This window comes from bacterium, assembly GCA_012517375.1.
Classification (GTDB): domain Bacteria; phylum Hydrothermota; class Tepidihabitantia; order B3-TA06; family B3-TA06; genus JAAYVC01.
In genome coordinates this window covers 1-40587 of sequence record JAAYVC010000072.1, presented here as the reverse complement: position 1 = coordinate 40587, position 40587 = coordinate 1, and the positions used below count along the sequence as shown (strand labels likewise).

Below are 40587 nucleotides of genomic sequence, written 5' to 3'. Positions count from 1 at the left end.
TACCGAGGATAAGGTTCGCGAGATATTCTCGCAGCACGGGGAAGTATCCAATGTAGGGGTCCCCAAGGATCGCTACACCAACAGCCCTCGCGGATTTGCCTTTGTGGAAATGCCGAATGACGAGGAAGCAAGAGCGGCCATTTCGGCCATCAGCGGAACAGAACACGACGGTCGCGAGATCAAGGTTGAGGAAGCCCGTCCCCCGCGCGAGCGCGGCGACAGAGAAGGCGGCTTCAATCGTTCGAGCGGCGGCGGTTATAACCGCGACCGTGCACCAAGCTACGACCGCAAACGCTGGTAAACTTTCAATGAATACCTTCCTCGTTTTTCTTGACCGTAATTTGATCTAGATCGATTAGGGTAGGTAATTTGGGGCCGGTCATCTGACCGGCCCCATCGTTTTCAGCACTTAAAACTGCCTGTCAGTAACTCCAGATTCCAGCGTCCAAGAAACGTTAGAAGGATTTCTCCTGACCGATTTGCCTGTATTGAACCCACGAAACCTGAAATACTGATTTATCTCGTAGCCCAGGTTTGTTAATCGGCTTTATTGAACTATTGGCGTTGAAGCGAAGGATTATTAAGGGTTCGGGGCTAAGCGCCGATTTTTTCGCGTCTGGAAGACACGCAGCCGGTCCCTGCATCCTAAACTCAATGGATGGGGTCCCCGCGAAAACGCGAAGCGGTTTTGCGGGGTAAAAGATGGGATTCCCACGACGCTACGGAGCAAGGTTGTGTAGTGTCTATTTCGGTATAGTCGCTATTATCTTCGGGTCAACCTTGTACTTCTCGAGAAACGCCCTTCGCTCCTCCTTCATCTTTTTGACCCAGGCTTTGTAGATGTCCATCTTGCCCGTGCGTTCGAAGAAAAGCATGGGGTTCAACACTTCCTTCGGTACCTTGGCTAAAAGCTCCGCGTTCTTCGGATTATCCACATCCGCTATCTCGTATCCGAAATCGGGGTCAAGCTTCCAGACGATCTTCTTTGCAAGCATCGCCTCGAGCATGGCCGAAGAATGCTTTATCTTCACCTTCAACGCCTTGCCTGCATCAACGTCAAGCTGGTCTCCGCCGACGTAGCCCGTGTTCATCATCCAGGTTTCAAGATCGTCAATATCCTTGGCAAGTTCCGAAAATCGAACCGCTTGAAGACCCATTGCGCGCGGAAAGAAAGGCTGGGTGAATGGGGAGCGGGTTTTTCCGCGTTCCTTGCCTGCTGCCGATGTCTTTGAGGTCTCGCCAAGCATGAAGTAGGCGGCCGCCTGATCCATGGATACGAACCTGACAATCCCGGGTGTTGCTGCGTCAGGACCCTCGTCGCGGTTAAGAAGCCCTATCGATTGAAGCGGAGGTATGTCCAGTAAATCTGCCGCACCCTCAATCTTTGACATGGGGATTACGGAGCGGCCGTTCTGCGTCCAGACGAGGAAGTCCCAACCGTCTGCAGGAGTGCCGTACTCGTCCACTTTGTCCTCGAAGCGGACCTTTCCTGATATGTATGCGTCTATGTTCTCCGCCGATGCGCCCGTTATTACGAGATAGGTCCTGAACCTGCGAACCTCTTCGACCGTCATGCGGCTCTTTGAGAAGTCGTACGCTCCTTCGGCATCCGTATATACGTTCTCGACCCATGCGGCGCTGTCCAGCGACCCTCTGTAAATAATCGGTTCTGTCTGCCTCGTTAACCCGAAGGTTTTTGCGAATGCGCCGTTCTCCGTAATCGAAATACGACCGTTCGGCCAGAGGCATATCATGTCGTCCTGAATGGGTTCGCTGGTATCGCCCTGTTTGGAGAATGTCGTTGTCGTCTTGCCCGTTCCAGAGAGACCAAGAAGCGCCATTGTTACACGCTTGCCCTGGATCGATACCGCCTTGGCTCCTGCATGGAGAACCAATCCGCCGCGCTGGTATACGTAGTCGTTAAGCATGCGGAGCGCGCCCTTCTTGGATTCCCCGAAGTAATCGGCGCCTATGACCCAGGTGGTCCAGTTCTCAAGATCAACTAACATAGCCTGCTTGCCGGGCATATCGCATAAGGGAAACTCGGGGACCATGACCACGCGGATGACGGGCTTGAATACCTGCGAGCGTTCCTCCGAGGTCTCCACGTCCTCCCTCGGAAACGTAAGTACCTGCTGCATTCCCGCAACGTTTGCTGCAGGCATTGTGTAAAGCCATTGGATAGGAAAACGCTCGGAGGCGTTCTCTGAAAGGCCGTAGTAGCCCTGTATCTCGATAAGCCTGCCCTGGCGCTCGATGTAGTCCCATACCGCGCACAGCAGTTGTTCAGCCTTCTCGGGCGCAATTAAGTTTCCAGAATACTTTGCCTTATCCTCCTCCGGGGCTATGATATAAGTATAGTTGGCCATGCGAGCCTTGTTGCGGGCAATCTTGTTCACGTTGCCGTGCTTTGTAGTGTAGCAGGCGGGCGTGTGCTCTATTGCCATGCGGCGCAACTGCTCCTGAGAGGGATTCTTTATGTAAATTACGTTAAATGGATGCGGATCTAAGTCCGGAGATACTCTCTTTTTTGGACCCATTCTTCCTCCATGGTGTGGTTCAGCTTACTTGTTTTGGGAAAGATATTATATTCAACTGTCTCAGGTTTGCAAGTGGGCGGTTGAAACCCACGCCGCGTTTGACCCTACGCAGTCCCGTTTTATAGTCAGAAGATAGACAAAAGCTGGTCAGAAGTTGGTCAAAACGTGGAGTGATTAGTGAATTATGGGGTTCAGGTGTAAATTCCCACTGTTAAGTTGAATCAACCTAATCCAATTGATGTAGCCATTTTCGTCACAGAACTCTTTCATGAATTCCATAGTAAGGCGGTTAGCCAATGCATCTCTTTTAGCTTGGAATTCCTCGTTGCATTCTTTCGCTCTGTGCCCTAAAGGTTTGATAATATCTGTATAAAGATTCTCGTTTCCGCTGATGAAATACCAGAAGTTTTGACCTACAATCTTCTGGTAGCCGCGAAGGCTAGTTGTTCTTGTTTTTCCGTAGCAGATACCCAGGATAGCCTCTACGTGACGTGTATGGCTTGAACCCTTAAGAACCTTTGTTGCCCTTTTAAAGTTTTCCTCTTGCTTATCTTGTTGAGAACTATTTCCCCAGTTGGGTCCTGATTTGACTGAAACAATATATGTAATACCATCTTTGTTGAATTGAAAGTCAATTCCCGGCGCAGGCGATTTCTCTGCACCATAAGTTTCTTTTGCAATAAATATAGCCAAATCCTCAAGGAAGTCACCGAATATCTCTTCCTCTGAGGAAGAAATCGCGGCATCAAGGAATCCGTTTATCAAATCACCCGCACGGTTCATATTCTTGGCTCTAAACAAATAAGGATTTTTACGCTTCAGGATAGCTTTCAAATCCATCTTGCCTGCACTTTCAAGACGTCTTTGGTGAAACTTCGCTATATGTGAAGCAACAAATTTCTCAACCTCCTTCAAATCAAGAGGTTTGACGAAATCCAACTGTTTCATATCGGCAATTTCCTTTGAGGCATGGTTCTGAGTGCGTTTCGTGCCAGTTCGCAATATTCCTCCAAAACATCAATGCCAATGAAGTGTCTGTTTAGATTCAAAGCCGCAATGGCTGTGGAGCCTGAACCTATAAAGGGGTCAAGTACCACATCACCAGGTTGAGTGAAAAGCTTTATGAACCACTCAGGCAAAGCTACAGGAAAAGTAGCACTGTGTTCGCGATTACCACATTCTGTAGCTAAATGAAGTACATTTGTCGGGTAAACCTTTTCGCGCCCAACCCAGTTTGAGATATTCTTTCCAAAACCACTGTTGACCTTAGATTCATCTCTTATCTGGTCAGTATCGCTTAACCTTTTTAATCTTGTTTCTGCCCACTTACCCATTGGAACCATTACGTTATTCTGATACATGTTAAATCTCTTATCCTTGTTGAATTGCAGACATCTCTCCCACGCATCCCTGAAACGATTGGGCCACTTTCCTGGGTAGCAGTTTTTTTTATGCCAGACGAATTCTTCAGTCCATAACCAACCTTGTTTTCTCAACTCAAGAATCAATTCGATAACGTATGTATGTCTTTCCCCAGCAACTACTCTTTCTTTAATGTTCAGGATGAAAGTACCTGTTGGTTTTAAAATCCTAAGGAATTGTTCCGCCCGGGGCAAGAACCATGACACGTATTCATTAGGATTTATTCCGCCATAGGTTTTTTCGCGGCTGTCGGCATACGGCGGAGAAGTGACGATAAGATCAATACTATCATCTGGGAAGTCTTTAAGAACTTTTTCACAATCTCCACAAATGATCTCATCTAAGGGATACTCCATATTTTTATTATGTCAAATAGGAACTTATTGTCAACCCTTTTACTTTTCAGTCATCCACACCCCTCCTCCCCCTTTGCGTCACGATAAAGATAACCCCTGCGAGAAGGGACAGGCCTGCGCCCGTGTAGAACGCTATTTGCGGCGAAAGCTTATCCCACAAAAGCCCGAAGATGAGGCTTGCAGGAAAGAGCGCGAGTCCTATCATGGTCTCATAAATCCCGTAGGCGGTAGCGCGGCGCTCTGCTGGAATCAGGTCCGCGATGAATGCGCGGAAAACGCCCTCCGAAAGCCCGTGATGGACTCCGTATGCAGCAAAGAGTAGCCACATAGCCAGAGGCGTCGAGAAGTTCCCGAAAAGGAAGTAGACGGCGGAGTAAACAACGAAGGAAACAAGAATGACCCAGCGCCTGCCAATCTTATCTGAGAGATGTCCGAACACAGGGCTCGATAATGCGGCAACTGCGCTGTAGACCGTCCAAATCAAGGGAACGAGCGACAGGCTTATACCCGAGTCCTGCGCCCTCAATAAAAGGAATGCGTTAGATGAGTTGCCGAGCGTGAACACGACCATCGCAATAGAGAACCAGATGAAGCGTGCGTCCAGCGGGCCGTCCTTCCTCGCTTCCTTCACCGTCCTCGAAAGCGAGCGAATCTCCCTTACAAAGAAGATGAAGGATACGCCAATAAGCGCCGGGATAACTGAGAGTAGGAAAACGAGCCGCATGTTGTTGTGCGAGAGATAGAGAATCAGCATCGCGAGCAAGGGTCCTGATGCAGCGCCAAGGTTGTCCATCGCGCGCTGGAACCCGAAGCCGAGCCCCCGGCGTTTTGCGGAAACAGACTGCGAAAGAAGGGCGTCGCGAGCGGGAGAGCGAAGCCCCTTGCCTGTGCGGTCAGCAAATCTCACTCCCAGAACGGCGCTCCAATGCCCTGCAAGAAAAAGAAATGGTTTTGACAGAGCGGATAAACTATACCCAAGAAAAACGAAGAGCTTGCGGTTCTTTAGCCTGTCCGATAGCCATCCGAAGAAGGATTTTGAAAGCGCGGCGGTCGCCTCGGCTATTCCCTCGATGAGTCCTATGAGAGTGGACGTCGCGCCGAGCGAGCGAAGGAAGCCGGGGACGAGGGAATAGATCATCTCGCTCGAGATGTCCGTGAAAAGGCTAATCATCCCGAAAAGAAACACGTTGCGTTTACCCTCGCTAGGCGCCTTCTGCTTTCCGATTAAAACCTCTTCATTAGGCATGTTTCTTCCGTCCTTCTTCATAGTAGCTCCTCGCTTAACTCCTTGAGTTTTACCTTCGCCTTTTTAAAAAAGATCCTGCCCGGCTGTGTTAGTACATAATATTTGCGTTGCTTGCCCATTTCAACTCTTTTACAGCTCTTTAGATATCCTTCCTTCTCCAATCCATGCAGAATAGGATAGAGAGTGCCGTACGAGAGATTGTAGCCGTGACGCTCGAACTCTTCCTTAATAGCGGCGCCGTAAACCTCCTCCTCTGCCGCAAGGCAGAGTATGTGAAGCTTTATGAATGCCAGATACAATGGTCTTAGCCGCTTATCCATCTTAACGAACTCCGATATCGATTTCCGATAATGATACGGTGAATCCCAAGTTTGTCCAGAATGCCGGGAAAGTAAACGGAATATACCAAACAATCTCAATATACTCTCTTAAGAAACACTTGACAACCCCTCAAGCAGGTATAAGCTTTAGACTTGAAATAATCTAACCCTAGGAGGAGTATTGTGATCTTGGGGATATTGCTTTTATTTATAGCCCAGACTCCTCCTCCGGATTCGTCGGTGAAACTTGAGCCTCCAGCGCCTGTAACGGAGCTTGCAGCAGAGGATACACCAAACGACGCCGGAAGGAGCATAGAGCTTTCCTGGAATCCTTCTCGGGATTCGGCGCGCATCAAAACCTATACCGTGTACCGCGCCCAATCCGCCTCCGGACCTTTCACGAAGGTTGTTGAGTTCGTCACGCCCGTCTTCTATTACACCGACAACGACACCACCGCGCTTCGGGACAAGGTTGACTACTACTACCGGGTGGATGCAGAGTCCAACGACGGTCAAACCGCTCCGTCTCTCATTGCCGGGCCTGTTCAGTCCAAGGCTCACTGGTTCAATAAGGCCCGCTGGGCGGTTCTTATCGTGGCTGTGGTTTACGGATTTGTGGTAATACTCTACATAGAGCTTGCCAAGCGAAACCGCAACATGTTCATCCGGCGCATCGCCGGTCTTGACGCGGTGGACGAAGCCGTGGGCCGCTCCACCGAGATGGGCAAGCCTATCCTTTTCACCTTCGGCATAGGCGGGCTTACCGATCTGGCTACGCTTGCCGCCCTCTCCATTCTCAGAAGAATAGCCAAGCGCGCCGCCCAGTACGAAACCCGCCTCATCATACCCAACTGCGACCCGATAGTCATGACGGCTGCGCAGGAGACGGTCAAGCAGGCTTTCATGGAAGCGGGCAGGCCCGATCTTTACAGGGAGGATGATATTTCGTTTCTCACTGCCGACCAGTTTGGTTACGCAGCGGGTGTCGACGGTATCCTGATAAGGGAAAAGCCCGGCACCGTTTTCCTGCAGGGAACTTTTTACGCCGAGGCGCTTATCCTCGCCGAAACAGGCCACAGCGTTGGCGCCATACAGATTGCCGGAACATCCATGGTTACGCAGCTGCCGTTTTTCGTAGCCGCTTGCGACTACACCCTTCTCGGAGAAGAACTGTACGCTGCATCCGCCTACATCGACCGCGAGCCGCAGCTGATGGGTTCCCTGAAGAGCGAGGACATCGCAAAGATAGGCATCATCTTCCTACTCCTAGCGGGCACGCTTCTCGGCACGGTAGGCGGGATACTGGAAGCGCTCAAGGTTCCGGAGTCCTCTAACTGGGTGCTCGATTTCTTCAACCGGTTCGTTGAATTCTTCAATACCCTGTAGGAGCCAGATATGAAAAAAACAGTTCCACTCATCATAACATTCCTTTCGGGTGTTTTCATCACAGTCACCTTCTTTATCCCGCGCGAGCCGTTCGGGAGCATGGAGCAGCGAATGCTCGTGTGGTTCTCCATCATCGGAGGTTTCACGGCGCTCCTTGGAATAGACAGTCTAGTCAGGCATCACCTTACAAGAATGGTGCGCAAGGAGCGCGACTGGTTCTTCAGTCTTGTGACTCTCGTCGGAATAGTAGGCACTCTTGTCTCCGGCATAGTGACCTGGGCGCGCTTCGGCTCGCCTTTCGAGCTTTCATCCATAGACAAGATTGGCGGTTTCTTCTGGGTCTATAACTGGATAATAGTTCCGCTGCAGGGAACGATGTTCTCCCTGCTTGCGTTCTTTATCGCTTCCGCCGCTTACCGCGCCTTCCGCGCAAGAACGTTCGACGCAACCCTGCTCCTCATCGCAGCGATTCTTGTCATGATAGGCAGGTTGAGCATCGGCATACTGCCTTCGGCGGTGATGCTTGCCGTTCTGATTGCTGCGGCCGGCGTTTACCGCATCGTCATCCGCAAGCCTGTGGCAGGCGTAATACTCTCAGCACTCGGATTGGGCTTCGGGGTTGCGGTTCTTGTCTTCGCCAAGGACTACGTGCGGCTGGCCCCCCAAATTCAGGAATGGATAATGTCGGTTCCCCAGACCGCCGCACAACGCGGAATATTCATCGGCCTTGTCCTGGGCGGAATAGCCATGTCCATCAGGCTCATTCTCGGCATTGAGCGAACCTACATCTCGTCTACTTAGGAGGAAGCGATGAAATTCATCAATTGGCTTTCCAGAATCGACCGGCGGGTCATATTCATACTCGTCACCCTGGTTGTGCTTATTCCCTTGCTTTTAAGGATACCTATTCCGTTCGAGGTAGGCAAACAAGTCCGAGACGCCTATGACGCCATCGAAAAGCTCCCCGCCGGGTCTGTCCTAATGCTTTCAGTGGATTACGATGCAACGAGTTCTCCCGAGTGTCAGCCGATGCTGGATGCAATGACCGCTCATGCCTTCAGGAAGGATCTTAAGATACTTCTTGTGGGTCACATCGTGCAGGGACTGCCTTTGGGACAGATGGGCATAGAAAGAATCGCCGCTGAATACAACGACCGCAACGTAAAAGAGTACGAGAAAACCGGTAATCCCCATTTTCATAAAGAGTACGGGAAGGACTACCTTTACCTTTCCTACAACCCTGGTTACACGGCGGTAATGGTCGGCCTGGGCCGCGAGATACGCGATTTTTATCCCTCGGACTACAAGGGCGTCAGTGTTGACAGCTTTCCCATCATGAAGAACGTGCACAACTACAACGACATAGCCCTTCTCGTGAGCTACGCGCACGGACCCATTGTGGATGCGTGGGTCGAGTTTGCCGGAGGCCGTTTCGGACAGAAGATAATAGCCGGAGTCACGGGCGTCAACGCTCCTGGACTCTACACCTATATCCAGTCGGGCCAGCTCGTAGGACTCGTGGGCGGGCTTAAGGGCGCAAGCGAATACGAGTCTCTTCTTGGAAAACCCGGCGCGGCCAGCGGCGGAATGCCTGCCCAGTCCACTGCGCACATTCTAATAATCGTTCTCATACTCATAGGCTCGGCCGCTGATTTTGCGGTTGATATCTTTCAGAGGAGGAAGAAATGAACTTCGCAACAATCCTCGGAATATGGATAGCGGCTACGCTCACTATAGCAATTCTTTCCTTCCTTTACCGTGACAATCCTTTGTACAAATTCGCCGAGCATCTGTACGTCGGCGCTTCAGCCGCATACGTGGTTATCACGCTCGCCAAGTCAACGATGGAGGAACTTCTGGTTAAGCCGTTCTTCCAGAACATCGCGCTGTACAGGACAGGCGGCGTCAATGCAGCCAACGGCCTCGCTGAAGCGCTGATACTCATCATTCCCACCGTTCTCGGCCTTCTCATGCTGACGCGCTGGTTCGGACCTAAGGTAAGCTGGCTTTCCCGCTGGCCTATAGCATTCGCAGTCGGTCTCGGCTCGGGTCTCGGAATTACCGGCGGCATTCAGGGTTTTCTTCTGCCTCAGATACAGGCCACTCTCCTGCCCTTGTGGTCCCAGGGCTATGATCTCTGGACCATTGTCGGCAATATCCTTCTTTTCGTGGGCGTGGTTGCAACGCTTATCTATTTCTACTTCTCCAAGCCTCATACCGGTTTTCTTGGCGGAGTGTCGCGCGTCGGTATTATCTTCATCATGGTCTCCTTCGGCGCCGCATTCGGATACACGGTCATGTCGCGTATATCGCTTCTCATAGGCAGGCTTTACTTTCTAGTAAACGACTGGGCCATAGGAACTTTGAGGGTTATCGGAATAGTTAAGTGAGAAGACCCCGGATTCTTTTGCTCTTCTCCGGCGGACTGGACAGTCTTATTGCTTCAAGACTCCTTGTCGAGCTTGGCGCCCGTGTCGAGGCAGTGCATTTCATGACCCCTTTTACTGGTAAGGAATCGGGATTGCCGGGCGAGCGCTATCTCGGCGAATGGGGCATCAGCATCCGCAGGACAAGGATATCCCTCCACGACTATCTGCCTCTGCTTACGTCGCCCCCTCATGGTTTCGGCCGAGCCCTCAACGCCTGCATAGACTGCAAGATACTGTTCCTCCGCGAAGCAAAGCGAATAATTGAGTCCGAAGGCTTTGATGCGGCTGCAACAGGGGAGGTGCTTGGCGAGCGGCCTATGAGCCAGAACCGGCTCTCCCTCGATATCATAGAACGCGAATCAGGACTTGAGGGAAGACTGCTCCGTCCGCTTTCCGCCACCCTCCTTCCATCTACCGAAATCGAGACGAGCGGCCTTATAGATCGCCCAAGACTCCTCTCCATTCAGGGCAGGGGCCGCAAGCCGCAGCTTGAACTCGCATCGAAATGGGGAATCACCGAGTTCGCTACTCCCTCAGGCGGATGCCTTCTTACCGAACCCGGATATTCAAGAAAACTCCGCGATATACTCGAGCGCCCCCTGGAACTCACGGACGAGCAGGTTGCGCTCCTCAAGGTAGGCAGGCATTTCAGGCACCCCCTGGGTCCAAAGCTCATTGTCGGAAAGAACCAGAATGACAACGAAGAGCTTTTGCGTCATCCGGACAAGTCAAGGGTATTCCTCGATGTAAAAGAGGCAGGCAGCCCCGTAGGCCTGTTATTCCTTGAATCATTCGGGGACGACCTCAGTCAAGGATTGCCGGAGTACCCGCAAGCAAACACAGTTTTGCTGTGGGCTGCAAGCATTGTTGCGCGGTATTCGGATTTGAAGAATGAACCGGAAATCAAAGTAACTCTTTGTCATAACGGAGTAGAAAAGGTAATCTCTGTTTCGCCTGCTCAAGATGTAAACATCGAAAAACTTAGGCTTTAGGGGATGTTTATCCTTAAATCATCTCTGGATAATCGCAACTTTACAAGCGTATTCCCGTGGCCTGAAACTCAAAAACACTCAAAGGATGATATGTCGTTACTGAGCGCAACCGGAGATTTCGACACTCTCCAACCAAGGAAAAAGATGATGTCGATTCCTTGCCGGATATGTGGTACTTACTTCTCTGTTGACAACAAGCTTTCTAAGTGGAAAATCCAGTTGTGGAAGAAATGAGAATGAAAGGATCGGCGTTCAAGAGCTTTCCGCTTGCCGGCTCCTTAAAGGTTCATTCGGCTGTTAACCCTGGCGCACTCCTTCTGCTGGGCTACGCCATAATGATACTCACGGGAACGGGTCTTCTGTCTCTCCCCTTTGCATCGCACGGGTGTTCGTTCATAGATGCCCTTTTTACGTCTACTTCGGCTACTTGCGTTACCGGACTCATCGTGAAGGATACGCCAGTCGACTTCACACTTTTCGGTCAGATTGTTATCCTCCTACTCATCCAGATTGGAGGCCTTGGCTACATGACCCTTTCATCCGCCTTCTTCTTTCTTCTGGGGCAGAAGGCGACCCTGCGCCACAGGCTTCTCATGAAGGAGTCCATAAACTTCCTATCCTTTGGAAACCTGAGACGCTTCGCATTTACCATCATTAAGGTCACCTTGGTCGTCGAAGCTCTAGGAGCGTTAGTTCTTACCTTCTGGTTCAGGTTCAAATACGGCATGGAGTGGGGACAGTCGGCATATTACGGTATTTTTCACTCGATTTCAGCTTTCTGCAACGCCGGATTCTCAACGTTTTCAGATAACCTTGGTCGTTTTACCCAGGACCCAGTTGTCGGCCCCGTGATAGCGGCTCTAATAATCTCTGGCGGTTTGGGGTTCATTGTTATAAGCGATATTTACAAACGCATAAAGGGCGAAAACATGAGACTTGCGTCGCACACAAAGCTTGTTTTGATATCCACTGCCGTACTCATATGCGTTGGAGCCCTCATCATCGGAATTGCCGAATGGAACGGCGCCTTCAGGGACCTCCCCGCAGGCTACAAGATACTAAATGCTTTTTTCGCCTCTATAACCCCGCGCACTGCCGGTTACAACCTCGCAGCCGTCGGCGGAATGCGCTCATATACCCTGTTTTTTATGATGATTCTCATGTTCATAGGCGCTTCGCCAGGTGGGACGGGCGGGGGCGTTAAGACGACCTCCTTTTCGCTTCTTTTGGCCGAGGTGATAAGGGTGCTTCGGGGCCGCAGCGAGATAGTTATGCTCAAGCGGAGTATAAAACCCGAACAGGTTCAGCGTTCCATAACCATAGTGGTACTTTCGGCACTCCTGGTATTGACATCAACATTCCTTTGCGTAGTATTTAACGGTGGAAAAGATATTTCACGCTCGGCGTTCGAGGTTTTCTCCGCCTTCGGAACCGTTGGCCTGTCCATGGGGTCAAAAACCTCGCCCGTTCTCTCTTTCGCCGCCGATTTCAACACCTGGGGCAAAATGGTATTGATATTAACCATGTTCTTCGGCAAAGTAGGAACAATAACTATTGGTTCGGCGCTCTTCTCAGGTGGAAGTTCCACCCGTGTAAGACCTGCAAAAGCCAATATAGTGGTAGGGTAGATGGTTTTAATAAAAGAGCAAGGATCCCTAGGGTACTTTTCATAGGAATTACCTTTAAAAATGAGAGCTGAACTATTATCTGCGGATTACTTTTTTTATTCCACTTTTTGCGCTTTAATGGGAAAGACTAAGTGAAAAAGCGCACCAGACTGACGCCCCTGCAATCGGTCGTCCTCGGCTTCCTCCTGATTACTATTCTGGGGGCTTTCCTTTTGACGTTGCCCATCTCGAACACCAAAGGCGTTTGGCAGTCTTTTATTGATGCGCTCTTTACTTCGGCATCCTGCATCTCGACGACCGGCCTTGTGGTGCAGGACACGGGCAGCTTTTACAATCTGTTCGGCCAGATAGTCATGCTTATTATCTTCCAGATAGGCGGCATAGGCTTCATGGTCTTCATTGTACTTATCGCCTATGCGTTGAACAGGAAACCGAATCACGTGAGCAAGGCAAGCTTCAAGGAATCCATGGCCGGGGCGCCGATAGGCAATACCAAGAGTTTTGCGAAAGCGGTAATACTCTTTACCCTTGCGTTTGAATTAGGCGGCGCCCTGCTCCTGACCCTTTACTGGATGTCTTACTATCCTCTTCCTCGCGCTCTGTGGCTCGGTTTCTTCCATTCCGTGTCGGCGTTCTGCACCGCCGGATTCGGACTTTTCCCGGACAGCCTTGTTTCGTGCCAGGCTAGCGTTTACGTAAACCTCGTTGAAGAAGTGATTTCCATTGCCGGCGCAGTCGGCTTCTTCGTCCTTTTCGACATGTACCGTCAATCCCAGAAAACCATAGCCAGGAAGTGGCCTCACAGGCTGTCGCTGCACACCAAGATGGTGCTTACGGTAACGGCGGTTATTGTCGTAATAGGCACCTTTGTTGTTTTCTTTTCGGAACTCGGAAGATCGAATCTCCCAATAGGCAGACAGCTTATGAACGCGTTCTTCCAGGCTGTGTCCGCTGAAACGACAACCGGATTCAATACCGTCGACGTCGGCGGCCTGATGGCCCCGAGTCTCTTCTTCCTCATGATACTCATGTTCATCGGCGCCTCACCGGGAAGCACCGGAGGAGGCATAAAGACCACGACCTTCGGGGTCATCATCCTTTTCGTTCTGTCACTTCTTAAGAGAAGCCCTGATGCCAACATATACAAAAGACGCATCCCTCCTGAGTTGATTGATACATCCTTCGCTATTGCGTCACTTTCTCTGCTGCTGGTCGCAATAATCACGCTCGCTCTGGTCTTTACGGAAAAAGGAACCTTTATGCAGATTCTTTTTGAAGTAATTTCAGCTTTCGGAAACGGCGGCTTGTCCACCGGAATTACCGCGAATCTTACCCCTGTAGGACGTGTCCTCCTCAGTCTGACCATGTTTATTGGCAGGATTGGGCCATTGGCAATAGGATTTTCGCTGCTTGGAGAGCCGAAAAAGGTTTCGTTCAAGTTTGCAAGGGAGGATATCTATGTCGGGTAGACTAGATTCAGGATTTATCCTTATTGGGGAGCTCAGGTTGCGCGCTTGACTTTTTTTAGCTCGGTTGTAAAATCTCGACGTGAACACATTCATAGTGAGGATTGTCTGACCCATACTAATAAAGAGGCAAACTGAATGTCCAAAAAATTTGCCGTGATAGGCCTTGGCAAATTCGGTTCCGCCGTAGCCCGGGAGCTTGCGAAGAGAGGCTACGAGGTGCTTGCCTGCGACCATGACTCGCAAAAGGTAGAAGAAATCGGAAACGAGCTGTCCAACGCCGTCGAACTCGACGCTACTGATGCAAAATCCTTAAGAGATGCAGGGGTTGACGAAGTCGACACGGCGCTCGTAAGCTTCGGCGAGTCGATTGCCGACAGCCTGCTCGTAACCATGCTTCTCAAGGAGATCGGCGTTCCAGAGGTAATAGTAAAGGTTACGGACGAGCAGCATGCAAAGCTCTTGAGGCGAATCGGGGCAGATAAGATTGTTTTTCCCGAAAGGGATATGGCGGTAAGGGTCGTGGAAAACCTTCTCTCGCCGCACATATTCGATGTGATAGAGCTGAGTGAGGAGTACAGCCTGGTCGAGATAGCCGCGCCCAAGGAGACTATCGGGAAGAAGCTTGTCGAGATACACCTCCGCAAGCGATTCGGGGTCAACGTCATCGCGATAAAAAGCAAGGTTCCAACAATCTCCAAGAAGGGACTGCCCGATATCGAGGACAAGATAAACATTGCCCCTGGTGCGGAAGACGAGATAAGGGAAGGCGACACGCTTGTCTTAATAGGCCGAGACGAAGATATTGAACGCGTTAAAAAACTCTAAGGATATGGCAAAAAAAACACCCGATATGGTTGGCGAACTTATTGAAACCGGTGAGTTCTACATACTTAATCAGAAGTATTCCGAAGCGGTAAAGGTGCTTAAGGAGGCGCGCGAACTTGATGACTCCAACCCCCTTCTTCATTATCTTTATGGTCTTGCTCTTGAGGGCACGAACGATTTCGAGAAGGCGAAAAGAGAGTTCCGAAGGGCTTTGGAACTGGACCCCGACCACACGGAAGCCCGCGAACACCTTGATAAGCTTGTTGGACAGTAATAATCCGTAAAGTCGAAGGCTGAGAAAGCCTGCCCTGTTTCAGGACTGACTTAATCATGGAGGAGGAGATGAAGATACGCAAGCCGATGTGGGCAGATCAATTTTATCCATCCGACCCCCAGGAGGCTCAGAGGATGTGGAGCGTTTTTTTTGAAAGATGCGCCACCGCCAGAATAGATGAACCCGTGAAAGGGATACAGGTACCGCATGCCGGATGGATATACTCGGGCCAGGCGGCTGCCGAGGCGTATAACCAACTGAAAAATCGTAGCATAGAATCGGTAGTGATGATTGGACCTCAGCATCATGTTATGGTTCGCTCCTTACAGGTCTTTCCAGAAGGTGTCTGGAACTCCCCTCTCGGCGGCCTCGAGGTCGACTCCAAAATCTCACGAAGATTTCTCGAATTCGACAAGGCTTTTCAGGTTGAGATAAGCGCTCACCAGGCCGAACATTCCCTCGAAGTCCAAATACCTCCTCTCGCATCCGTTCTTCCGCATGTCAAGATAGTTCCAATACTTACACCCCCTTACTCCGGGCATGCTAACATTCTTGCCGATGCTCTGATTGAAATCGTAGGCTCAAACCCTGACATTATTGTCCTTGTTTCAACCGACCTCTACCACGGCGAGTCGTACGATGAATGCAGGAAATCCGACGAGAAAACCATAAGTTACGTATCCAACGTCGATGCAGAAGGACTTCAAGGCGCTTTAGGTTCGGGCGAAGCCGCAGCATGCGGCGGTGACGGGCTTGTTGCCTTTCTTAAGGCTTCCGCAAGTCTTGGAATCACAAAGGCTCGACTTCTTGCAGCTTACAACTCGAACGACGTTACCGGAATGCGCTCAGGGTACGTGGTTGGCTATTCTGCATTCGCTTTTACAGGAGCATAAATTATGATTGAAGAAGCTCTTACACACGAGGAACGCGCCGAACTTCTCCGTATTGCGCGCAGGGCTATAAAGGAAAAGCTGGATGACAACTTCTGGAATCCAGAGCGGCCCTTGACCGCCCGTCTTGCCGAGAAGCAGGGTGCGTTCGTTACCCTTCATATCCGCGGCATGCTTCGCGGATGCATAGGTTATATCGTTGGGTACAAGCCGCTCTATCTGACCGTTGCCGAGATGGCGCGTTCAGCCGCGTTCGGCGACCCGCGATTTCCACCTCTTTCGCCAGCCGAGTATCCGAAAATAGACATCGAAATCACCGTTCTTTCGCCTCTGCGTCAGATAGACAATCCTTCGGAAGTCCAGGTCGGCAAGCACGGACTCTTAGTACGCAAAGGTCCTTACCAGGGCGTCCTGCTCCCGCAGGTACCTGTCGAAGAGGGCTGGGACCGCGACACGTTTCTCGCCCACACCTGCCGCAAGGCAGGTCTGCCCTCCTCCTGCTGGCATGACGAGGACACCGAGCTGTTCGTCTTCTCGGGCGAGGTCTTCGGGGAGTAGGAATAGCCACGTATGCTTGTAAAAGAAATCATTCAAGTCCTCTAAAAGTTTCGAGATAAAATTTCCGAGATACGTTTGGATTTAGGCAATAATTCCATACCAAATATAGAAAAAGATTTTACTGAAAAGGCGATTGATTTACACAATCAGTTGGTTAAGTTTCTTGAAGATAAAGGACTCCATAAAGATGCTCAAACACTTAGTGAAATAACTCGGCCGAAGAATCCATGGACAACGAATCTGATTCCATTTGTTGATTCTCTTTATAAGTTTTTAAGCAAAGTAATAATAGACCTAAAACAGCCAAGTAAGGCAGACTTAATAAGCAGTAAAACTGATATTGAAGCTGTAAACAAAGTTTTCATCGTTCACGGCCATGACGAAGCCAATCTTTTAAAACTAGAAGATTTTCTAAAGGACGAACTCCACCTGGACCCAGTTATATTGTTCAAGAAGGCGGGGAGAAGCAGATTTTTGCTTACTAAGTTTGAAGAAGAAGCTAAGAACGCGCGATTCGCTTTTATTATGATGACTCCTGATGATAAAGTTACCACGTCGAAAGGGAAAGAGTATTTTCAGGCAAGGCCAAACGTTTTCTTTGAACTTGGGTGGTTTTGCGAATATTTGGGGCAACAAAACGTTTGCATAATTATTAAGGAAGGAACTGAAATCCATTCTGATTTTGGTGGTGTAGAGATAATCTGGTTCAAAGAATCAGTAGAGGAAAAGTTCTTTAAAATAAAAGAAGAACTAAAAGCTACGAATCTATTTAACAAGATAATGTAGGGGCCGACCTTGAGGTCGGCCCGAAAACAGACGCGGGTCGGTTTGACGCGAAGCGGACTCTGCAGGTGTCAAAACCGGCCCCTACATTAGCCGTGTCTGTATCCTCGCGGGCGTTTCACGCATCGAATTCAACGAGTCAATCGAAGAAAAGGTTCTTGACATCGAGCAGGAACTCAAGGCCGCAGGGCTGATAAAGTAGTTCCCAACAATAAAGGCGATGGCTCTCTTCGCTCGCCCTTCGGAGCTTCGGTTGCTCGAAGCAACCTCGCAATGACTTTTATCCGCTCTTACCCAACCCTCATCCGGGGGGAGAGGGACTTAGAATCCCACCCTTAGCCCTGCACAGACCCCGCGTGCGTCGAACGCGAAGTACGGCTCAAGTTCGAAAAACCTTAAGGATTTTCCTTCATCAGGATTATCCGGGGCGGAGGGCACTCTCTTAGGCATAAGCTTATACCCCAGCCACGAGCCGAGTGCGGGCAGGAGGATAGTCGAGCCTGCGGCAAGCGCCGCGCGCGGCCACGTCAATGTGTCCAGAACCATCACCGCAAAAGGCGCCGACGCGGCAGAACCCAGCCATGCGCCAACCGCCGCGCCCCATTCGGGACGCAGGTCGCCAGCAAGGTAAGCGGAACCTATAACGCCCGTGTAGGTGCCGAGGGGTATGAAGAGCCCGTAACCGAGCCCGAAAAGCTCCGCCGCACCTATAATATCGAGCACCTGATCGAGCGAGTCCGAAAGCACGGCCTTTGAGCCAAGCTCCCATATTATGTAGCCGGCCCAGGCGGTCGCCCCGCCAACGGCGCTGCCTACCATGCCCATTGGCAGTTCGAACGCTTTATAAGGTTTAGTATCCGTCGACGACACCCCTGTCTGTGTAAGAAGAATCAAGGTCAAGAGCGTGTTCAAAGCTCCTCCAACTCGTAAACACCATCCGTGAGCTTCCGTACAGTAATCTCTGGTCTCGGAGTCTTCATGAGTTTTATGGGTACTTGTGCGTCGAGATGCCAGTGAACGTGAGGCTCGTCAGGACCCTGGCACGTACAGTCAATAGCCTCAACCCCGGTTTTGTACTCCTTTCCCTTGAATCTCAAGCTGAAAGGCTTGCCTACGTCCGGGAACAGCTTGACCTTATCCTTGAGAATAAGAATGAAGCCTTCCCTGACCTCGGTCGCGGACAGCCTTCGTCTATATAGCGGTTTCAGCATAGTATCCTCTTTTCATAAGATTACTTCGGCTTGTACAAAAGCCCGGCAATAAATCCAAGGGCGGACATCTCTATAATGCCCGTAACCAGGGTGTAGAAAAAAGCTCCTGCGGGCATATCGAACATCGCAAAGGATGCAACCGCATTCATGAAGACCCTGAAAAAGCTTGCCATCAAACCGAAGATTATCCCTTTGACGATGCCGGACGATGTCGGTAATGCCGGGTAGAGGAGAGCGAAGAAGAAGACGATGACGAATCCTGAAAATATATCCGAGGCTATCCCGAGAGACATCAGGAATTGCCCTCTGGCGATGGGCTTATAGAAGGCAAGGGATTTCGCGCCAATCGGGTTGGCATTGATTACAGCGTCGAGCAATACGAACGCTACACCAACAACGAGACCTACCCAAAGGATGCGTAACCAGTTCAATGTTCCTCCTTATTGGACACGTTTGAGAATCCTTTGTGCGAGAAATGTAACCCATCTTGAGGGTTCCTTTTTCTGGCAAAACTCCCAGCCCTTCCACTTGGTCCAGACGGACTCGGGTGTGAAGCGGCCTTCGGAATCGGCTTTTTTCTCTACAATATCGAACATCTCGTTCAGACGTGGGTCTTTGCGTGCTTTCGGAAACAGAGTCAAGGTGTCGAGCAGGTGAAGAATGTCGTACCAGATGAGGGGCGCCTTTAGTTTCTGGAAATCGGTTCCCATTCCGAAGAGATAATACTTCTTTTCTTTCCTCTGCCGCCAATGCCCGAGGAGCATGTCTAGCGCCTTTCCCGCTTCCTTTGAGTCTGCAAATTCCTGCGCCTGAGACATCATCCTAAGAATAATCAAATTGGCGTAGGGACATGGGTCGTCCTTTCGTCCGGGCCCCCGAAACCTGCCCATAGATGCCGATGCGAAACATGGAAAACCCGGCTCGGCGATCCTCGATTTCAGGTGCTCGATACCTTTCATAACCCTCTTGTCCTTTATGCCGAGCTTCAGTAAAGAGTAGAGAAGGAGCGGAGCGTCGGTTGCTACCCAGTCCCAGCGTGGTTTATCATCTCCGCCGAACGCCTTGGGGATAACGATCTTTATCTGGAAGGGCCCTTCGGAAGACTGGTGAGAAAGAATCGAATCAATTGCCTGTTTGAGCGTATCCTTTTTAACACCAATGTCAGCCAGGAAAACGAGCTTGTGCAAAGGGTGCGCGGCATCGTTGTGACGCGTTATGGTGTACTGATTTTCCCAGTCGTTCACCTCCTTGATAAGTCCGGCTGCCATTGGGTCGGCAAGCATCTCGGCGTAAGCCTTTTTTACATCCTTGTCCTCCTCCCCCTTATCAATGAGGTCGACCAATGTTCTGTATCTTACGAACCCAGGACCTTGCATGAGCCAGTCAATCGGTTGGTTCACAAATACTCCTCACCGAGTACATTTTTAATTACCGTCAGGGCGTGCAGGGTGATCCACTTCGATGGCTGGTTTTTCCTGCCGAACTCGAAATCGCTGAAGGCCTTTATAAAGGATTCTGCCTTGAACAAACCGTCATTGCCCCTCTTTGCTAGTATCGTTCGAGAGACGTCCTTCAAGCGCTTGTCCTTGCAAGCTCGGGGATAATGAGCCAGAATCGAGGCGTAGGCAAGGATATGGTACCCAAGTAGCGGGTACTTGAGATTCGCGAAGCGGGAGCCAATGCCGAATCCCATGCCTGGCTGGTCGGGAATAGGCAGCTTTGTCTCCCAATGATGAAGTACGAATTCAAGGGCACGGTTAGCCGCTCTTGAGCCTCTCAACTCATCGTCCATAGACATCGCCCAGAGCGCATGCAGCGTAGCGTGAGGACAGGACGCCAGATTCTCCTTCGTTCCGCCTGGAAGCGTGTTTAATCCGTGCAGCCAGCCTCCATCCTTCCTCTGGATTGAGAGGAGATGGCGAACGGCGGTTTGAGTGCGCTCGGTCTTCCCCTCCCCTAATGCGAGAAGCAGACCTGTACTGTAGGCGGACGTACATGGAAGCTTCTTGCCGTAGTAATGCTTGAATCCGCCGTCCTCGGTCTGGCGGCTGTAAATCAATTCAATCGCTCCTTGAATCCCAGGGTCGCTCTCGGGTAAGCCGAAGTCTGAGAGGGGAACCATCGGATCGAGACTTCCCTTGCCGTAGAATCCGCCGTCCTCATCCTGCATGGCGAATATCCTCTGTACGGATGGATCCTCCTTAACCCTCTCTCTTGCCTTTTTGATTTCCTTGTCCGTTTCCTTGCGCCCCAGAAGCCATGTGAGCGTGCGGTAGCGGGCCGCGGGCTCCGATTCGTCAAGAAGCCAGTCGAGAGCTTTGTTCATCTGACGGCATTTCCTGCCGCGCTTCCTGCACAGTCAAAACGTCTTTTGCAGCGCATGCAGCCCGGCTTGCGAAGAACCGCAAACTGGAACGCGTTCAGCAAGAGGAATACGACGAGGACAATCAGTGTGATCCACGAGAAACCCTTCCACAGCATGACTGCAACCGCACCCAAGAGGGGGAGGAGGGGGAGAATCATCCAGATAACAGAAAGTTTGGCGCCCGTTGCTGCGTTTCCGCTGTCCTTCTTGAAGAAGAGCGCTGCGTACTTGCCCCAGCCTAGATGACACCATTTGCCGTAATAGTAGCATGTGGTGCAGTTGTGTTTCTTTAACAGTATCCATATGAAGATAATTATTAGTAGCAAGTAAATGATCGAAGCGATTGGGATGCCGGCGACACCCAGAGGCCACAGAATCCATGCACCGAGGCCCCAGACGACAAAATTAAGGAGGTTTTCAGAAAACACCCACCATGCGGGGTAATTTTCCAGACCTTCTTCATAAATTCTGGCTTTTTCTATCTTATCCTCCAATGCTTACAACCGGAGTATGCTGAAGTTTACAAGATTGTCAAGATTAAGTGTGCAATAAATATTGAAATCGTTGAGGCGTGAACAGTGTTGATTCGATTTGCAAACCTTTCGCGTTTACGCGAAAGGGAGCATCATAGTCCGTACTTCTCCTTGCGGATCTCGAAGGCCTCTCTGCCGCCTTCGAGTATGCGTTCGACCACTTCCTTTATCACAGGCGAGTCAAGGTAGCCGTAGCGGCCTTCAAGCAAGTATGAATGGTCTACGTCGGCCTCCAGAGCGAGAATCTGGGCTGCGTCTCCCAGCACCGGGATGTTGGCATTATGCGTTGCGACTAGGAATTGGCGCTTGTCCATCTCGGAGCGGAAGCGGTCTGCTATTTCCTCTACAATAAAGGCGTTATCAAGATCCTCCTCCGGCTGATCAACAATCAAAGGATAAGGGGAGGTGAGCATGAGGATTCCCAGAATCGCTGTGCAGCGCTGTCCGTCTGAAAGGTGCCCGACATCCCTGTATCGGGGTTCCTTCTTGGAGCCCAGATTCAGCTGAATGGCAACCTTTGGAGGAATATCCACCATCTCCATACGCGAGATTGTTTCTTCGTCGAATGACGGCGGCAGGCTCCCTGGTCCAAGCTTAAGCATGGCGGATAACGCGTCCCTGTCGCCTGAGCGGGCGCTTTCTGCGAGCGCTTTGAAGCTGAAGTTATCGTCGTTCACGATCTGCAGAGCGTTTTCCCTGCTTATCGAAGGGACGAGCTTGCGTATCTCCACGGCAGAGCGTTCCGGATCGCCTTTTGGCGAAAGCTCGATCCTTATCTTGCCGCCCAGATCGGCGTTCCATCGCGAAACGCGTTCCGCGAGAATCGAGAAACGGGATTTTCTAATATCGAATAAACGTTCAATTAAAGCCCTGCGTTCATCGCGGCGCATGGAGAGTCTTGATGATAAAACGTCGCGCTCGACTTTTCTTTCCCTCAGTCTCATGGCTTCTTTTTCCAGGGTAATGAATTCGTTAACGTCGATGCCTGGAAAGCGATCCTGCAGCGCTCTCAAGCTTTCCTGGAAGCGTTCCTCGCCCTCGAGATAAAGCTTTTCCCACTGCTTAAAGAAAGTGCGGTGAGAGGCTTCCGTATCCTGAAGCGAAGCTATGAGATCCTGGACATTCCGCTCGAACCCCGCAACGAATTCAACCATGGTGTTCTTGTATTCGCCGAGAAGTTCCTGGTTGAGCGTGGAAGCGGATTCGTCCTGAAGCGAACGCAACCGCGACGAGGTTTCACCGATAAGCCCAAGGAGCATTTTCTTTATATCGGCTAGAACGGCTTCGCCTCGTTCAAAGGCATGACCTTCCTGCTCGAAGCTCCGTTTTTCTTCAATCTTTGCAGGGATGTCCATCTCGAGAAACCGCGTTAATTTTTCTTCAGTCGCAGGAAGCTTTGCAAGTTCTGCATCCCGCTTCGAGAGCTCTGCTGAGAGAGAAAGAATCTCCGTCGATTGTTTTTCCAGCTTCTCAATGAGAGAGTTTTCCTCCTCCCGGAAGGATGATAATTCCTTTGTGGCAAGGCGCTCAAGAAGCGTTATCTGGAAATCCTGGTGTTTTGAGATTTCGTATATCTCCTTGTTTCCAAATATCTCAGCCCTGAAAACGTCCTTTGGATTCAAGGAGAGTTTGAGACCGGTCTCGGCTTCGCGGACAACTGGTTCGAAAGGATAGATGCGTTCTATAAGATACCGCTTAGGTTTCGGTTCGTGCGATTCAACAAGAAGCGATATTTTTGAACCAGGCAGGAACACGTCACGCATCACTTGTTCATGGTTGTCCTTGTTACGGTCGGTCTTGGGCTTTTCATCAAGAGCGTAGCGAAGCGTTTCGATTATGGTAGTCTTGCCTGTACCCCTTCCCCCAATCATCGCGTTGAATCCCGGATTGAAGTGTATCTGGAGTCCGTCCAGGAATCCTCCCTCCCAGTGAGCGGCAAGAAACTTGGAATAGACTGGCTCTTCAACCTCTTTGGGAAAACGAATCTTAGCTTTCCAATCCAGCAGAGCAATTCTCAAACCCTCTAGATTGTGGGATCCGAGCTTTATTGAGACCTTCTTTGATCCTACATCCTTAGGTTTGGATGCAAAGGAACCTGCAACCCTTGCCAGCGGGAGCTTGCGTTCGAAACCTTTCATCGTTCCCGAAATAAGCATGGTCTCGTCCGGCGACAAGGAATCAGGATCATCGGGCAGAATGACGCCCCACAGCCATGGGTCAGCCAGAAGGGCTGGGTGCTCCTTAAGCGTCTTGTTTATGCAGAGCAGAACCATGCCTCCAGCTCTTCTTGCTCTTGCCACTGCCTCGCGAGGAGGCAGTGGCACAGGAACCGGTCTGTTGTTCCTGAAGAATCTTTCGCCTGGCCCTAAACCCATTTCGGTGAGAAATTCATCAAGTTCCTTCTGTTCTTTTCCAGGTTCGAAAAGAAAAACAAGGTCCACGCCTTCTTCAAGAAGCACGCGGAGTCCAGGATAAACACTTATCCCTTTTTTTCTTCCTTCAATCCCCAAATCGTCAAGCCATGCTCCTCTTTCCTCCAGCCCGAGATTGTAATCGGCGGTGCCGATCAGGCGAATCTCCTTTTCAGCGGCAGATGAGATGATATTTTGAATGATAGCCTTTCTTGATTCAGCAAATTCCGGATTGAAACCTTCACCCTCTTTGTAGTCGGGCGAGGCTGGTGTCTTTATGGCCAAATCGGCCCATATAGTTCTTGCGCCGTTTGGCTTATTAAGAAGGTCTTCAAAAGGCATGGTTCCTCCTTGAAGGCTATTCTACTATGAATCAGAGCTTTAGTCAAGGAATCTGAATGTTGCGCTCAAGCTTATTGCTTGTCTTGTATCTTTCATTTTTTTGAAGCTTGGAAACTTGACAAGTCGATTCTTTTAAATACACTGACCCGTTAAACGTCAGGAGGAAGGTAATGAAAGTCCTCGTAACCGGGGCCAACAAATTTCTGGGTTCGCATCTCGTGGATAGATTGGTTGCTGAGAACGAAGAAGTAATTGCTCTTGATCCAACGGGAGGACGCGGATTTATCACAAAGCTTGCAAGGATATACCGGCAGGATTACTCCGCAGCAACTCTTGAAAAGATATTCGAGAAGGAACGACCCGACTACGTCTGTCACTTTTCGGTGGACGACACGATAGCGACTAGCTTCGAACGGCCTCTTGAAAACGCGAATCACATTCTGTCTACTCTCATGCTTCTTGAACTGTGCAAGCGCTACAGCATTAAAAGGATCATATACGCATCGTCGACAGCCGTTTACGGAAATCCTCAGTATCTTCCTTGCGACGAAGTTCATCCTCTTCATCCGGTTTCACCTTTAGGCGTAACTCAGCAGACGATAGAAAGCTATCTTTATTTTTACTGGGTTAATTTCGGCCTGGATCACACGATTTTGAGAAACGCAAATGTCTACGGTCCAAGGCAAAGCGCCAGCAGGGAAGGCGGAATAGTCTCCGTTCTTATCGAAAGGATGCTGCGCGCTCAGGAGGTAATATTAAACGGAGACGGAATGCAGGAGAGGGATTTTCTCTTCTTTTCGGATTTCATTGATGCAACGGTAGCCGCTCTGAGACTGCAGGAAAGAAAAACCAAGCGTGCGTTGCCCGTAGATTTTGTTTACAATGTGGGTTCTGGGGAGAGTGTTTCAATAAATGATCTGTTCAGCCTTCTCAAAGACAAAATACCTTACGAACGAAAGCCTGTGAAGGGACCACAAAAGCCATGCGAGGTCTATGTTATGAGTCTTGACTCCTCGCGAGGCATGAAAGCGCTTGGCTGGAAACCTAAGATTTCACTAGACGAGGGGCTTGATAGGACTATATTCTGGTTCAAAAAGGAGTTGAAGATTAAGTAGCTACTTCAACGAATCAGGAGTCATCATCTGCGGGAGCCATGATCCTGTTCCTTCCTAGTATATGCCAGTGAAAGCTTCCCGCATCTTCCTGTTCCTCATCCCTTATATCTATAACCTCCACATGCCTCAGCAGGGAAACGATGTCGGACGCATCAGAGAAATGGGTTTTTTTCCCTTCAAAATAAAAAGTATTTGGCTCAATCTCGTTACCCTGTCCGTATCTTCCATGTTTTGTTGAGATCAAAGTCAGGTAAAAGAACCCGTCTCTGCGCAGAAAACCCAGGAATCTATCAAGATTTCTTCGTAAGTCCGTGAATGTAGCGTAATAAATCGTGTTGAACAGGAGCAGAAAATCAAATGACTCGTGTTTTATTTCAGATGATTGTTCGCGGGTTTCATCAATGATCGTGATCTTATTTTTCCATTTATCAAAATCTATATAAAGGTCTTTGGCTTTCAGATAATCTGAATTAGTCAGGAGTGTAATGCTGAAGCCTTCTTTTGCGAATAAAAGCGTGCTGACATCTTCCGAACATCCACCCTGTACAATAGTTGATATTCCTTCAGCTTTCAGGAAACGGGCGACAACTTGCAGACGTCTTGTCGATATATTATTGATTTCGCTTAACACGCTTACAGGAAGTGTATATTATTCTTCGAACCATTTTTTTAGGGTTTCTCTCATCTTCTTCTCGACTTTTTCATCAATATCTCGTTCCTCGTTGATTTTTCTTTCAAGAAGTCTGTAGAGCCTTCTGCGTTCGGCCTGGCACTTTCTTAAACGAATGCCTACGCCGCCTGTGCCGCCCCATATGAGGAGTATACCGAGAAGAAATCCAAAATCGTACCATCCACCGTTGTTTATACGCTCATATACTTCGACGTTCTGATTAAATAGGGAGATTATGAAAGTTACGATGGAGATCATGCCGTGCCATAAACCTGCCCAGAACCCGGCAGGTGAAGCTGCATTCCACTTTGTCGCGTCTCCTGCCGCGCAACCGGCGATAAGAATAAGCACTAAAGCTGCAAATACAAATACAACCAATCGTGAGGTTTTTGATTTCACGTTTCCTCCTTAAATATCAAACTATATTTAATCCTGAAGTATAGTCAAGGTGTTTTTTAGCAGAGTGATTTCAAGTTTCAGACTCAAGGGCATTGAGAATGAACCTCGGCGGAATATAAGCGAAGTATCCGATGAGAGCTGCAATTAGGATGATTATTCTGAGCCATGGCGGTCCAGGTCTAAGGTAATCCACGATTATAGTAGTGAGGGCGGCCAGAAAGGAGATGGAAGTCAGAAGTATTCGATATCTGGCAAGCTTGGTTTGGGCCCTGATCAAGGCGAAGTTCATGCCTAGGATTGCAATGGCGGCAGGAATATACAGTCCGAAAATTGCAATGTTTCGAGCCAGCTCGCTCGAGGGTTCCCACTCGGTGTACCAGAATTCCAGGGTGTAGTTGGCCGCTCCGGCAGTAATATTAATTATACTCCAAACCGCCCATACGATAATAAAGATAGATGAAATACCCAGGGCAAGGTTCCTCCTTGTGGTCAGGAAATAAATGAAGAGGAAGACGGCAGGGGCAACCATCAAACCTCCGAATACGTTATCGACGAAGAAGAATACATAGTCAAGCTGTTCAAAACCGAAATACCCTAAAACGGTTCTTACCGAAACAAAGAAATAAAGCAGGGCCAGGGCAAGCCAGTAAAGCATGAATGCAATTGATGCTGCCCTGATTCTTTGGGTGCGCTGTCTTCTTACTACTACAATTCCGACAATAATAGCCACTACTGCTATTGCCAGACTGACTGCCGCGTTTATTAAAAGACCATACTTGTCGGCATGCATCGGTCCTCCTCTTTTGGGTTGCGTTAACCGAAAAACTCTTCTACTTCAGAAGCTATCTCCAACAAAGGCGTGACTTTGATGGTTTCTCCCTCGGCGAGTTCAAGTTCTTTTATTGCCGTGCTGTTCAGTTCAATTGCATCCCCAAGCCCTTTTTTTGTTTTTATTTTGAAAACGGACGCTTTTCCTTGATGCGTTTTTATCTCCACCTGTTTTACGATGGATCCTTTCCTGGATAGCTTTTTCCATTCATCGAATATCGCTGAATCGATTACAGCCTGATCGAGTCTGATTTTAGCTGCCGCTACCTGTAGACTTCTCTCGCCGCCGCTGACGGATTTTGTCTCGGGTTTCTCGGCTTCCATACGTGAGATTGCGCGATCCAGAGCGGCTTTAAGAAGCAGTTGCTTCATTGTAATCTTGCCGATAACTATCAAAAAACCTTTTTCGATTATTCTTACGGCTATTCTGCCGTCCGCGAAAGTCCCGTATATGGCTTGAGGTTTTCCCCATTTACCCTGGATACCAAGACTGAAAGCGTACGCTATTCGCGACACAGCGTCTTCGTCTACACTATCGGAGAATGTATGGCAAACGACATTGCCATCATAATCGCAAAGCATTGTGCCTTCAACGCCCGAAACGGAATGAAGCGAGACTAGAAGCTCCTTCATAGCTGCTTTCCCTTTTCTAGAAGTTTCTCTATCTCTGAGCCCACAATCTGCGATGAGGTTTCAAGATCAATCTCCGAGCCAATATAATTGTTCTGGAACGGATGGAGAAGAATTTTTTTGTCGGCGAACTCGATAGAACCGTGGATAAGCTTGCCCTTTTCAAAGACCTCTCCGGTCTGCTCCAATGCTTCACCGAGTAAAGCCAGCAGTTGAGCCGCTCCAGCCCCGGATTCGGTTCCATGCATTTTAAGAAGTGTCCCATCCATCGAAGCCATTATAATCCCTTTGATCCCGCTTATAGAGGTTAATTCTTTCAGGATGGTGTCATCCTTGACAAATTTATCCTTAGAAGCAACGGACTCAGCGCTGGCAGGAAGCGGTCGACTCTCTTCAGGTTTTGTGAGCGGTACGAATTTTTGCTCCTCCTTTTCAGTTTTTATTACCGTAGCGGGTTCTTTTCTCTCATCGGATATTGGTTTTTCAGTTACCTTGGCAGAGCTATCCTTTTGGCCGAGTTTTCCCTCGGATGTCTCAAGATCGGTTGCTGGGACGATTATCTCGTTTGCTTTAGAGGCTGCGATTCTTTCTGCATCGGAGAGCACCTTCTCAAGTGGTTCATGTATCGTTCTTACGGGCAGTACGGGCAGTTCCTCAAGCCAGTATTTACCCTTGGACCATTTTATTATTATTGATAGCGCTTCCATCCCCGAAAGATTTCGATATGCGGCATTCCTTATCGTCCCGTTGGAACAATGCAGTATTCCTTCTTCCCCGCTTTCCGCCTTCAGTAAGACTTCATAAGTCCCTGTCAGTTGACATATTAGCTGAATCAAATTTTTGAGTCTCTGAGTGGAGTCGAACTCCCCGAAAGTATCCTGCAGCAACATATCCACCTATAGAATAGGTAAGAATTTACGGTTGTCAAGAAGATTAAAAAGATAGTACTATCATACAGCTAATCCCAAAAAACAAGGCAGCTTATTTGTCTTAACATTGACAAGTCATCTTGAAACAATTAAGATAAGACTCAAATAAGGAGGAGAATAGTGAAGTTCATTTTTGCATCAGGAATGCTTTTTACTGCGGTAACCTTTTTGTCTTCTCAGGATAATTTAGCCATTACTCAAGAAGGGAAGTTCTGTAAAGAACTGGACATCAGGGCCTTAAACCTAGATGCAACGTTTATAAAGCTCTATTCAAGTACTGGCGAAGCTTACACATACCCGTGGGCTGGCGAATCGAGCCTCAACTACAGAATTGACGAGAAGGGACTTTTCGTCAACGGTGTACAGGTAGGCGTCAATCTTCAAGATCCTGACAGCTGTTCCGTCGAGGATGCAGATAGAATTACCTGTGCAATGGTTTTTCCATACAATCTCAACACGCTATCGAGATTTCCTAACCTTGCGACGCTGACTTTTGGCTGTCCGATTGATGATCCTGAACTTGATCTAAGCATACTGGCTAAGTGCAAAGAATTAAAAGGAATATACTTCGCGGCAGGCTCCCTTTCCGAAGGCCAGATTGCAGATATCTCAAGATGCAGCGGGTTGAGAGAACTCGATTTCTCCGTTACGGTTATACCGGAAGGCTCCATGAAGCTTATAAGAAATCTTCCAAATCTTCGCGCATTAGTCATAGCCTCGGTTTCCGACTCGGAGCTTTTTGCTCTTTCCGGTCACAAACAGCTTCAATCCCTGACCCGCTACTGGGAGGTCTGCGATACAGGATGGTCGGACCTTTTAGCAAGTCTTCCGAATCTTGTTGAGTTGACGATAATCCAGGCTGAGATTGCAGATGAAGTCTTTGAGTACCTTTCACAATCAAACAAGCTCGAAAGGTTATCCCTTCCGTATTCCGGAGTGTATGGAGATGACTTTAGTTTGATCAGCCGGATGACAAATCTTAAGGAGCTTGATTTAACAGGAACCGAAATCAATGACGAAGATGTAAAGCCATTAACGAACCTCGAGTGTCTTAAGTCTCTCTCCATCGGCGGGGGAGGCCCCGGGCATTTGACTGATACAGGTATAGCATATCTCTCAGGATTATCCACCTTACAACATCTGGATATCTCATCGACATACGTGACCGATGAGGGACTGGAATACATTCAATCTCTCGTAAACCTCAAGATACTCAATCTTGTCTCAACAGGCATTACTGATAAGGGGTTAGTCCATATCGAGACTTTGAAAAATCTGCGGCTCCTCGATCTAAGCGGAACTACAGTAACTGATGAAGGTATTGAATCTGTTAAAAAAGCCGTTCCTGGCTGCGAGATTGTTAAGCAATACTAGATAGCCATTAGTCGTTCTGTGATCCTCTGACGTCGTAGACACGGAAGTTCATATGAATAAATGATCTCCTTGACAAATGAATAAATGTTCATATAGTCATATTAATGAAACAAGCACTCAAGTTTTTCAACGCTCTATCCGAGCCTACAAGGCTTCGTATCACGCTTTTGCTCATGAAGCATGAACTGTGCGTTTGCGAATTGGAATCAATATTAGGCATGGAACAGTCCAGAATCTCTCACGCCCTCAGGGTGTTGTGGGATGCCGAGGTCATCGTGGAGCGGCGCGAAGGAAGGTGGGTCTTTTACAAAGCATCACCCGAACTGCCGCGCTCGCTCCGAGACTACCTTGAGGAGGAAGCAAAGAAGAATTCGGAAGTCTCGACCGACAGTATGAGGGCGGCTGACCTTCTTGAATCTAACAAGCCCCCGGGCAGGCGTTGCCCGCTAAGGGAGAAGCCCTGATGCAGTTTGTGTGGCATTTGGTCAGGAGCGGACTGCTCGCGCTTCTCGAATATCTCTCCGCTCACGTTCTTACTTGCCTTGTGCCCGCCTTCTTCATCGCAGGCGCAATAGCCGTTTTCCTTTCTCAGAAAGCTGTACTCAAATACTTCGGACCCAAATCTCCTAAGGTTCTTTCCTACGGGGTCGCCTCCGTATCGGGAACCATACTGGCGGTCTGTTCGTGCACTGTGTTACCACTGTTCGGCGGAATCTACAAGAGGGGCGCGGGAATAGGTCCCGCAACGGCATTTCTTTACTCGGGCCCTGCAATAAACGTGCTTGCTATCGTCTACTCTGCCCGCCTTCTCGGATGGGACCTTGGCATTGCCCGCGTCATCGGTGCGGTCATATTTTCAGTGGTCATCGGGCTAATAATGGCCGCGGTCTGGCAGCGCCGCGAACCCCCTCCCACTGACGAGCACGCTTTCGATTTCGAGAAGGAGGAGCAACTCCGTCCCTTGTGGAAAACCGCTGTATTTTTCGCGCTCCTCGTCGCCCTTCTCGTACTCGCCGCAGGACAGGGCTGGGTTCAAAAGCTCATCGGGTTATCCGGGCCCCTTGGATACTGGCTTGCGTGGATACCGGCGGCTCTCTCTCTTGCAGCCGTGGTCGTCACAACCATTATCTGGTTCTCAAAGGAAGAAACCAAACACTGGATGCTCGAAACCTGGCGGTTCGTCAAGCTCGTATTTCCGTGGCTGCTTGGCGGGGTCTTCGTCGCAGGGATGCTCAAGTTTCTCGTCCCGGATGCATGGATAGCCGCGCTCGTGGGCGGAAACGGAATCCTCGCGAATTTTATCGCATCGCTGTTCGGCGCGCTCATGTACTTCGCCACCCTGACCGAGGTGCCAATCCTCAAGGCGTTTTTAGAGATGGGCATGGGCAAGGGACCGGCGCTCGCGCTGCTTTTGGCGGGACCGGCGCTCTCGCTGCCAAGCATGATAGTCATCACGAAGATAATGGGCTTCAAGCGCGCGCTGACGTATATCGGGCTTGTCGTCGTTATGGCAACATTAACAGGATGGCTTTTTGGAGCTATCGCAAAATCATAAAAAAGGAGAGAAGTGAGATGAACAAGAAAACCTTGCTTATCCTGATCGTCGTTCTTGTCGCCCTGGCCGCAGCCGTGACAGGAGTAATCCTCGTAAAGAAAAACCAGGACAAAGCTTCTCAAGGGCCACTCACCGATACCCTCGCAAAAGACACTCTCTCGATTGTCTCGAAAGACACAATTCCAACAGTAGATACACCTCGCGTAAATAAAGATACCATCCCTATGCCGCAAGTCGCACCCAAAGACACCACCCCAAAGAAAGTGGAACCTGTTGCAACAGACCCGATCAGCAAGGCCGTAGCAACAGGCAGGCCCGTGCTCGTGGACTTTGGACGCGGAACCTGCATCCCGTGCAAAAAGATGGCGCCCATCCTTGCAGAACTAAAACAAGAGTATGCGGGCAGGGTCGAGGTGCTCGTGCTGGACCTCGACGAGTACTACGAACTTGCTCGCAAGGTGGGTATTCAGATGATTCCTACACAGATATTCTACGATGCCAGGGGCTTGGAGGTCGGACGCCATATAGGTTTCATGGAGAAGGATTCCATAATCGCTCAGTTAACAAGGATGGGCGTTAAGTAGATGAACGGATTGCTTGGAAACGTCGAACAGTGGATAAATAGCGCTCCGCTGCTTGCGTTCGCGGGCGTTTTCCTTGGCGGGATAATTTCCTCCCTTTCGCCCTGCGTGCTTGCGCTTATTCCTCTTTCCATCGGCTACGTCGGCGGGTACGCCGGGGGCTCAACCAAGAAAGCCGTCATCTACAGCCTCATGTTCGTCCTTGGTCTTACAATTACCTTCGTCGTTTTGGGTGGCATTGCCGCCTACGTGGGCGGGATGTTCGGCCTGCAGGGCAAGGTGTGGTACTTCGTGCTCGCAGGAGCCGCATTCCTCGTCGGTCTCAACCTCGTAGGCCTTCTCAAGTTCGACCTTCCATGGCTCAAGAAGATAAAGGTTCGCAAAACGGGACTCTGGGGCGCGCTTCTTTTCGGGCTTCTTTTCGGCATCGCATCATCGCCCTGCGCCGCGCCTATACTCGCCCTCATCCTCGCATTCGCCGCGACCACGAAGAACGTAGTTTACGGCATGGGGCTTTTGCTTACCTACTCTGTCGGACACTGGATTCTCATATTCGCCGCAGGCGTATCAACCGCATTCGCGCAGAAGCTTATCTCTTCTGAAAAGACCGAGAAGGTCAACCGCATCGTGAAGCTTGTCGCTGGGATACTTCTTTTCGGAGTAGGGCTTTACTTCGTTTACTTGGGAGTGTAGATAAATGCTCCTTTCGTCCATGAGACGAAAGGTAGCAGAATATAATGAATCGATAAAAAGGAGTCGATCATGCTTAAGATAGAGGTCTTCGGTGCAGGATGTCCGAAGTGCAAAAAAACAGAGGAGCTTTTCATGCGCGCTCTTTCCGAGATGAACGTGGCAGCCGATTTGAGCCACGTCAAGGACATGAACGAGATGATAAAGCGCGGGGTCATGTTCACGCCTGCTGTGTTCATCAACGATAAAAAGGTACTTGAAGGCAGGGTGCCGACCGCACAAGAAGTCGAAAAGCTCATCAAAGAGGCGCAGTAAAGGACGGGAAAAGAAGGCAAGATGAGCTCCTCCGATAAAGTGCAAAACAAGGGAAGAGGTCTGGGGTTTTTCGAACGCTACCTGACCCTCTGGGTTCTACTCTGCATCGGTGCCGGGATCGGTCTCGGAAAGCTTGCTCCGGGCGTCGCTCGCTTCCTTGACGGGCTTTCCATATACGTCAACGAAGCGCCTGTAATATCCATTCCAATTGCCGTCTGTCTTTTTTTTATGATGTATCCTATCATGGTCAAGATTGATTTCGCAGAGGTCCTCAAAGCGGGCAGAAGCATAAAGCCGGTCACGCTCACGCTCGTTCTGAACTGGGCTATAAAGCCTTTCACCATGTATGCAATAGCAATGCTCTTTCTGGGGGTTATCTTCAGGGGTCTCATCGGTCCTGACGCCCTCGACTACGTAAAGATGCCCCTTGGGCAAAATCTCGCACTCGGCGCGTCATACGGCGCAGGCAAGGTCGTTCTCGTGAACGGGGCAAAGATGCTCGCGGTTCCCTTATGGCGAAGCTATCTGGCAGGCGCTATCCTTCTCGGCATCGCTCCATGCACGGCAATGGTGCTCGTTTGGGGATACCTCGCGCGCGGCAACGACGGCCACACGCTCGTGATGGTCGCAATCAACTCGCTCTCAATGCTCGTGCTCTACGGACCTTTGGGCGGGCTACTTTTGGGTGTTGGTCGTCTACCTGTTCCCTGGCAGGCCCTCCTCCTCTCCATTGGAATCTACGTCGCCCTTCCTCTTATCGCCGGCTACTTCTCGCGGCGCTGGATAATCAAGGCAAAGGGTATAGATTGGTTCAAGACTCGCTTCCTACCCTTCCTCACGCCCGTAACCATCACCGCCCTGCTTGCGACACTCGTTCTCTTGTTCAGCTTCAAGGGTGACGTCATAATCTCGAACCCGCTCACTATCCTCTGGATAGCCATCCCCCTCTTTGTCCAAACCAATCTCATCTTCTGGCTGGGTTATGCCGGGGCAAGGCTCCTCAAGCTTTCCTACGAGGATGCGGCGCCTTCGGCCATGATAGGAGCGTCCAACCACTTCGAGGTCGCAATAGCAACGGCAACCATGCTTTTCGGACTTTCCTCAGGTGCAGCATTGGCTACCGTAGTTGGTGTTTTGATCGAAGTCCCGGTAATGCTTATGCTTGTGAGGATATGTCTTGCTACAAAGAGCAAATTTAAGAGACAGATCAGCGATTAAGTCTGGATTAAAAGCCTAAAAACACCTTGTTCTAGGTATCTAAAAAGTTGTCCCGCTTGCCCAGTTGAAGTCGTCCACAAGAACCGAAGGAACAAGCATCGAACCCTGCCTGCGTTCGGGTGCGCCCAAAGCGCTGGGATTCTTTAAGATGCGTATCGGCGAATCGTTGAAGCGCATGTGTTTTACTGCATGTTTGATTCTTCCGTCCTCTATCCAGAAAAAACCGTCGCGGCTGGTCCCTGTAAGAACAAGATCCATAGGATTTACATAACGAATATACCACAGATTCATTACAAGAAGTCCCTTATCAATCTTGCGTATCATTTCGTCAAGGTTTTTGTTGCCGCCGGTCATTGAGAAGTTGAAGGAGGAGGTTACAACGGGTATCTTTTGTTTCTTAGCCCAGTATCTGGATGTCCACAGGTTGGTGAGGACACCCTTCTCAATATAAGCAGTTTTCTTTCTTGCTATACCGTCATTGTATAAATCCATGGGTATTCCCGGATTTCTTGCATCCGCAGGATCAGATATAAGATCTATTTTTGATGAGATTATCTTTTTACCAAGCTTGTCCTTGAAAAAGCTCCGCCCTTCATCGGCAGCCCGTCTATCCATCTGAAAGACGGCAAAGGGAAGGAGTTCAGCCACAGATCTGGCGGTAATCAAGGTTTTATAAATTCCTGGCTTGACCTCTTTTGGGTTTCTCCCAAGTTCCTCTGTCCGGAAAGCCTCAATAGCAAGAGCCTGAGGGTTTATCTTTGAAACATCTTCATCCTGGGCAACCGCCGAACCGGACGAGTCCGATGTCTGAGCCGTTATCGAGAATTCCGCCTCAGTCCACACGTGTTCAGCCATCAAACCGCGTGTGTTGCCTATATACAGCCCGTAGTCGCCGGAACGATAGATGCCTGACGATGTGGTTTTACGAGATGCGGCCTCGGCAGTAATCTCGCGAATGACCCTGGCTTTAGCGTCGACCGATATCTTGGCCGTTTTGTCACAGAACCTTTCGACCTTCAAGTAACGTTGACCCTGAGGTAGTTCTATGTACTCGGGGTCTTCAGGCGTCGCTTTGACAATAGCCTCTGCCCGTCTCAGAGCGGCAAGAACTCCGCGAGAAGAAACATCGGATGTTTCGGCCATGCCTCTTCGGTGTTTGTTTACCGCGATGACGTTTACGTTGATTCGATGTCTTGTTGTATTCTGGGTTATTCTGTTCTCTGCAAAACGAGAAAGGTTTTCATTCTCTACGCTCAAAAGAATTCTTGCATCTTCGACTTTCTTTCTCTTTGAGACGAGGTCGATGGTTTCCTTAAGCCAGTCTTTGTTCATTTTTTCCCCCGGCTAACGCGTATTTTGCGAACCCTAACCCACGTACCTCCGTTTGTCATCTGTGCAACCTGCATAGGTTCGCCTTTTCCGCAGTTGCGTAAGCCTCTTGGTTCCCACCACTTAGGACCTGCCAGCCCGTCCACTGAACCCCAGAATTCAGGCGTTATGGATTGATATATCACGTCCCTCAGCATCTTGCCTTTCTTTCCATTCTTGATTTCGAAGAACAAGTCCCCGCCGAACTGGAAATTGAGGCGTCGCTGGTCTATTGACCAGCTTCCGCGGCCTTCTATCCATATCCCTTTTTTAATATCCGACATGAGATCTTCAGGTGACAGGTCTTTCTTGCCAGGCATAAGGGATAGATTTGGGATTCGGTTGATGGGCATTGAGGCATAGCTATCGGCCCTGCCGGAACCGAATGAGCGATTATAGCCAGCGCGCATGGCAACCTCCCGAGTGGAGCTGTAGTTCTTAAATATACCCTCTTTAACGATGTCCCATCTCTGGCACTGAACGCCTTCGTCGTCGAATCCTGTAGAAGCAAGTCCGCCTTCAAGTGTATTATCGGCGACAAAATGAATCAGATCAGAACCGTACCGGAACCCGTTTTCCTTCTTGTCCAGAGTTACAAAACTCGTGCCGGCGAAATTTGCTTCATAACCAAGCACTCTGTCAAGCTCGGTTGCATGACCGACTGATTCGTGAATAGTAAGGGCAAGATGCGCAGGGTCCAGTATAAGATCCATTGGTCCTTCAGAAGGGTAGTCGGCAGAAAGCTTGGCTACCGCCTCTTCCGCGATGCGCTCGGCGTTCTCCTCAAGCTTAAGGCTTTGCACGTGTTCCCATCCCTTGTTCATCGGATGATCCTGAAATGTTCTTGTCTGGCTGTCGCCCTTGCCGGCTGCAACCGCTGTGTAGTCGCCGCCTACAGTTGTAATTAAAGTCTCAATAGAAGAGCCCTCGGTTGAAGCAAAGAACTGGTGGCGTCTGGTTATGTGAGAGTTTGCCCTTGTTTTAACAATACCTTTTACCTTAAGCATCTTATCATTGATACGCAGGAGCATAGCGATCTTTTCATTAATCGGTATTGCGAAGGGGTCGATCTCAACCTTGGTTTCATATTTTGCCTTATGTTGAGGTTCAGGGACAATAGTTATCTTTTCTTGACCTGTGGTCAAAGCCGAGGCTTTTGCGACCGCTACTGCTTCTCTTGCGACCTTCTCAGCGGAGCGTTTGTCGAGACGACTTATGGAAGCGAATCCCCATGCGCCGTTTTTTAAGACTCTAATTCCAATGCCTGCGTCGCTTAAGTCCCTAATCGCTCTCGGCGACCGGTCTTCAACAAAGAGGAACTGGTCTTGAATTGTTAGAACGCGGGCATCGGCGTAGTCTGCTCCGGCGAGCCGCGCTACTTCAACTGCGCGCTCAGCCAAATCCTTCATAAATCCTCCTTAAAATATTCAAAATAAGCGGGATCACCTTAAACAAGGAGGGGATGCCCTCCTGCTGAGAGGTTGATCCCCAAGATGAATTCTTAAGTCTAATGTTAATTATACATCATAAATCTACATTTGTCAACTTCTTGGAAAACAAAACACTAGTATTAGTATGGGGTTTTACAGATTGGATTCAAATCATCGGCACAAAGATAAAAAGTGCAATTCTTTTTGAGCCGGGGATCATGCTAAGTTAATTAAAAACATGATCTTACAGCTGCATTGATATCGTGCTGCATTCTTTCTTATCCATGATACACTCGAGGTCAGGAATCATGGACAAAAGCTGGACAAAAGTGGGACAAAACGGCGATTTTCGGGGTCATAAAGGTGGATGCGGTTGACAATCCCTGAGAGTTAATATATAGTTATTGATGAGGATTATCCCTAGGGTCACTGAACGTAGTTTTTACCCTGAACTCATAGATATTATTCGTTCCAAAGGCGGACAAGCCGTTTCAGAAATAATGTACCAATCTGAACCAGACATACAATTTGAATTGGGAAATCGTACTTGGCTGCTTTCAGTAAAAATTGGTGAAAACCCGAAGATAATAAAAGACGCACTACTTCAATATTTAAGACACAAGGATGATTCAGGGATTAAGTTCGGACTAATCCTGTTTTTACCTGATCTATTTAGAAAGATAGAACCAGCCGAGTCTGCAATTAGATCCACCCTGCGTAGAACAAAAGTAACTACAATGATAGATGCAGATTTAGTTAAAGATGAACTTGCCGACAGACCCTTCCCCGAAGTTATCGATTACCTCATAAAAGAGGTGTTATTAAAGCTGGAACGTAAACAAAGTACGTACTATCCGTTCCCCAGGGTTATCTCGCTCTTGCAACAACAAGTTGCCGATATGATGGCTGGAATTCATCTCGACGAAAAGACGGCACTGCGTGTTATTACCGACAAGCATTTACTTATGGATTTGGGACATATGCACACAAGCGAGGCAGAGGCTACAGCCTATTTTCTAGCTGCATTCATTTTTCTGAATCAGATACTTTTCTTGCGCTTGCTGGTTAATGCTCAACCGGACAAATTTTCAACACCCATAACACCAGTAACCCATAACGGCTTAAGAACCGCTTTCGGCAAGGTCTGTGAAATAAACTACAGGCCCATTTATGAAATCGATGTCCTTGACGCAATCCCTAAAGAGTTTCTCGAAGACACATTCAAATTAATCTGGGGGCTTGAGGTCGAAAAGGTCCAGCATGAATTGCCGGGGCGTATTTTCCACGAGCTTATGCCTTCAAAAATAAGAAAGATGCTTGCCGCTTTCTATACAAGGCCATACGCAGCCGACATCCTCGCTCATTTAACAATAGAAAAAAACGACGCGACTGTTTTTGACCCTGCTTGCGGTTCAGGCACTATTCTTGTCTCTGCCTATAACTGCAAAATGCATTTGTCAAAGAAGGAAGGAATAGTTGGAAACCCCCACAGGCGCTTCGCAGAAAAGGAATTATTTGGCGCAGATATAATGCCATTCGCGGTTCACCTAACTTCTGCAAACATAGCCGCAATTGACCCCGCTGTGACAATTGAAAGAACTCAGATAATTCAGGGCAACAGTCTTGAACTTGCTTCTGGCGTCGTCTATTCAGGCGGAATACAACTTGGTTTCTTTGTACATACCCCCATGGCCAAGACAGTCAATGGCGACCCTTACGCTATCAAGTTGAACAATTTCGACGCAATACTCATGAACCCTCCATTTACTAAAATAGAACGCGGCATTAAGGCGATTGTTGAAAAAATGGACAGGTTTAAGAATAAGATTGGCGGCGAAGTAGGCTTATGGGGACACTTTATAGGCCTTGCGGACGTTTTCCTTAAAGAAGAGGGAACATTCGGAGGGGTTATACCTATAAATGTCTTGCGAGGACGGGAGAGTGCATCAGTAAGGAAGATTGTCTTTGAAGAATGGACGCCGTTATACATTCTTAAGCCGACGTATAACTACGGATTCTCCGAGTGGTCCGAATACAGGGACATACTTTTAATAGCCCGTAAGCAAAAACCTGAACCTGATCACAAGGTTAAGTTTTGCCTTGTCAAGAAGGACCTGACAAAAATAACTCAGAGGGATATTAAGAAAATCGCCGAAGGAGTAAAGAAGCGCGACACGACCCGCGACGACGAGTTGGTTGATATTGACAGCCACCCCATTAAAGAAATCAAAGAGCGCATGAATAATTTGATGTGGTTCTGCGGCGTAACCGATTTTAATTTCAGGGACAAGATTACGGCTTTTCTGGAAAAGTTCAATGACAAACTTCTTCCGTTCCCTGCGAATGAGAAGTATTTTCAAACCGGCCTGCGCACCTACGGTAGGCTGTCAAAAATTCTTTTCCTGACGCGCAGGACGCAAGACGCAAGAATTGAACAAGCCTTTCTGCATTTTTTGAGTGACCTTAAAACTCCAATCAGCGCGCAAACACTCAAGGGTACTACATATAAAATACCGAAATCGAAGCTTATTAAAAGCTTACGCACGCCTGTAGGCATTAACCAGATGGACATGACATTCCTTTGCGACTACATAGTCAAGGAGCCATATACCGATCTTGAGAGGGTTTGCAAAGCCGCTGATGTAAGTTTGCCTAAAGAAGAATTCTGGGATGAGTTAAATGAGAGATTGAAAGGTATCGAATCATACATTGCGGTTAGTCGTCGTCTTAACCCCTTTTCCCCAGCCAACCACCATTTCGCCTTTTTCGCAGCAAGGAGATTTAGTCCTTCTGATCAATTGAACGTGATCCTTGAAGAAAACTCAAATCGTGCACAGGCTATCTGCGCAGTTCTTAACTCGATTATATTCCATGGTCAATTCTTCTTATTGAAAGAGGAAAGTACCGGGCGGTATGTAGATATTAGGCTTTACGACCTTGAAGAAATGAGACTAATACCTAGTGACAAAACCATCAATCTGTTGGTTAATGTGTTCAGAAAGTATGGTCAGATTGAATTTCCCGCGCTTTCAAAGCAATTCGACAGGAACTTCAGCGAGCGTTATGAAGAGTTTTGGGATAGGGAAAGACTTCGTAAAGGCAATCAGCAAAGGTTGTGGACTTATCTTGATAAACCAATTAACCCTTTTCCTGATCGATTGAAGTTCGATCTAGCCGTATGCAAGGCCCTTGGGGTGCCAGTAACAAAGGAAGAGCTTTTGAGTCTCTATGAAATCATCGTAAAGGAGATGATTCTCATTAAGGGTCTTAAACGGGATTAACCCCTACTTTTATTGCCCCCAGGGGAGTGATTCATAATCAAAAGAGGCCGCTAATTCTTCCCTCGTCGTCAATATCAATTCGTTCGGCTGCAGGGTGTTTGGGCAGGCCGGGCATCCTTAAAATCTCGCCCGTAATCGGAATCAGGAAGCCGGCGCCCGCCGCAATGACTATGTCGCGGACGGTCACGAGAAAGTCCTTGGGCCGGCCCAGGAGGCGGGGGTTG

At 49.2% G+C, this 40587-nt stretch carries 41 protein-coding genes and 1 pseudogene; 22 read left to right on the top strand and 20 right to left on the bottom strand.

The window, feature by feature from the left end; all coding sequences use genetic code 11:
- Positions 1-301 (top strand): RNA-binding protein (locus tag GX441_07980; protein ID NLI98580.1); only part of this gene is annotated, 301 nt, incomplete at its 5' end.
- A gap of 442 nt (positions 302-743) precedes the next feature.
- On the opposite strand, the gene GX441_07975 is transcribed toward GX441_07980, so the two are convergent.
- The 5 genes from GX441_07975 to GX441_07955 form a co-directional block, all read right to left on the bottom strand.
- Positions 744-2540: a phosphoenolpyruvate carboxykinase (ATP) gene (locus GX441_07975; protein ID NLI98579.1), complete on the bottom strand. Its 1797-nt coding sequence runs from the start codon at positions 2538-2540 to the stop codon at positions 744-746.
- A gap of 174 nt (positions 2541-2714) precedes the next feature.
- Positions 2715-3488 (bottom strand): cytosolic protein, encoded by a 774-nt coding sequence (locus GX441_07970; GenBank protein ID NLI98578.1) that lies wholly within the window; start codon positions 3486-3488, stop codon positions 2715-2717.
- Complete coding sequence (locus GX441_07965; protein ID NLI98577.1) at positions 3485-4318, bottom strand: site-specific DNA-methyltransferase; 834 nt, start codon at positions 4316-4318, stop codon at positions 3485-3487. The genes GX441_07970 and GX441_07965 overlap by 4 nt, the downstream gene beginning before the upstream one ends.
- Positions 4319-4364: 46 nt before the next feature.
- Entirely contained in the window at positions 4365-5585 is a 1221-nt protein-coding gene (locus GX441_07960) for an MFS transporter (protein ID NLI98576.1), read from the bottom strand.
- The gene (locus tag GX441_07955; GenBank protein ID NLI98575.1) at positions 5582-5884 is read right to left on the bottom strand and encodes a helix-turn-helix transcriptional regulator; all 303 of its coding nucleotides are present in this window, start codon (positions 5882-5884) and stop codon (positions 5582-5584) included. Before GX441_07955 ends, GX441_07960 begins: the two co-directional genes overlap by 4 nt.
- Before the next feature lie 183 nt (positions 5885-6067).
- On the opposite strand from GX441_07955, the gene GX441_07950 reads away from it, so the two are divergent.
- The 12 genes from GX441_07950 to GX441_07895 all read left to right on the top strand — a co-directional run bounded on the left by GX441_07950 (position 6068) and on the right by GX441_07895 (position 17121).
- Positions 6068-7270 carry a fibronectin type III domain-containing protein gene (locus GX441_07950; GenBank protein NLI98574.1) on the top strand — a complete coding sequence of 401 codons (1203 nt, stop codon included), beginning with the start codon at positions 6068-6070 and terminating at the stop codon, positions 7268-7270.
- Positions 7271-7279: 9 nt separating this feature from the next.
- Positions 7280-8071 carry a hypothetical protein gene (locus tag GX441_07945; protein ID NLI98573.1) on the top strand — a complete coding sequence of 264 codons (792 nt, stop codon included), beginning with the start codon at positions 7280-7282 and terminating at the stop codon, positions 8069-8071.
- A 9-nt stretch (positions 8072-8080) separates the two neighbouring features.
- Positions 8081-8959, top strand: coding sequence for a hypothetical protein (locus tag GX441_07940; protein NLI98572.1), 879 nt, complete (start codon positions 8081-8083; stop codon positions 8957-8959).
- A complete protein-coding gene (locus GX441_07935) occupies positions 8956-9660 on the top strand; it encodes a hypothetical protein (protein ID NLI98571.1) in 705 nt (234 codons plus the stop codon). Before GX441_07940 ends, GX441_07935 begins: the two co-directional genes overlap by 4 nt.
- The gene (locus GX441_07930; protein ID NLI98570.1) at positions 9657-10691 is read left to right on the top strand and encodes a hypothetical protein; all 1035 of its coding nucleotides are present in this window, start codon (positions 9657-9659) and stop codon (positions 10689-10691) included. The genes GX441_07935 and GX441_07930 overlap by 4 nt, the downstream gene beginning before the upstream one ends.
- Positions 10692-10912: 221 nt before the next feature.
- A complete protein-coding gene (locus GX441_07925; GenBank protein NLI98569.1) occupies positions 10913-12319 on the top strand; it encodes a Trk family potassium uptake protein in 1407 nt (468 codons plus the stop codon).
- Between the two features lie 131 nt (positions 12320-12450).
- Positions 12451-13788 carry a Trk family potassium uptake protein gene (locus GX441_07920; protein NLI98568.1) on the top strand — a complete coding sequence of 446 codons (1338 nt, stop codon included), beginning with the start codon at positions 12451-12453 and terminating at the stop codon, positions 13786-13788.
- A gap of 135 nt (positions 13789-13923) precedes the next feature.
- Positions 13924-14613 carry a TrkA family potassium uptake protein gene (locus tag GX441_07915; GenBank protein ID NLI98567.1) on the top strand — a complete coding sequence of 230 codons (690 nt, stop codon included), beginning with the start codon at positions 13924-13926 and terminating at the stop codon, positions 14611-14613.
- Complete coding sequence (locus tag GX441_07910; protein ID NLI98566.1) at positions 14591-14887, top strand: tetratricopeptide repeat protein; 297 nt, start codon at positions 14591-14593, stop codon at positions 14885-14887. The genes GX441_07915 and GX441_07910 overlap by 23 nt, the downstream gene beginning before the upstream one ends.
- Positions 14888-14955: 68 nt before the next feature.
- Positions 14956-15780 (top strand): AmmeMemoRadiSam system protein B, encoded by an 825-nt coding sequence (gene amrB / locus GX441_07905; protein ID NLI98565.1) that lies wholly within the window; start codon positions 14956-14958, stop codon positions 15778-15780.
- Between the two features lie 3 nt (positions 15781-15783).
- Positions 15784-16335: an AmmeMemoRadiSam system protein A gene (gene amrA, locus GX441_07900; GenBank protein NLI98564.1), complete on the top strand. Its 552-nt coding sequence runs from the start codon at positions 15784-15786 to the stop codon at positions 16333-16335.
- Positions 16336-16410: 75 nt separating this feature from the next.
- Positions 16411-17121 carry a nucleotide-binding protein gene (locus GX441_07895; GenBank protein ID NLI98563.1) on the top strand — a complete coding sequence of 237 codons (711 nt, stop codon included), beginning with the start codon at positions 16411-16413 and terminating at the stop codon, positions 17119-17121.
- Positions 17122-17439: 318 nt separating this feature from the next.
- On the opposite strand, the gene GX441_07890 is transcribed toward GX441_07895, so the two are convergent.
- The 7 genes from GX441_07890 to GX441_07860 all read right to left on the bottom strand — a co-directional run bounded on the left by GX441_07890 (position 17440) and on the right by GX441_07860 (position 23980).
- Positions 17440-18030, bottom strand: a complete 591-nt coding sequence (locus tag GX441_07890) for a hypothetical protein (GenBank protein NLI98562.1) — start codon at positions 18028-18030, stop codon at positions 17440-17442.
- Complete coding sequence (locus GX441_07885; protein ID NLI98561.1) at positions 18027-18329, bottom strand: hypothetical protein; 303 nt, start codon at positions 18327-18329, stop codon at positions 18027-18029. The genes GX441_07890 and GX441_07885 overlap by 4 nt, the downstream gene beginning before the upstream one ends.
- 20 nt (positions 18330-18349) lie before the next feature.
- Positions 18350-18760: a hypothetical protein gene (locus tag GX441_07880; GenBank protein ID NLI98560.1), complete on the bottom strand. Its 411-nt coding sequence runs from the start codon at positions 18758-18760 to the stop codon at positions 18350-18352.
- A gap of 9 nt (positions 18761-18769) precedes the next feature.
- Entirely contained in the window at positions 18770-19729 is a 960-nt protein-coding gene (locus tag GX441_07875; protein ID NLI98559.1) for a hypothetical protein, read from the bottom strand.
- Positions 19726-20655 (bottom strand): terpene cyclase/mutase family protein, encoded by a 930-nt coding sequence (locus GX441_07870; GenBank protein NLI98558.1) that lies wholly within the window; start codon positions 20653-20655, stop codon positions 19726-19728. The genes GX441_07875 and GX441_07870 overlap by 4 nt, the downstream gene beginning before the upstream one ends.
- Complete coding sequence (locus GX441_07865) at positions 20652-21188, bottom strand: hypothetical protein (GenBank protein ID NLI98557.1); 537 nt, start codon at positions 21186-21188, stop codon at positions 20652-20654. The genes GX441_07870 and GX441_07865 overlap by 4 nt, the downstream gene beginning before the upstream one ends.
- A 131-nt stretch (positions 21189-21319) precedes the next feature.
- Positions 21320-23980, bottom strand: a complete 2661-nt coding sequence (locus GX441_07860; GenBank protein NLI98556.1) for a hypothetical protein — start codon at positions 23978-23980, stop codon at positions 21320-21322.
- Positions 23981-24150: 170 nt separating this feature from the next.
- On the opposite strand from GX441_07860, the gene GX441_07855 reads away from it, so the two are divergent.
- Complete coding sequence (locus GX441_07855) at positions 24151-25095, top strand: NAD-dependent epimerase/dehydratase family protein (GenBank protein ID NLI98555.1); 945 nt, start codon at positions 24151-24153, stop codon at positions 25093-25095.
- Between the two features lie 13 nt (positions 25096-25108).
- Here the strand turns inward: GX441_07855 and GX441_07850 are convergent, their stop codons facing one another.
- The 5 genes and pseudogenes from GX441_07850 to GX441_07830 all read right to left on the bottom strand — a co-directional run bounded on the left by GX441_07850 (position 25109) and on the right by GX441_07830 (position 28518).
- Complete coding sequence (locus GX441_07850; protein NLI98554.1) at positions 25109-25726, bottom strand: hypothetical protein; 618 nt, start codon at positions 25724-25726, stop codon at positions 25109-25111.
- A 150-nt stretch (positions 25727-25876) separates the two neighbouring features.
- Positions 25877-26164: pseudogene (locus tag GX441_07845) on the bottom strand (hypothetical protein).
- 70 nt (positions 26165-26234) lie between these two features.
- Positions 26235-26954, bottom strand: a complete 720-nt coding sequence (locus GX441_07840; protein ID NLI98553.1) for a hypothetical protein — start codon at positions 26952-26954, stop codon at positions 26235-26237.
- A gap of 23 nt (positions 26955-26977) precedes the next feature.
- Positions 26978-27625 carry a roadblock/LC7 domain-containing protein gene (locus GX441_07835; protein ID NLI98552.1) on the bottom strand — a complete coding sequence of 216 codons (648 nt, stop codon included), beginning with the start codon at positions 27623-27625 and terminating at the stop codon, positions 26978-26980.
- Positions 27622-28518 carry a DUF4388 domain-containing protein gene (locus GX441_07830; protein ID NLI98551.1) on the bottom strand — a complete coding sequence of 299 codons (897 nt, stop codon included), beginning with the start codon at positions 28516-28518 and terminating at the stop codon, positions 27622-27624. The genes GX441_07835 and GX441_07830 overlap by 4 nt, the downstream gene beginning before the upstream one ends.
- Positions 28519-28671: 153 nt before the next feature.
- Between GX441_07830 and GX441_07825 the strand changes: the two genes are divergently transcribed.
- The 7 genes from GX441_07825 (at position 28672) to arsB (ending at position 34284) form a co-directional block, all read left to right on the top strand.
- A complete protein-coding gene (locus GX441_07825) occupies positions 28672-29925 on the top strand; it encodes a hypothetical protein (protein NLI98550.1) in 1254 nt (417 codons plus the stop codon).
- 104 nt (positions 29926-30029) lie between these two features.
- Positions 30030-30389 (top strand): winged helix-turn-helix transcriptional regulator, encoded by a 360-nt coding sequence (locus GX441_07820; protein ID NLI98549.1) that lies wholly within the window; start codon positions 30030-30032, stop codon positions 30387-30389.
- The gene (locus GX441_07815; protein NLI98548.1) at positions 30389-31480 is read left to right on the top strand and encodes a permease; all 1092 of its coding nucleotides are present in this window, start codon (positions 30389-30391) and stop codon (positions 31478-31480) included. Before GX441_07820 ends, GX441_07815 begins: the two co-directional genes overlap by 1 nt.
- Before the next feature lie 224 nt (positions 31481-31704).
- A complete protein-coding gene (locus GX441_07810) occupies positions 31705-32064 on the top strand; it encodes a thioredoxin family protein (GenBank protein NLI98547.1) in 360 nt (119 codons plus the stop codon).
- Entirely contained in the window at positions 32065-32754 is a 690-nt protein-coding gene (locus GX441_07805; GenBank protein NLI98546.1) for a cytochrome c biogenesis protein CcdA, read from the top strand.
- Between the two features lie 69 nt (positions 32755-32823).
- A complete protein-coding gene (locus GX441_07800) occupies positions 32824-33066 on the top strand; it encodes a thioredoxin family protein (protein ID NLI98545.1) in 243 nt (80 codons plus the stop codon).
- Between the two features lie 21 nt (positions 33067-33087).
- The gene (arsB, locus tag GX441_07795) at positions 33088-34284 is read left to right on the top strand and encodes an ACR3 family arsenite efflux transporter (protein ID NLI98544.1); all 1197 of its coding nucleotides are present in this window, start codon (positions 33088-33090) and stop codon (positions 34282-34284) included.
- Positions 34285-34323: 39 nt separating this feature from the next.
- On the opposite strand, the gene GX441_07790 is transcribed toward arsB, so the two are convergent.
- Both GX441_07790 and GX441_07785 read right to left on the bottom strand, forming a co-directional pair.
- Positions 34324-35616 (bottom strand): TldD/PmbA family protein, encoded by a 1293-nt coding sequence (locus GX441_07790; protein NLI98543.1) that lies wholly within the window; start codon positions 35614-35616, stop codon positions 34324-34326.
- Entirely contained in the window at positions 35613-37061 is a 1449-nt protein-coding gene (locus GX441_07785; GenBank protein NLI98542.1) for a TldD/PmbA family protein, read from the bottom strand. Before GX441_07785 ends, GX441_07790 begins: the two co-directional genes overlap by 4 nt.
- A 428-nt stretch (positions 37062-37489) precedes the next feature.
- Here GX441_07785 and GX441_07780 point away from each other — a divergent pair, with 428 nt between their 5' ends.
- The gene (locus tag GX441_07780; GenBank protein NLI98541.1) at positions 37490-40363 is read left to right on the top strand and encodes an N-6 DNA methylase; all 2874 of its coding nucleotides are present in this window, start codon (positions 37490-37492) and stop codon (positions 40361-40363) included.
- 37 nt (positions 40364-40400) lie between these two features.
- Here GX441_07780 and GX441_07775 read toward each other — a convergent pair.
- Positions 40401-40587, bottom strand: a 187-nt coding sequence (locus tag GX441_07775; protein ID NLI98540.1) for a formate--tetrahydrofolate ligase, incomplete at its 5' end; no start/stop codon positions are given.

Bases quoted from the DNA above. Each gene is read 5' to 3' on its own strand.
- GX441_07975 (NLI98579.1), bottom strand. From the start codon at position 2,540: ATGGGTCCAAAAAAGAGAGTATCTCCGGACTTAGATCCGCATCCATTT.
- GX441_07970 (NLI98578.1), bottom strand. From the start codon at position 3,488: ATGAAACAGTTGGATTTCGTCAAACCTCTTGATTTGAAGGAGGTTGAG.
- GX441_07965 (NLI98577.1), bottom strand. From the start codon at position 4,318: ATGGAGTATCCCTTAGATGAGATCATTTGTGGAGATTGTGAAAAAGTT.
- GX441_07960 (NLI98576.1), bottom strand. From the start codon at position 5,585: ATGAAGAAGGACGGAAGAAACATGCCTAATGAAGAGGTTTTAATCGGA.
- GX441_07955 (NLI98575.1), bottom strand. From the start codon at position 5,884: ATGGATAAGCGGCTAAGACCATTGTATCTGGCATTCATAAAGCTTCAC.
- GX441_07945 (NLI98573.1), top strand. From the start codon at position 7,280: ATGAAAAAAACAGTTCCACTCATCATAACATTCCTTTCGGGTGTTTTC.
- GX441_07940 (NLI98572.1), top strand. From the start codon at position 8,081: ATGAAATTCATCAATTGGCTTTCCAGAATCGACCGGCGGGTCATATTC.
- GX441_07935 (NLI98571.1), top strand. From the start codon at position 8,956: ATGAACTTCGCAACAATCCTCGGAATATGGATAGCGGCTACGCTCACT.
- GX441_07915 (NLI98567.1), top strand. From the start codon at position 13,924: ATGTCCAAAAAATTTGCCGTGATAGGCCTTGGCAAATTCGGTTCCGCC.
- amrB (NLI98565.1), top strand. From the start codon at position 14,956: ATGAAGATACGCAAGCCGATGTGGGCAGATCAATTTTATCCATCCGAC.
- amrA (NLI98564.1), top strand. From the start codon at position 15,784: ATGATTGAAGAAGCTCTTACACACGAGGAACGCGCCGAACTTCTCCGT.
- GX441_07885 (NLI98561.1), bottom strand. From the start codon at position 18,329: ATGCTGAAACCGCTATATAGACGAAGGCTGTCCGCGACCGAGGTCAGG.
- GX441_07870 (NLI98558.1), bottom strand. From the start codon at position 20,655: ATGAACAAAGCTCTCGACTGGCTTCTTGACGAATCGGAGCCCGCGGCC.
- GX441_07860 (NLI98556.1), bottom strand. From the start codon at position 23,980: ATGCCTTTTGAAGACCTTCTTAATAAGCCAAACGGCGCAAGAACTATA.
- GX441_07855 (NLI98555.1), top strand. From the start codon at position 24,151: ATGAAAGTCCTCGTAACCGGGGCCAACAAATTTCTGGGTTCGCATCTC.
- GX441_07840 (NLI98553.1), bottom strand. From the start codon at position 26,954: ATGCATGCCGACAAGTATGGTCTTTTAATAAACGCGGCAGTCAGTCTG.
- GX441_07835 (NLI98552.1), bottom strand. From the start codon at position 27,625: ATGAAGGAGCTTCTAGTCTCGCTTCATTCCGTTTCGGGCGTTGAAGGC.
- GX441_07820 (NLI98549.1), top strand. From the start codon at position 30,030: ATGAAACAAGCACTCAAGTTTTTCAACGCTCTATCCGAGCCTACAAGG.
- GX441_07815 (NLI98548.1), top strand. From the start codon at position 30,389: ATGCAGTTTGTGTGGCATTTGGTCAGGAGCGGACTGCTCGCGCTTCTC.
- GX441_07810 (NLI98547.1), top strand. From the start codon at position 31,705: ATGCCGCAAGTCGCACCCAAAGACACCACCCCAAAGAAAGTGGAACCT.
- GX441_07805 (NLI98546.1), top strand. From the start codon at position 32,065: ATGAACGGATTGCTTGGAAACGTCGAACAGTGGATAAATAGCGCTCCG.
- GX441_07800 (NLI98545.1), top strand. From the start codon at position 32,824: ATGCTTAAGATAGAGGTCTTCGGTGCAGGATGTCCGAAGTGCAAAAAA.
- arsB (NLI98544.1), top strand. From the start codon at position 33,088: ATGAGCTCCTCCGATAAAGTGCAAAACAAGGGAAGAGGTCTGGGGTTT.
- GX441_07790 (NLI98543.1), bottom strand. From the start codon at position 35,616: ATGAACAAAGACTGGCTTAAGGAAACCATCGACCTCGTCTCAAAGAGA.
- GX441_07785 (NLI98542.1), bottom strand. From the start codon at position 37,061: ATGAAGGATTTGGCTGAGCGCGCAGTTGAAGTAGCGCGGCTCGCCGGA.
- GX441_07780 (NLI98541.1), top strand. From the start codon at position 37,490: ATGAGGATTATCCCTAGGGTCACTGAACGTAGTTTTTACCCTGAACTC.